Annotated in this window: 59 protein-coding genes, 1 tRNA gene and 1 pseudogene; 35 read left to right on the forward strand and 26 right to left on the reverse strand. The window is 64.2% G+C overall.

The features are described 5' to 3' along the window. Window positions 1-33: 33 nt before the first annotated feature. The gene (locus ABH922_RS03490) at window positions 34-645 is read left to right on the forward strand and encodes a TetR/AcrR family transcriptional regulator C-terminal domain-containing protein (protein WP_424805606.1); all 612 of its coding nucleotides are present in this window, start codon (window positions 34-36) and stop codon (window positions 643-645) included. On the opposite strand, the gene ABH922_RS03495 is transcribed toward ABH922_RS03490, so the two are convergent. The 3 genes from ABH922_RS03495 to ABH922_RS03505 form a co-directional block, all read right to left on the reverse strand. Further along, window positions 632-2188 carry an APC family permease gene (locus ABH922_RS03495; RefSeq protein WP_424805607.1) on the reverse strand — a complete coding sequence of 519 codons (1557 nt, stop codon included), beginning with the start codon at window positions 2186-2188 and terminating at the stop codon, window positions 632-634. The two genes, ABH922_RS03490 and ABH922_RS03495, sit on opposite strands and share 14 nt — an antisense overlap. Then, window positions 2185-3108 (reverse strand): universal stress protein, encoded by a 924-nt coding sequence (locus ABH922_RS03500; RefSeq protein ID WP_424805608.1) that lies wholly within the window; start codon window positions 3106-3108, stop codon window positions 2185-2187. Before ABH922_RS03500 ends, ABH922_RS03495 begins: the two co-directional genes overlap by 4 nt. 80 nt (window positions 3109-3188) lie before the next feature. After that, window positions 3189-4619: a gamma-aminobutyraldehyde dehydrogenase gene (locus ABH922_RS03505; RefSeq protein ID WP_424805609.1), complete on the reverse strand. Its 1431-nt coding sequence runs from the start codon at window positions 4617-4619 to the stop codon at window positions 3189-3191. A 129-nt stretch (window positions 4620-4748) separates the two neighbouring features. On the opposite strand from ABH922_RS03505, the gene ABH922_RS03510 reads away from it, so the two are divergent. Further along, window positions 4749-6266: a PucR family transcriptional regulator gene (locus ABH922_RS03510; RefSeq protein ID WP_424805610.1), complete on the forward strand. Its 1518-nt coding sequence runs from the start codon at window positions 4749-4751 to the stop codon at window positions 6264-6266. A 24-nt stretch (window positions 6267-6290) separates the two neighbouring features. Here the strand turns inward: ABH922_RS03510 and ABH922_RS03515 are convergent, their stop codons facing one another. The 6 genes from ABH922_RS03515 to rpmB all read right to left on the reverse strand — a co-directional run bounded on the left by ABH922_RS03515 (window position 6291) and on the right by rpmB (window position 9429). Further along, window positions 6291-7700 (reverse strand): flavin monoamine oxidase family protein, encoded by a 1410-nt coding sequence (locus ABH922_RS03515; protein ID WP_424809547.1) that lies wholly within the window; start codon window positions 7698-7700, stop codon window positions 6291-6293. Window positions 7701-7779: 79 nt separating this feature from the next. Next, window positions 7780-8244 (reverse strand): hypothetical protein, encoded by a 465-nt coding sequence (locus ABH922_RS03520; protein WP_424805611.1) that lies wholly within the window; start codon window positions 8242-8244, stop codon window positions 7780-7782. Between the two features lie 207 nt (window positions 8245-8451). Then, the gene (gene rpsR / locus ABH922_RS03525) at window positions 8452-8706 is read right to left on the reverse strand and encodes a 30S ribosomal protein S18 (RefSeq protein ID WP_424805612.1); all 255 of its coding nucleotides are present in this window, start codon (window positions 8704-8706) and stop codon (window positions 8452-8454) included. Window positions 8707-8715: 9 nt separating this feature from the next. Then, window positions 8716-9021, reverse strand: coding sequence for a 30S ribosomal protein S14 (gene rpsN / locus ABH922_RS03530; protein WP_424805613.1), 306 nt, complete (start codon window positions 9019-9021; stop codon window positions 8716-8718). A gap of 2 nt (window positions 9022-9023) precedes the next feature. Continuing rightward, window positions 9024-9188, reverse strand: coding sequence for a 50S ribosomal protein L33 (rpmG, locus tag ABH922_RS03535; RefSeq protein WP_424805614.1), 165 nt, complete (start codon window positions 9186-9188; stop codon window positions 9024-9026). Window positions 9189-9192: 4 nt separating this feature from the next. Then, complete coding sequence (gene rpmB / locus ABH922_RS03540; RefSeq protein ID WP_424805615.1) at window positions 9193-9429, reverse strand: 50S ribosomal protein L28; 237 nt, start codon at window positions 9427-9429, stop codon at window positions 9193-9195. 106 nt (window positions 9430-9535) lie between these two features. Between rpmB and mrf the strand changes: the two genes are divergently transcribed. The 9 genes from mrf to ABH922_RS03585 all read left to right on the forward strand — a co-directional run bounded on the left by mrf (window position 9536) and on the right by ABH922_RS03585 (window position 16434). Further along, window positions 9536-10777 (forward strand): ribosome hibernation factor-recruiting GTPase MRF, encoded by a 1242-nt coding sequence (gene mrf / locus ABH922_RS03545; RefSeq protein WP_424805616.1) that lies wholly within the window; start codon window positions 9536-9538, stop codon window positions 10775-10777. Then, window positions 10774-11028, forward strand: a complete 255-nt coding sequence (locus tag ABH922_RS03550; protein WP_424805617.1) for a type B 50S ribosomal protein L31 — start codon at window positions 10774-10776, stop codon at window positions 11026-11028. The genes mrf and ABH922_RS03550 overlap by 4 nt, the downstream gene beginning before the upstream one ends. Beyond that, on the forward strand, window positions 11028-11201 hold the full coding sequence (gene rpmF, locus ABH922_RS03555; protein WP_424805618.1) for a 50S ribosomal protein L32: 174 nt from the start codon (window positions 11028-11030) through the stop codon (window positions 11199-11201). Before ABH922_RS03550 ends, rpmF begins: the two co-directional genes overlap by 1 nt. 18 nt (window positions 11202-11219) lie before the next feature. Beyond that, window positions 11220-11828, forward strand: coding sequence for a trimeric intracellular cation channel family protein (locus ABH922_RS03560; protein ID WP_424805619.1), 609 nt, complete (start codon window positions 11220-11222; stop codon window positions 11826-11828). Window positions 11829-11917: 89 nt separating this feature from the next. Then, entirely contained in the window at window positions 11918-12604 is a 687-nt protein-coding gene (locus ABH922_RS03565) for a response regulator transcription factor (protein WP_424805620.1), read from the forward strand. Window positions 12605-12663: 59 nt separating this feature from the next. Beyond that, the gene (locus ABH922_RS03570) at window positions 12664-14046 is read left to right on the forward strand and encodes a HAMP domain-containing sensor histidine kinase (protein WP_424809548.1); all 1383 of its coding nucleotides are present in this window, start codon (window positions 12664-12666) and stop codon (window positions 14044-14046) included. 142 nt (window positions 14047-14188) lie between these two features. Continuing rightward, window positions 14189-15688 carry a trypsin-like peptidase domain-containing protein gene (locus ABH922_RS03575; protein WP_424805621.1) on the forward strand — a complete coding sequence of 500 codons (1500 nt, stop codon included), beginning with the start codon at window positions 14189-14191 and terminating at the stop codon, window positions 15686-15688. An 80-nt stretch (window positions 15689-15768) separates the two neighbouring features. After that, window positions 15769-16266 (forward strand): MogA/MoaB family molybdenum cofactor biosynthesis protein, encoded by a 498-nt coding sequence (locus ABH922_RS03580; protein ID WP_424809549.1) that lies wholly within the window; start codon window positions 15769-15771, stop codon window positions 16264-16266. A gap of 3 nt (window positions 16267-16269) precedes the next feature. Further along, complete coding sequence (locus tag ABH922_RS03585; protein ID WP_424805622.1) at window positions 16270-16434, forward strand: hypothetical protein; 165 nt, start codon at window positions 16270-16272, stop codon at window positions 16432-16434. Window positions 16435-16504: 70 nt separating this feature from the next. Here the strand turns inward: ABH922_RS03585 and mscL are convergent, their stop codons facing one another. From mscL to ABH922_RS03605, 4 genes are all read right to left on the reverse strand, one after another. Next, complete coding sequence (gene mscL, locus ABH922_RS03590) at window positions 16505-16924, reverse strand: large conductance mechanosensitive channel protein MscL (RefSeq protein ID WP_424805623.1); 420 nt, start codon at window positions 16922-16924, stop codon at window positions 16505-16507. A gap of 95 nt (window positions 16925-17019) precedes the next feature. Beyond that, window positions 17020-17739 carry an SAF domain-containing protein gene (locus ABH922_RS03595; protein WP_424805624.1) on the reverse strand — a complete coding sequence of 240 codons (720 nt, stop codon included), beginning with the start codon at window positions 17737-17739 and terminating at the stop codon, window positions 17020-17022. A 102-nt stretch (window positions 17740-17841) separates the two neighbouring features. Then, entirely contained in the window at window positions 17842-18156 is a 315-nt protein-coding gene (locus ABH922_RS03600) for an FmdB family zinc ribbon protein (protein ID WP_424805625.1), read from the reverse strand. Window positions 18157-18236: 80 nt separating this feature from the next. Continuing rightward, entirely contained in the window at window positions 18237-18839 is a 603-nt protein-coding gene (locus ABH922_RS03605; protein ID WP_424805626.1) for a 5-formyltetrahydrofolate cyclo-ligase, read from the reverse strand. A gap of 59 nt (window positions 18840-18898) precedes the next feature. Between ABH922_RS03605 and ABH922_RS03610 the strand changes: the two genes are divergently transcribed. From ABH922_RS03610 to ABH922_RS03630, 5 genes are all read left to right on the forward strand, one after another. After that, complete coding sequence (locus ABH922_RS03610) at window positions 18899-19810, forward strand: UTP--glucose-1-phosphate uridylyltransferase (RefSeq protein ID WP_424805627.1); 912 nt, start codon at window positions 18899-18901, stop codon at window positions 19808-19810. 152 nt (window positions 19811-19962) lie between these two features. Beyond that, window positions 19963-21222 (forward strand): gephyrin-like molybdotransferase Glp, encoded by a 1260-nt coding sequence (gene glp, locus ABH922_RS03615; protein WP_424805628.1) that lies wholly within the window; start codon window positions 19963-19965, stop codon window positions 21220-21222. 30 nt (window positions 21223-21252) lie between these two features. After that, window positions 21253-21888 carry a GNAT family N-acetyltransferase gene (locus tag ABH922_RS03620; protein ID WP_424805630.1) on the forward strand — a complete coding sequence of 212 codons (636 nt, stop codon included), beginning with the start codon at window positions 21253-21255 and terminating at the stop codon, window positions 21886-21888. A 257-nt stretch (window positions 21889-22145) separates the two neighbouring features. After that, entirely contained in the window at window positions 22146-22883 is a 738-nt protein-coding gene (glpR, locus tag ABH922_RS03625) for a gephyrin-like molybdotransferase receptor GlpR (protein ID WP_424805631.1), read from the forward strand. 80 nt (window positions 22884-22963) lie between these two features. Then, window positions 22964-23039: transfer RNA gene (locus ABH922_RS03630), tRNA-Ala, on the forward strand. Between the two features lie 552 nt (window positions 23040-23591). On the opposite strand, the gene ABH922_RS03635 is transcribed toward ABH922_RS03630, so the two are convergent. Then, window positions 23592-24284, reverse strand: coding sequence for a hypothetical protein (locus tag ABH922_RS03635; RefSeq protein WP_424805632.1), 693 nt, complete (start codon window positions 24282-24284; stop codon window positions 23592-23594). A 448-nt stretch (window positions 24285-24732) separates the two neighbouring features. On the opposite strand from ABH922_RS03635, the pseudogene ABH922_RS03640 reads away from it, so the two are divergent. Further along, window positions 24733-25238: pseudogene (locus ABH922_RS03640) on the forward strand (ImmA/IrrE family metallo-endopeptidase). Then, the gene (locus tag ABH922_RS03645) at window positions 25235-26239 is read left to right on the forward strand and encodes a hypothetical protein (protein ID WP_424805634.1); all 1005 of its coding nucleotides are present in this window, start codon (window positions 25235-25237) and stop codon (window positions 26237-26239) included. Before ABH922_RS03640 ends, ABH922_RS03645 begins: the two are co-directional and overlap by 4 nt. A 56-nt stretch (window positions 26240-26295) precedes the next feature. On the opposite strand, the gene ABH922_RS03650 is transcribed toward ABH922_RS03645, so the two are convergent. Continuing rightward, complete coding sequence (locus ABH922_RS03650) at window positions 26296-26712, reverse strand: helix-turn-helix domain-containing protein (protein ID WP_003946231.1); 417 nt, start codon at window positions 26710-26712, stop codon at window positions 26296-26298. A 482-nt stretch (window positions 26713-27194) separates the two neighbouring features. Here ABH922_RS03650 and ABH922_RS03655 point away from each other — a divergent pair, with 482 nt between their 5' ends. The 3 genes from ABH922_RS03655 to ABH922_RS03665 all read left to right on the forward strand — a co-directional run bounded on the left by ABH922_RS03655 (window position 27195) and on the right by ABH922_RS03665 (window position 29847). Then, window positions 27195-27350, forward strand: coding sequence for a hypothetical protein (locus ABH922_RS03655; protein WP_424805635.1), 156 nt, complete (start codon window positions 27195-27197; stop codon window positions 27348-27350). A gap of 102 nt (window positions 27351-27452) precedes the next feature. Beyond that, window positions 27453-28295, forward strand: coding sequence for an SDR family oxidoreductase (locus tag ABH922_RS03660; protein ID WP_424809550.1), 843 nt, complete (start codon window positions 27453-27455; stop codon window positions 28293-28295). Between the two features lie 334 nt (window positions 28296-28629). Beyond that, window positions 28630-29847, forward strand: a complete 1218-nt coding sequence (locus ABH922_RS03665) for an arginine deiminase (protein ID WP_424805636.1) — start codon at window positions 28630-28632, stop codon at window positions 29845-29847. Window positions 29848-29851: 4 nt separating this feature from the next. Here the strand turns inward: ABH922_RS03665 and arsC are convergent, their stop codons facing one another. Continuing rightward, window positions 29852-30205, reverse strand: coding sequence for an arsenate reductase (glutaredoxin) (arsC, locus tag ABH922_RS03670; RefSeq protein WP_424809551.1), 354 nt, complete (start codon window positions 30203-30205; stop codon window positions 29852-29854). Window positions 30206-30299: 94 nt separating this feature from the next. Between arsC and ABH922_RS03675 the strand changes: the two genes are divergently transcribed. The 3 genes from ABH922_RS03675 to ABH922_RS03685 are packed head-to-tail and all read left to right on the forward strand — an operon-like array spanning window position 30300 to window position 31854. After that, a complete protein-coding gene (locus tag ABH922_RS03675; RefSeq protein ID WP_424805637.1) occupies window positions 30300-30983 on the forward strand; it encodes an SDR family oxidoreductase in 684 nt (227 codons plus the stop codon). A gap of 31 nt (window positions 30984-31014) precedes the next feature. Further along, window positions 31015-31374 carry a GntR family transcriptional regulator gene (locus ABH922_RS03680; RefSeq protein ID WP_424805638.1) on the forward strand — a complete coding sequence of 120 codons (360 nt, stop codon included), beginning with the start codon at window positions 31015-31017 and terminating at the stop codon, window positions 31372-31374. Between the two features lie 48 nt (window positions 31375-31422). Then, window positions 31423-31854: a DoxX family protein gene (locus ABH922_RS03685; protein ID WP_424805639.1), complete on the forward strand. Its 432-nt coding sequence runs from the start codon at window positions 31423-31425 to the stop codon at window positions 31852-31854. Window positions 31855-31860: 6 nt separating this feature from the next. On the opposite strand, the gene ABH922_RS03690 is transcribed toward ABH922_RS03685, so the two are convergent. Then, a complete protein-coding gene (locus ABH922_RS03690; RefSeq protein ID WP_424805640.1) occupies window positions 31861-33420 on the reverse strand; it encodes a dolichyl-phosphate-mannose--protein mannosyltransferase in 1560 nt (519 codons plus the stop codon). Between the two features lie 23 nt (window positions 33421-33443). On the opposite strand from ABH922_RS03690, the gene rsmI reads away from it, so the two are divergent. Then, entirely contained in the window at window positions 33444-34274 is an 831-nt protein-coding gene (rsmI, locus tag ABH922_RS03695) for a 16S rRNA (cytidine(1402)-2'-O)-methyltransferase (protein ID WP_424805641.1), read from the forward strand. Here rsmI and ABH922_RS03700 read toward each other — a convergent pair. After that, window positions 34271-35440, reverse strand: coding sequence for a DUF2786 domain-containing protein (locus ABH922_RS03700; protein ID WP_424805642.1), 1170 nt, complete (start codon window positions 35438-35440; stop codon window positions 34271-34273). The genes rsmI and ABH922_RS03700 overlap by 4 nt on opposite strands. Window positions 35441-35578: 138 nt before the next feature. Then, complete coding sequence (gene metG / locus ABH922_RS03705) at window positions 35579-37159, reverse strand: methionine--tRNA ligase (RefSeq protein ID WP_424805643.1); 1581 nt, start codon at window positions 37157-37159, stop codon at window positions 35579-35581. A gap of 21 nt (window positions 37160-37180) precedes the next feature. Here metG and ABH922_RS03710 point away from each other — a divergent pair, with 21 nt between their 5' ends. Then, window positions 37181-38023, forward strand: coding sequence for a TatD family hydrolase (locus ABH922_RS03710; RefSeq protein ID WP_424805644.1), 843 nt, complete (start codon window positions 37181-37183; stop codon window positions 38021-38023). 36 nt (window positions 38024-38059) lie between these two features. Here the strand turns inward: ABH922_RS03710 and ABH922_RS03715 are convergent, their stop codons facing one another. Continuing rightward, window positions 38060-38827 (reverse strand): amino acid ABC transporter ATP-binding protein, encoded by a 768-nt coding sequence (locus ABH922_RS03715; RefSeq protein WP_424805645.1) that lies wholly within the window; start codon window positions 38825-38827, stop codon window positions 38060-38062. Then, the gene (locus tag ABH922_RS03720) at window positions 38824-40218 is read right to left on the reverse strand and encodes an amino acid ABC transporter substrate-binding protein/permease (protein ID WP_424809552.1); all 1395 of its coding nucleotides are present in this window, start codon (window positions 40216-40218) and stop codon (window positions 38824-38826) included. Before ABH922_RS03720 ends, ABH922_RS03715 begins: the two co-directional genes overlap by 4 nt. 291 nt (window positions 40219-40509) lie before the next feature. Here ABH922_RS03720 and ABH922_RS03725 point away from each other — a divergent pair, with 291 nt between their 5' ends. Genes ABH922_RS03725 through rsmA form a run of 3 tightly spaced genes read left to right on the forward strand, consistent with a single transcriptional unit; the run spans window position 40510 to window position 43715 of the window. Then, window positions 40510-41634: a transglycosylase family protein gene (locus ABH922_RS03725; protein ID WP_424805646.1), complete on the forward strand. Its 1125-nt coding sequence runs from the start codon at window positions 40510-40512 to the stop codon at window positions 41632-41634. Between the two features lie 35 nt (window positions 41635-41669). After that, window positions 41670-42797 carry a transglycosylase family protein gene (locus ABH922_RS03730; protein ID WP_424805647.1) on the forward strand — a complete coding sequence of 376 codons (1128 nt, stop codon included), beginning with the start codon at window positions 41670-41672 and terminating at the stop codon, window positions 42795-42797. A gap of 9 nt (window positions 42798-42806) precedes the next feature. Continuing rightward, complete coding sequence (rsmA, locus tag ABH922_RS03735; RefSeq protein ID WP_424805648.1) at window positions 42807-43715, forward strand: 16S rRNA (adenine(1518)-N(6)/adenine(1519)-N(6))-dimethyltransferase RsmA; 909 nt, start codon at window positions 42807-42809, stop codon at window positions 43713-43715. Window positions 43716-43773: 58 nt separating this feature from the next. Here rsmA and ABH922_RS03740 read toward each other — a convergent pair whose 3' ends face one another. Genes ABH922_RS03740 through ABH922_RS03750 form a run of 3 tightly spaced genes read right to left on the reverse strand, consistent with a single transcriptional unit; the run spans window position 43774 to window position 47166 of the window. Next, the gene (locus ABH922_RS03740; protein WP_424805649.1) at window positions 43774-46020 is read right to left on the reverse strand and encodes a heavy metal translocating P-type ATPase; all 2247 of its coding nucleotides are present in this window, start codon (window positions 46018-46020) and stop codon (window positions 43774-43776) included. Further along, window positions 46020-46949: a hypothetical protein gene (locus ABH922_RS03745; protein WP_424805650.1), complete on the reverse strand. Its 930-nt coding sequence runs from the start codon at window positions 46947-46949 to the stop codon at window positions 46020-46022. The genes ABH922_RS03740 and ABH922_RS03745 overlap by 1 nt, the downstream gene beginning before the upstream one ends. 7 nt (window positions 46950-46956) lie before the next feature. Continuing rightward, the gene (locus ABH922_RS03750) at window positions 46957-47166 is read right to left on the reverse strand and encodes a heavy-metal-associated domain-containing protein (RefSeq protein ID WP_424805651.1); all 210 of its coding nucleotides are present in this window, start codon (window positions 47164-47166) and stop codon (window positions 46957-46959) included. Between the two features lie 311 nt (window positions 47167-47477). On the opposite strand from ABH922_RS03750, the gene ABH922_RS03755 reads away from it, so the two are divergent. Beyond that, window positions 47478-47681, forward strand: coding sequence for a cold-shock protein (locus tag ABH922_RS03755; RefSeq protein ID WP_072689769.1), 204 nt, complete (start codon window positions 47478-47480; stop codon window positions 47679-47681). 118 nt (window positions 47682-47799) lie between these two features. On the opposite strand, the gene ABH922_RS03760 is transcribed toward ABH922_RS03755, so the two are convergent. Next, window positions 47800-48768, reverse strand: a complete 969-nt coding sequence (locus ABH922_RS03760) for a helix-turn-helix transcriptional regulator (protein ID WP_424805652.1) — start codon at window positions 48766-48768, stop codon at window positions 47800-47802. A gap of 97 nt (window positions 48769-48865) precedes the next feature. Between ABH922_RS03760 and ABH922_RS03765 the strand changes: the two genes are divergently transcribed. From ABH922_RS03765 to ABH922_RS03785, 5 genes are all read left to right on the forward strand, one after another. Continuing rightward, window positions 48866-49855: an ABC transporter ATP-binding protein gene (locus ABH922_RS03765; RefSeq protein WP_424805653.1), complete on the forward strand. Its 990-nt coding sequence runs from the start codon at window positions 48866-48868 to the stop codon at window positions 49853-49855. Between the two features lie 24 nt (window positions 49856-49879). Continuing rightward, on the forward strand, window positions 49880-50656 hold the full coding sequence (locus tag ABH922_RS03770) for an ABC transporter permease (RefSeq protein ID WP_424805654.1): 777 nt from the start codon (window positions 49880-49882) through the stop codon (window positions 50654-50656). Between the two features lie 69 nt (window positions 50657-50725). Then, window positions 50726-51661 (forward strand): 4-(cytidine 5'-diphospho)-2-C-methyl-D-erythritol kinase, encoded by a 936-nt coding sequence (locus tag ABH922_RS03775; RefSeq protein ID WP_424805655.1) that lies wholly within the window; start codon window positions 50726-50728, stop codon window positions 51659-51661. Further along, window positions 51661-53469 (forward strand): ABC-F family ATP-binding cassette domain-containing protein, encoded by a 1809-nt coding sequence (locus ABH922_RS03780; protein ID WP_424805657.1) that lies wholly within the window; start codon window positions 51661-51663, stop codon window positions 53467-53469. The genes ABH922_RS03775 and ABH922_RS03780 overlap by 1 nt, the downstream gene beginning before the upstream one ends. Window positions 53470-53503: 34 nt before the next feature. Next, window positions 53504-54154, forward strand: a complete 651-nt coding sequence (locus ABH922_RS03785) for a CatB-related O-acetyltransferase (RefSeq protein ID WP_424809553.1) — start codon at window positions 53504-53506, stop codon at window positions 54152-54154. Window positions 54155-54158: 4 nt separating this feature from the next. Here the strand turns inward: ABH922_RS03785 and ABH922_RS03790 are convergent, their stop codons facing one another. Next, on the reverse strand, window positions 54159-55016 hold the full coding sequence (locus ABH922_RS03790) for a class I SAM-dependent methyltransferase (protein WP_424805658.1): 858 nt from the start codon (window positions 55014-55016) through the stop codon (window positions 54159-54161). Window positions 55017-55355 lie beyond the last annotated feature (339 nt).

The following is a 55355-nucleotide window of genomic DNA, read 5'->3' on the forward strand; positions in this document are numbered from 1 at the left end:
ATCGGTACCGCAGTTCCGAACAGGAGAACCACCATGCCGCGCCCACCGCAACGACTGCTCTCGCCCGAGATCATCACCGAGGCTGCCGTCGAATCCGTGGACGAGACCGGCGACTTCACCATGCCGGGGCTGGCTGCGCGGCTGAAGGTGCGCCCGTCGTCGCTGTACAACCACGTCTCCGGACGAGCCGAGATCGTCGAATTGATGCGAGGCCGGTTGATGGCAGGCATCGACGTCACCTCGACTGCCGGGACGTGGAGTGACACCGTCGCGGCGTTGGCCGCCGAGTACCGCCGCAACTACGCCGCGCATCCGAGGCTGATCCCACTGTTCACCGCGCACACCGTCCAGGTCGGAGTGGCTTTCGGGCTGTACAACGCACTCGCGCAGGCATTCTCGGACGGCGGCTTCGGGCCCGCCGACACATTGCACGCGATCACCACCGTGGACAGTTTCGTGCTCGGCTCCGCGCTGGACCTGGCGGCACCCGACGTCGTGTGGGCATCGGGGCCGGAGGTGAACGACGCGATGAAGGCGGCGCTGGCGACGTCGGGGAAAAATCCCGAACGTGCCGACGCCGCCTTCGAATTCGGACTTCGCGTGCTGATCGCCGGACTGGTGGCGAACTCCGCTAGCGCACGCTGAGATCGCTTTCGTCGCGTAGCGCAGCGGTGTTGCGGTTGAGAGTCTTGCCCGCGAAGAACTCCGGACTGCGTACCCGCATCACCATCATCAGTACGGCGCCCAGGATCAGGATCCCGAAGCCGAGGAAGAACACCAACCCGATACCGCCGATAGACGCACCGCTCGCATTGTCCGGGTCCATGCTCTCCTGGACGGAGATGACGAATACGGCCAGCAGCATGAGACCACCGACAAGGGGGAACGCGAGGCGGAAGACGAAGTTACGCAAGCTCTCGAACACCGTGGCGCGGAAGTACCAGACACACGCAAAGGCCGTGATGCCGTAATACCAGCAGATCATGATACCCAGCGCGGCAATGGTATCGAGCAGTGCGCTCTCGGAGAGGAAGGTGACGACGGTGTAGAAAACCGCCGTCACAGCGCCCGCGACGAGAGTGGCATAGGTGGGAACCAGGAAGCGGGGGGACACCTCGGCGAGCTTCTTGGGGAACGCCCCGTACGAGCCCATGGCGAGCATGGTGCGGGCGGCAGGCAAGAATGTGGTCTGCAAGCTCGCAACCGAGGACACGAACACCGCGAGGAAGAGCAGCATTCCGCCCCAGGTACCCAGAACCGGATCGGCCAGTGATCCGAAGACGTTCTCGGAATTGTCCGGGTTACCCAGGCCGAGGCCGCCGTCACCGACACCGGCATACATCATGGCGGCCACAGCGACCAGCAGGTAGGTGAGCAGAATCGTTGCAACACAGAGCAGTCCGGCCCGACCAGGAGTCTTCTTGGGGTTCTTCGACTCCTCGCCCAACGTCAGACAGGTGTCCCACCCCCAGAAGGCGAAGATCGATCCCGTCAAACCGATGACGAACGCCCCCATCGCGAGCCCGGTGAACGGATTGAACCAGTCGAGGTCGAACGACAGCCCGGCCGGAGCGTCACCGGCACCGACATGCACGAGAGCGACGACGGCGAACACGACCAGCAGTACCATCTGGAAGCCGACCAGAGCGAACTGCACCCGCTCGCTGGTGGTGATACCCCGGCTGGCTATCCACGTCGCCAAGGCGATGAACACCAACGTGGTACCGACGTTGACCAGTTTGTTTCCCGGCAGATCCGCGATGGACGGATGGTCGAAGAGTTTCGCGACGAACAGATAGAAGAAGTCGATGGCGATCGCGGCCAGATTCGAGAGCACGATGATGGTCGCGATCACCATGCCCCACCCGCACATCCAACCGACGTACGGACCGAAGGCCTTGGTGGACCAGGTGAACGATGCTCCACAGTCCGGGGTGTCCGAATTGAGCTCGCGGTAGGCGTACGCGGTGAGGAACATCGGAATGAACCCGGCGATGAAGATGGCGGGCATCTTCAGTCCCACCGCCGCGACGATCAAGCCGATACTCGCCGTCAACGTGTAACCCGGTGCCACCGAAGAGATTCCGAGAACCGCGCCGGAGATCATGCCGATCTTGCCGGTTGCCAGACCCTTGGAACTCAGGCCGCCGTCGCTGGGCGTCGGCTGCACGGTGTCGCTGTTCGTCATGAGAGAGCCTCCGACTGGCCTGGCGTGCTGGATTCGGGCTGGGTGAAATCGCGCTTGGGCACGACCACCATGGGAACGGGTAACACGCGCAGCATCTTTGCCGCCGTTGAACCGAGGAAGAGCCGCCGCGGTTGCGCCAGACGGCTCGAGCCGACCATCACCAGATCGCCGTCCTGCCAATCCAGTGTCCGCACTGCCGATTCCACGGACGAGCCGTCGGCGATGACGATCTCGATGGGAAAGTCCTCGGGCAGTGCAGCGCGGGCGACCTCGAGAGTCCTCTTGGCGTGATCTCTAGCCCGCTCACGGGCGGATTCCGCGGTGTCGCGCTCACTGCGCAGATCGTTCTGCGGATCGAGGGCCACCAGTGAGACCAACCGCAAGGGAACATCCATCAGCTCGCCCGCCGTCACTGCCGTACGTAGCAGCACGTCCGCGCCGGCCCGGGTTCCCAACGCGCACGTCACCTCCCGGATATGCGTCGCCGACGAATTTCGGGTTCCGCGCGGGGCAAGGGCGAGCGGAACATGCGCCGAATGGAGCAATTCCGTGGATACCGTTCCCACGGAATGGCGTCCGAGTAGACCGTCGCCTGCTGCGCCCACCACGATCGCCTGGGCTCGGAGTCGGTCCACCTCGTCGAGTAGACCCTGCGCGAACGACTCGTGGAAACTCAGATGTACCTCGACCTTCACATCGCCTGGCACCGACTCCTTCGCTTCCACGAGCCAGTCGTGGCCGCGCGCTGCGAGAATGTCGTCGTACCCGGTCTCGGTGGGTACCTCCACCGGTAATGTCCGATCCGGAGGCAGGACGAGGCAGATGTCGAGTTGCGCGCCCAGACTGCGCGCCAGCTGGGCGCCCAGAACCAGACCATCCTTACCGCTGGGCGTTGCAAGATATCCGACGACAATGCGCATGGGGACTCGTTTCCGGATCGAAGAAGTATCTGCTGTGCGCCTTTGTTGACCGCGGGGGGTCGACAAAGGCGCACAGCGGTTTAGTCGTGCGAACTCATCACGTGCTTGAGGCGGGTGTAGTCCTCGACCCCGTAGGCGGAGAGATCCTTGCCGTAACCGGACTGCTTGAATCCGCCGTGCGGCATTTCGGCGACGAGCGGGATATGGCAGTTGATCCACACCGCACCGAAGTCGAGGGCCGCCGACAAGCGCTGTGTGACACCGTGATCCTTGGTCCACACACTCGAGGCCAGACCGAAGCGAACGTCGTTGGCGAGTGCGATCGCCTCCTTCTCGTCGGAGAAGCTCTGAACTGTGAGGATAGGGCCGAACGTCTCTTCCTGCACGATGTTGTCGGATTGTCCGACTCCGGTGATGATCGTGGGCTCGAAGAAGAATCCGGTATCGCCCGAACGCTTTCCGCCGGTGACTATCTTGGCGGACGCGGGCAGACTCGCGATTTTCTCGATCACCGTGTTGAAGTGGTTGACGTTGTTGAGGGGCCCGTAGAAGGCGTCCGGATCTTCCGGCCCGCCGGGGCGAAGACCCTCGGCGTTGCGAACGAGGGCTTCGACGAGCTGATCGTGGATGGACTCGTGCACGATGACCCGAGTGGCCGCCGTGCAGTCCTGACCGCCGTTGAAGAACGCGGCTTCGGCGATGCCGGTGGCGGTCTTCTCGATGTCGGCGTCGGCGAACACGACCGCCGGTGCCTTGCCACCCAGTTCGAGGTGCGCCCGCTTGAGCTGCTTGGCTGCGGACACCGCGACGGCGATACCCGCGCGCACCGAACCGGTGATGGACACGAGCCCGAGCGCGGGATTCTCCACCAACGTCGCGCCCGTTCCGCCGTTACCGAGAACGACGTTGAAGACGCCGTCCGGCAAGATCCCCTTCGAAAGCTTCGCCAGGACCAGGGTGCTACCGGGTGTGGTGTCGCTCGGTTTGAGGACGATCGTGTTGCCTGCTGCCAGGGCCGGACCGATCTTCCACAGCGCCATCATGAACGGGTAGTTCCACGGAGTCACCTGGCCGACCACCCCGATGGGTTCACGACGCACGTACGAGGTGAATCCTTCCATGTACTCGCCCGCGGCTTTGCCTTCGAGCAGCCGGGCGGCCCCGGCGAAGAACCGAATCTGATCGGCCCCTACCTTGACCTCCTCGTCGGCGATCATCTGATGCGACTGACCGGTGTTGGCACTCTCGGCTGCAATGATCTCGTCGCTGTGCGCCTCGATGGCATCGGCCAACTTCAAGAGTGCGGCCTGCCGCACACTCGGTGTCGTCTTGCCCCACGTCGCGAACGCGCGTTCGGCAGCCTCGACGGCAGCGTCCACGTCCTCCTTGGTGGAAATCGGCGCCCGGCCGACCACCGTCTCGTCCACCGGACTGATCAGATCCAGTGTCTCCGTGGCGGTCGAGGCGACGAATTCCCCGTTGATGTAGTTCTCGAGTACGACGATCGACATCGGTACCGGTTCCTCTCGAGGTCGTTGAGGTGCGTGATCGTGCAAGTGTGCGCTGCCTCACTGGTTTAGGCAGCCACCAGAAGGTCGAAAAATAAGAATGCAGATTCGACGGGTTGTACAGTCCAGCTCATGACGCTCGCCGTGCGATGGATGCTTACCCAGTCGGACTTGGCGCTCGAGCTCAAAGGCGGTGGCCAGGGTGTTGATCGCGAGATCACCTTCGCGCACGCCACCGAGTTGCTCGACCCGTTCCGCTGGCTCACCGGCGGTGAATTCATCCTCACCACCGGCATCCGCTTACCGGAAACACCCGACGAGCGCGGCCGATACCTGCGGATGCTCGACGCGGCAGGGGTGGCTGCCGTGGGTTTCGGCACCGGGCTCTCGTACCCCGAAGTGCCGCCGGATCTGGTGTCCGTCGCCGACGAGATAGGGCTGCCCCTCGTCGAGGTGCCGTTGCCAACCCCGTTCGCCGCCGTCGTCAAACGGGTGATGAGTACGCTGGCCGAACAGGAATACGAGGCGTTGCTGCGAGCGTCCCGCGCACAACCACGCATGACGAGAGCCGTCATCGCCGGTGGCGCGCCGGCCACGGTGCGCGAACTCGCGGTCGCGACGTCCTCGACGGTGCTGCTGCTCGACGTGGGCGGACGGGTGCTCGAAAGCTATCCGAAACTGCCCGCTGCGGAGGTGATCGAGGACGTGCGTAGGCCCTTGGCAGGCGGTGCCGCGAGCAGTGTCACCCTGGCGCGGTCCGGTTCGTCCATCGCGGTACAGCAGATCAGCGCGGGACGTACTCCGTACGGATATCTGGTGGTGATCAGTTCGTCGCCGCTGAGTTACCTCGACCAGATTCTTCTCGGCCACGCGAACTCGTTGCTGGCGTTGGACTTCGAGAAACCGGCTCGGCTTCGCAGCACCCAGGACCAGCTCAATTCCCATGCCCTCGGGCTGTTGCTCACCGAAGATCGGGATCTCGGTCCGGCGTGGCAGCAGATTCGCCAGGCGGCGGACTCGGAGGCGATGATTCGTGGCCTCACCGTTCTCGCCGACTCGTCCGACGTGGCGAGCCGGGTAGCGGCGGACATCGCGGAATCCATGAACAAAGCCGGGCGGCAGCTGTTCTCGACGGTCAACGATGCACGGGTGACGGTGCTTTTGCGCGGCAGCGACGACATCGGATTCGTCGGCCTGCTGATGGAATCGGTCTCTGTCGCCGACCGCCGTCACCTGCGGGTGGGTCTGAGCGGCCGACGGGTGGTGGCGGCGCTGGTGGCGGCAGTCGAACAGTCGCAGCTGTGCGCTTCGGCTGCCGAAATTGGCGGTACACCCTTGGAATTCGCGTCATTGACCGGAAGTGTGCTGCTCGCGTTCAGCTCCACTCGGGCCGTACTCGAGACGCTCGCCGACACGATGATCACACCGATCGACGACTACGACCAGGCCAACGGTACGGAGCTACTGGCCTCGTTGCGGGCATTTCTCGAGGCGAACGGTCACTGGGAAGGCGCGGCAGCGACGATGGGGGTCCATCGCCACACCCTGCGCAGCCGAATGGCGAAGGTGGAGAACCTGATCGATTGCCGATTGGACCTTGCCCGAGTGCGAGCGGAATTGTTACTGGCGATCATCGCCCGACAGTCGTGACTGCCGGGCGAGGACACACGTCGATCAGTTCGTGTCGAGAGCGATGATGTCGGCAGCGGTGCGCTGACCCATCCGGACCGCACCGTCCACGTGCTGGTAGCCCTCGGCGGCGATGTCCGAGCACGAGAAGTGGATCGGGCCCACGGGAGTGCGGGTGTCGGCGCCGTAGCGATGCAGCCCGCCCAGATCGAAACTCGCCGCGTACGCACCGCGGGTCCATTCTTCCGAACCCCAGTCGGACTCGTAGTAGACAACAGCGTCGTTCGCCTTGGGTCCGAGGTAATGCGCCAGCGACGCGAGGATCTTCGCCTTGCGTTCTTCGGCACCGAGGGTGAACATCGCGTCGGCTTTCTCGTCGGAGACGAATCCGACGAGGGTGCCGCGATCGTCCTCGTGATTGGTGTTGTCGTACACCTCCTGAACGATCTCGGATGCGCCGAATCCGGTGCCGGACAGGCCGTCCGCACGCCAGAACGGGGTCTCGTACACCGCATGTACTTTGATGACCAGACCGAGCGACTGATGCTGATGCATCTGGTGCTGACGGCGCGGCAGCGGCGGATCGTAGGAAATCCGGGTGTAGAGATTCGGCGGCACCGCCAAGATCACGCGCCGCGCCTGTACCTCGATGTCGCCGTCGGCGAAGACAGCCACACCGTTCTCGTCCCACTTCACCGTTCTGACCGGGGCGTTCAGGAACACGTCGTCACCGAGGGACTCGGCCAGACGGATGGAGACCTGCTGCATTCCGCCGATGACGCGCTTGTCGAGAATGAAGTCCTCGTCGACCAGGTTCGAGAACGATCCCGCCGACGCCGCCATCAGCACCGCCTGCAGCGCGGAGAACGCATGTGCCGGTTTGGTGAGCATGCCGCCGGCGATGAACAGGCCGATGTTGTCGCGGGCTTCGGCGTCGTCGGACTGGTCGATCAGCCACTGTTCGAACGAGACGGTGTCGAGTTCGCGCGCGAGAGGATGCGCCCAGGGCTCCTCGGCCCCGATCCGGGCGGCAAGATCGTCCATCACCTCGATGAGACGATCCATCTCCTTGGTGGTGGTCTCGTTGGTGGGGAACGAGTCGCCGGTGTACCGGGTGCGCTCACCCGCTGCGGAGATGTAGACGGATTCACCGTCGCGGTATCGATCGAAGGTGCCGAGGCCGAGCTCGTCGAGAAGCCCGATCAATGCCGTCTGATCGGGGGAGACCCACTGGCCGCCGATCTCGAGGACGGCGCCGTCGATGGTGTCCGTCCAGGTTCTCCCGCCGACGCGATCACGGGCCTCGAGGACCGCGACGGACAGACCGGCTTTGCGAAGTGCGGTCGCGGCCGTCAGTCCCGAAGGTCCGGCTCCGACGACGACTACGTCTTTCTGGAGTGTGGGCACGGGCGAGCTCCTTAGTGTCGAGCGCTGTTCTGTACTGGCTTGTGTGATTCCAGTCTGAACCGGGGAGACCCACGCCACACCTGACAGAACGGCGTGTCGACCCGGTGCGGTTCTGCCGTTTCGGCGTCTATCCGTTGACGACGTGCCGCTCGCCGAGGGGTCGACTCAGCGGAACGTCCAAGCTTCCGAGGACCGCGACCGTCACACACATCTTGTCGGCGGCTTCCGGGAGCGAACCGGTCCGCAGCGAGACGATCACGGTCGCATCGGTTTCCTCGACAGTGACGTATGCCCCGTAACACTGCGGAGTGCCGGTGACGAAATGTACCGCCAGCGTCGTCGCGTCGACCTCCGACCACGACTCGACCATCGTGACGATCGGTGACACGATATCCGGGCGATCCACGAACTCGGTGCCGATACGGCTGTCGTCGACTTCGTCGGGAACCGGAGTGCCGCGAGCGAAATCCGCCACATCCGGATGCGAAGCGGCGACCGGACGGGCGGGGCTCGCCGGTCGCGTCGTCTGTGCCCCGGCGCTACATCCGACCAACACCAGGACGGCCAGAACGACGAGGGTGGTTACGCGCATGGATCCACCGTAACCCTGCGCCCGAGAGTAGTGCGGTGACCTGCGCTGCCGCCGGGATTACCGCGCAAGTCGTCGTAAATACGGTCTCTGACGCCGGAACTGTGCCACGGCGGTAGCGGCTCGCGTGGGCGAAGATGTCCGGCGCCTGGAGACCACGAAAAGGGCCGTGCAGTCGAATGACTGCACGGCCCTTTTCGGGAAGATCTACTACCGGCTCGTGAAGGGGAGCAACGCCATTTCGCGGGCGTTCTTCACAGCGACGGCAACCTGGCGCTGCTGCTGCGGGGTCAGGCCCGTGACGCGACGGCTGCGGATCTTGCCGCGGTCCGAGATGAACGTGCGAAGCAAGTTGATGTCCTTGTAATCGACATGCGTGATCTTCGCTGCGAACAACGGGTTCTTCTTGGGCTTACGTCCCTCGACGGGGCGCGGCTTCTTCGACGGTGAACGCTTGACTGCCATCCGACTTCCTTACCAGCTCGACTTGTGTACGCCAGGCAGTTCCCCACGGTGCGCCATTTCTCGCACGCGAATCCGGGACAACCCGAATTTCCGTAGGTGACCGCGCGGACGTCCATCCGCAGCGTCTCGATTGCGTAATCGTACCGGACTGGCGTCGCGGGGTAGACGTTGCAGGGTCGACTGGGCTGCGGCACGTTCCTCCGGTGTGCTTTTCGGGGAACGAATTGCCTCTTTCAGGGCTGATCGTTGCTCGGCGTGGCGTTCGACGATCACGCGGCGCTGATCGTTCTTGGCGATCTTGGACTTCTTGGCCATGCCTACTTCTCTTCTCGGAAATCGACGTGCCTGCGCGTCACGGGGTCGTACTTCTTCAAGACGAGTCGGTCGGGGTCGTTGCGGCGGTTCTTGCGGGTCACGTACGTGTAGCCGGTGCCTGCCGTCGACTTCAGTTTCACGATGGGGCGGATCTCGTTACGTGCCATGGGCTCAGACCCTCTCGCCGCGCGCGCGGATCTTGGCGACGACGGATTCGATGCCGTCGCGGTCGATCGTCTTGATTCCCTTGGCGGAGAGGGTGAGCGTGATACGCCGTCCCTCGCTGGGCAGCAGGTAGGTCTTGCGCTGGATGTTCGGGTTCCAGCGGCGGTTCGAACGTTTGTGGGAGTGGGAGACGGTTTTCCCGAACCCCGGCACACGTCCGGTCACCTGGCAGTGAGCCGACATGGTTGGTTCCTTTCAAGTTTGCAGATGACAATCATTTTCGACAACGCGAGAAGTTCAATGTAGCCTTTGTAGACAGTAATGACAATCGTTTCCAGAAAGGATCGCCGTGAACACCATCCTCGACGGCCGGACTCCGCTGGTGCTGGTCGCAGGTACGAGCGAATCCACGACGCACACCGCCCGAACGCTGCTGCGTCCCGGAACAGTGCTGGTGCACCATGATCTGAGCCACGTTCACGAAGGCGTCGTACGTCGCACCGTCACGGCCGTCACCGCGCGCGGCACGGTGTCCGAACGGGAAACCATCCTCGAACTCGCACACGGCTGCGTCTCCTGCACACTCCGCGAAGACTTGCTGCCACTGCTCCGCCGACTGCACTCGCGTAGCTCCGTCCAGCGCATCGCCCTGCTCCTCGACCCGCAACTCGAACCCGAAGCGCTCTGCTGGGCGATCGAACACGTCGTCGTCGCCGGGGTGGTCGGCCAACTCGACGGACCGGCCGAACGCGATGTCCGCGTCGACGCCGTACTCACCTGCATCGACGCGCCGTCATGGCTCGCCGACGCCACCGGCGACGACGCCCTCGACGACGACCGCACCGTCGCACAGGTAGCAGTGGGTCAGGTCGAATTCGCCGACGCACTCGTACTCGACGGCGACGCCGAACTCGACCAGTGGCAGCGATCGAGACTGAACGCCGTCCTCGCGCGATTGGCGCCACGTGCCCCGATCGCTGAATTCGGTGCCGACGTCGAGCAGTTACTCCTCTCCGTCCCCGCCGACGCCCGACGCGGTGAACTCGCCGACGCCCATTCCCCGCTCCTGCGTCGCCAACCGCCGCTCGACGAGGTCAACGGGGTGACGATCGTAGAATTCACCGCCAACCGGCCGTTTCACCCCGGCCGGCTGCACGAGGCGATCGACGTCCTTCTCGACGGCGTCGTGTGCTCCCGCGGCCGCATATGGGTGGCGACGCAACCCGGCGAGGCGCTCTGGCTCGAATCCGCGGGCGGCGGCCTGCGGGTCGCGAGCGCCGACACCTGGCTGGCCGCGATGACCGCCGACGAACTCGAGCGCGTCCCCGCCGAGCGTCGAGCGCTCGCAGCGCTGAAATGGGACGAACGCTTCGGCGACCGGGACACCTCGCTGGTGGTGCTCGTCTGTGACGCGAACCCACTCGAGATCGACCGCACCCTGCAACACGCCCTCGTCACCGACGAGGAACTGGCCGACGAGAACACCTGGGCGAACTGGGACGACCCCTTCGGGCAGTTCCACGAAGACCCCTGCGAGAGCCGCGAAACACCCTACGCAGAAACCGAGACGAGCCGAGAGGGAAACGAATGAAAAATCAGATGCACCCCGACTACCACCCGGTGGTGTTCCAGGACGCCGGCACCGGAAAAAGCTTCCTCACCCGCTCGACGGTCACCAGCGATCGCACCGTCGACTGGGAAGACGGAAACACCTACCCGCTGCTCGTCGTCGACGTCACCAGCGACTCGCACCCCTTCTGGACCGGCGCCCAACGCGTCATGGACACCGCCGGCCGCGTCGAGAAATTCGAGCGCCGCTACGGAAAGCGGAAGGTGAACTGATGGCCGTTCCCAAGCGGAAGATGTCACGCTCGAATACCCGCAGTCGCCGTGCGCAATGGAAGGCGAGCGCACCGGATCTCGTCGACGTCACCGTGGCCGGCCGCATCCATCGGGTACCGAGACGACTCGTCAAGGCAGTACGCCTCGGGGTGGTCGATCCGAGTCGAATCTGACCGTGCGATCCTTGGCCGGTGCTGCTGAGGATCCTCGAATTGGTGGGCATCGTGGCGTTCGCGGCCTCCGGTGCCCTGGTGGGCGTCACCAAGCGACTCGACATCTTCGGAGTCTGCTCGGTGGGTGTGTTCACCGGCATCGGCGGCGGCATCGTCCGCGACGTCCTACTCGGCGTCCACCCACCCAGCTCGCTCAGTAGTTGGCCGTACTTCGGAACCGCGGCAGTCACGTCGCTGCTGGTCTTCTACCTGCACGAACCGCTCAACCGGTTGCGACGTGAAATCCTGGCGCTCGACGCTCTGGGCATGGGATTGTTCGCCAGCACCGGAACCGTCATCGCGCTCGAACACGACGCCAGCGTCCTCGCCGCGACGCTCATCGGCGCCACCGCTGCCATCGGCGGTGGCGTCATCCGCGACATCCTCGTCAACGAGGTTCCGTTGCTACTCCACAAAGACCTGTACGCGGTGCCGGCCCTGCTCGGTGCCGCGCTGGTCGTCACGGTGTCGAAACTCGGACTGTCCGTCGACGCCGCACTGGTCTGCGGAACCGTGTTCGCTGCCGTCTTCCGCTTGCTCGCGCTGTGGCGGCACTGGAGCCTGCCCGGTCCGCGACGCGTCGACTGAGCGAGCCGTGCAGGCCGGTTGCGACACGCCGGACACCGTTAACAGGACCCTCTCAGCCATATCTCAGCACGTCAGTCCAAACTGTCGGTATGCGGATTTTGGTGGTCGACGACGACCGGGCGGTACGCGAGTCGCTACGGCGCTCGCTCAGCTTCAACGGCTATACGGTGGAACTGGCCGTAGACGGACTCGACGCACTCGAGAAGATCCTCGCCAACCGCCCCGACGCGGTGGTGCTCGACGTGATGATGCCGCGCTTGGACGGCCTCGAGGTCTGCCGGCGGCTACGCAGCGCCGGCGACGACCTGCCCATCCTGGTGCTCACCGCTCGCGACTCCGTCAGCGAACGAGTCTCCGGCCTCGACGCCGGAGCCGACGACTACCTGCCCAAACCGTTCGCTCTCGAGGAACTGCTCGCCCGCCTGCGCGCACTCCTGCGCCGGGCCACCCCCGACCCCGACGCCGATTCCGAGGCCATGGTGTTCGAGGATCTTGCCCTCGACCCCGTCACCCGTGAGGTCACCCGGGGAACCCGCTCCATCAGCCTCACCCGTACCGAGTTCTCGCTACTGGAAATGCTGATGGCGAACCCACGCCGCGTGCTCACCCGCGGCCGAATCCTCGAGGAAGTATGGGGTTACGACTTTCCCACCTCGGGTAATGCTCTCGAGGTGTACGTCGGCTACCTGCGTCGTAAAACGGAGGCAGACGGAGAGCCCCGGTTGATCCACACCGTCCGAGGAGTCGGATACGTCCTACGGGAGACCCCTCCGTGATCACTGCGCCGTTCGGTCGCAGCGCCGAGCCGAAGCGGACGACGCCCGCCCAGGTCGAGATGCGTCCGCCGATGCCGTTGACCCGCTCGGTGTCGCTGCGCTGGCGAGTGACCCTGCTCGCCGCATCGGTGGTCGCGGTGGCCGTCGCCGTGATGGCGATCGCCGCCTACGCCGTGGTCTCGCGTGCGCTCTACGACGACGTCGACCATCAACTGCGGACCCGCGCGTCGGTGCTCATCGACAGCAACATCGTCCGTTTCGACCCCCGCTACATCTCGGGGGCGACCCTCTACACCACCGACATCAGTGTGGCCCTGATCTTCTCGGACCTCGAGACCTACCAGCCGCCGGGCTCGCAGGCGCCGATCGGCGAACCGGAACAGTCGGTGGCCCGCGGCGAGGCGCAGTCGTCACTGCGAACCGTCGACGGGCAACGGGTGCTGGCTCAGCGGACCAACGACGGCAGCACTCTGGTGATCGCCCAGCGCCTCGACCCGACTGTTGCGGTGCTCGACCGGCTTGCGTGGGTTCTCTTCGTGGTAGGAGGTTGCGGGGTCGTTCTCGCCGCAGCTGCCGGAACAACCGTGGGACGCACCGGGTTACGGCCGATCGCCCGATTGACGGCGGCGACGGAGCGGGTAGCGCGCACCGATGACCTGACGCCGATTCCCGTCACCGGAAGTGATGAATTGGCCCGTCTGACGGAAAGTTTCAACACGATGCTCCGGGCACTCGCGGAGTCGCGTGAGCGACAGAGCCGACTGGTCGCCGACGCCGGCCATGAACTGCGCACACCCCTGACTTCTCTGCGGACCAACATGGAATTGTTGATCGCGTCGAGTCGTCCTGGCGCACCCCGGATTCCGGACGAGGACATGGTGGAACTACGTGCAGACGTCGTTGCCCAGATCGAGGAGCTGTCCACTCTGGTGGGCGACCTCGTCGATCTCGCCCGTGAAGATGCACCCGAAACCGTGTACGAGCGCGTCGACGTCAGTGACGTCGTCGACCGGTCGCTCGAACGGGCACGCCGTCGCCGCAACGAAATCGAATTCGAAGCGGAGACCACCCCGTGGTACGTGTACGGCGATCAGGCCGGGCTTTCGCGAGCCGTGCTGAACGTGCTCGACAATGCGGCCAAATGGAGCCCGACCGGCGAACAGGTCCGTGTCTCGATGCAGCCGGTGGGGCCGGGACTGCTCGAATTGACGGTCAGCGACGCCGGTCCGGGAATCCCCGAAGAAGATCGAGAGCTCGTCTTCGACCGCTTCTACCGGTCGACGGCCGCCCGATCGATGCCCGGTTCCGGTCTGGGGCTCGCCATCGTGCGCCAGGTCGTCGTCAAGCACGGTGGCACCATTGCTATCGACGAATCGGATCGGGGTGGGGCGCTGGTACGAATCGTACTGCCGGGTGAACCGGGTCTCGGTCCGGAGCACTGATACCAAAAATCGACATTTCGGGCGTAAATTCTTTACGGAGTGCCAGGTACATCTCAGGGCTCTCTCAGACCGAGAGAGCAAGGTGGTCAACAGAACAGTTGCGACCACCGGTCCGGTGATCGCCGAACACGAAAGTGAGCCGATGACCGAGGATCGCAATGTCGGGCCGAACCGTCCCGAGCAGCCGCAGAACGACCCGACCGCAGCTCAGCCGACCGAAGCCCATCCGACCACTGCTCAGGGGCCGGCTCACCCCACCGAATCCTTCACACGGCCGACGGAATCCTTCGGACAGCCGTATCAGTCCGGTCAGCCCAACCAGCAGTACGGTCAGGTGCCGCAGCCGACTCAGTCATTCGGAGCCCACCCACAACACGGTGCACAACCGAGCGGATACCCACCCGCGAACCCGTACACGCCTTCCGGGGCCGGTGGATCCGGTGGCCCGGCGGGTCCAGGTGGGCCACCGGTACCGCCCGCCTTGCAGGGCCCCGGTTCAGCGCCCACTCCGCCCAAGCGGTCCGGACGGATGGCGCTGGTGGCCGGCGCGTTGGCGCTCGTGCTCGTCGGCGGTGGCGTCGGCGGTGCGATAGGGGCAACGGTTGCCAACCGTGACGGTGGTACCACCACCGTGACCAATTCGCTTGCCGCGCCCAAGGTCTCCGCCACCAACACCTCCAATGCGCCGGCCGGCTCGGTGCAGGCGGTAGCCGCCAAGGTAGTGCCGAGTGTGGTACAGATCGAGGTGCAGACAAGTCAGGGCCAGGGCGGTGAAGGTTCCGGAGTCATTTTGTCCTCGGACGGTCTGATCCTCACCAACAACCACGTCGCCGGCGCGCAAGGAGCGCAACTGCGCGTGACGTTCTCGGACGGAAGCAAAGCGCCCGCGAAGCTGGTCGGTGCCGATCCGGTATCCGATATCGCCGTCATCAAGGTCGAAGGACGTAACGATCTCACCCCGATCGATCTGGGAACGTCAGCGGACGTGCAGGTGGGCCAGCAGGTCGTCGCCGTCGGATCCCCGCTCGGCCTGGCCGGAACAGTGACCGAGGGAATCATCTCCGCACTCAACCGCCCGGTCTCCACCAGCGGCGAGTCGGGCAACCAGAACACGGTCATCGACGCCCTGCAGACCGACGCGGCCATCAACCCGGGCAACTCCGGTGGTGCGCTGGTCAACATGGACGGAAAATTGATCGGCGTCAACACGGCCATCGCATCCTTGGGGGCGTCCTCGGGCGGGCAGAGCGGGTCGATCGGACTCGGTTTCGCAATCCCGATCGATCAGGCGCGTCGAATCGCCGACGAACTCGTCAAGACGGGCTCGGCCACCCAGGCGATCATCGGAGTCACCGTGCCACAACAGGACAACGCCGACGGAGCCACGGTCATGGATGTCACACCCGACGGACCGGCCGCCTCCGCCGAAATCCCGAAGGGTGCCGTCATCACCAAGGTCGACGACCGGGTCATCGCGGACGGCGATTCCCTGATCGCCGCGGTTCGTTCCCATGCCCCCGGCGACAAGGTGACCATCACCTACACCGAAGGCGGTCAGACCAAGACCGCCGACGTCACCCTCGGTACCTCGACGGCGCAGTCCACCGCGCAGCCGCAGCTTACAGTGCCGGGAGGCCGCTGATGTCCGATGACCAACTGTTGCTCGAGCCGATTCTCGACCGACTCGCTACCGACCTGGGTTCGGCCACTACGGTAGGGGGCATGGAACTCGAAGCCACTTCGGCCGGCCGTGCCCTCGTAGTGATCGTCGACGATCGCACCGCGCACGGCGACAACACGGACTCCATCGGACCGCTGGTCACCGAGCTGCTGAACGAAGCCGGGTTCCTCGTCGACGCGACTGTCGCCGTCGCCGCCGACGAGGTGGAGATTCGCAACGCTCTCAACACCGCCGTCATCGGCGGCGTCGACCTGGTCATCTCGGTCGGCGGGACGGGCGTCTCCCCGCGTGATGTCACCCCGGACGTCACCGCCGAGGTGCTCGACCGCGAGATTCCAGGCATCGCCGAGGCACTTCGCGCGTCAGGTCTCTCGGCAGGTTCGCTCGAAGCCGGATTGTCCCGCGGGCTTGTCGGAGTGTCCGGCAGTACGGTGGTGGCCAATCTTGCGTCGACGCGACCGGCGATTCGAGACGGAATGGCCACGTTGACGGTGTTGGCGAGTCATGTCATCGCCGAGTTGTCCAGGCTGGACGGCTGAGCAGTGACCGAGAGCAGTTCCGCTTCGACGCCCGTCGACCGGGCCAGGCTTGCCCGCGTCTTCGGGGACGTGTTCCCCGAGACGACCTCGGACGAACGTGGACCCGAAGGCCACCCGTCGACGGACGACGAGTGGCTGCGCGGACAGGTCCCACCGCACCACGGCTGAACAAGACAGTGGACAAAAGAAATCGGGCCTGGCGAGTGACAACTCGCCAGGCCCGACCCGTCTGTCGGTCTTACTCGAGCGACTTGGCGTGGGCGCCGCTGTCCGGACCGGCGTTGGCCGAAAGGATGTCGCGGATCTGGATGAGCAGATCGGTTTCGCTGGCTTCCTTGTCCTCCGGCTCGGATACGAACTTCTTCTTGGCAGCGTTCGCCGGAACTATCAGTACGAAGTAGACGACGGCCGCAATGATGACGAAATTGATGATCGCGGTGATCACCGAGCCGAAGTTGACGAATGTCTCCCGGTTTCCGGCGATGATCTCGGTGCCGAAGCCGAGATCATCGGATCCGCCGATAGCCGCGACCAGAGGATTGATGATGTTCTCGGTGAACGCCGTCACGATCGCGGTGAATGCGGCACCGACGACAACTGCGACAGCCAAGTCCAACACATTCCCGCGGAGCAGGAAGTCCTTGAATCCCTTGAGCATTTCGGTGTCCCCTCGATTCTCCGTGGCGAGTGCACGGTGGTTCCGGTGTGGAACCGACTGCAAAAATATTAGAGGAGCGGCGTTGTCCGCGTGAGTTACCTGAAGGTCACGGTCAAGGCAGTGGCGAGGGATGCGGCGGCGACGGCATGAGCGGCATCGACGGGAAGCGCGAGCATGACTACCTGTTCCCGCTGGTTACGGGTGTCCGTAGGCGCCGTCACCAAAACGACTATCGCCCCGTTGGCCAGGACTCGGGGAGCGCTGTGGTTGCTTGATTCGTTCGGAGTGTCGGGCATGGTGGTGAGGACGTCGACGCTGTCCCCGGTGTGCAGGATATTCGCCACCGCAGGGTCGGCCAGCCGGACCGGGACTATCCGGGCGTCGTCGGAACCTACTGCGAGCCCGGCGAGGCGCGAGCCCAGAAGTCGGCTGTCCGTCACTATCTCCCCGGCGCGCATCGGTCCGGCGGCAGTACTCCCGAGGGCGTCGGCCGGTTCGGTGAGCGTGCCGTCGGGAAGCTGCCCCGCGGCGAATTCACGGATGTCGAGATCGGCGGCCTCGATGACTCGGCCGGAGCTCAGGTCGTGGGCAGCGACGACCACTGCGATACGTTCCGATGCCGGATCGGGGCGAACGAGAAGGACGATACCGAGTAGAGCGAGGGCCAGTGCCGCCACCCGCCGGACCACCGTGGCGGACACACGCTTCGATTCCGCGGCGACGGACAATCGGTCGACGAGGTTGGGCGTCAGATCTCGGTGAGCGGCGGCCCGTGAACCGATGATCCGGGTCAGGTGCGGAAGAGCTGGCGGCATACAGGCAACTTATGGCCGGACGCACAGCGTCCGGCCATAAGTTGTTCAGATGTGGACAACCAGTGAGGTTGTGCAGAAAGTCGGATGGAGAAGGCCGACAGATCAGTTGGCGGGAGCTTTGGCAGGCGTAGCCGCGCTGCTCGACGAGCTCGACTCGGTTTTTGCCGCGGGCGCCGATTCGCTCTTCGCGGCGGGAGCCGAGTCGTTCTTGGCCGCGGGCTCACTGGCTGTTCCCGAACTACCACGGCTGTCGGTGCGGTAGAAGCCGCTGCCCTTGAACACGATGCCGACCGAGTTGAACAGCTTGCGGAGTTTGCCGGAGCACGCCGGGCACACCGTCAGCGAGTCGTCGCTGAAGGACTGGACGATGTCGAAACGGTTGTCACATTCCGTACATGCGTATGAGTAAGTGGGCACTTGGCTTCCTCCGCTATGTATCCGAACCGCGTATTCACACCGCAGCAGTTAGCACTCTACAAGTGGCAGTGCCAACAGCGCTAATCAGGTTTTTGTTCCCGCCCCGCGTCCCGGTTCAGGCGGGTGACTCCGGATGTCGGTGTCAGGGCCCATCCCATCGGTATGTCGTGTTCGTCCGCAGGTAACTGGTTGACCAGTTCGTCGTCCCGGACGACGGCGACGAGCCGGGCCTCGGGCGCAACTGCACCGAGCGTCCGGTCGTAAAAGCCTGCGCCGCGTCCGAGGCGAGTTCCACTCCGATCCACGGCGAGCGCAGGCACCAGAATTGTCTCGGCCAGACCGACGGTCGACGGTGGAAGCACCGGCCCCGTCGGCTCGCGGAGACCGTACTTGGCGGGGCGCAATGCAGCCGCACCCGTGTACTCGACCCAGGACAGCGGCCCAGGATCCCCGGTGATCGGGAGCAGTACCCGCACTGCGCGCTCCGCCAGTGCGTCGAGCAACTCGGTGGAACCAGGTTCGGTCCGGGTCGGCACGTACGCACAGACCGTCGAACCACGCTCGATCAACGACGCTACATGCGTGATGAGCGCCGAAGTTTCCGCATGTCGGATCGCTTCGGACAAGTCGGACCGAGCGTCCAGGATGGTTTGACGCCATTGCGGCTTTGTCGGAAGTGGCACAGGTCAACGATAGGCATCAGGACAACCGACGGGTAACAACTGGCGGCTATGGTGTTGGCATGACAGACGTCGTCGCCACCAGTAAGAGCGCTTTCCGTACAGCCGTGGTTCCCGCCGCGGGCCTGGGAACCCGTTTCTTGCCGGCCACCAAAACGGTCCCCAAGGAACTGCTTCCGGTTGTGGACACACCCGGCATCGAACTCGTGGCAGGGGAAGCAGCAGACTCCGGCGCCGAACGACTGGTCATCGTCACCTCGCCAGGCAAGGACGGCGTGGTCGCGCATTTCGTCGAAGACCTGGTACTCGAAAGCAAATTGGAAGCGAGCGGCAAGTTCGCTCTACTGGCCAAGGTTCGCAAAGCCGCCGGACTCCTCGAAGTGGACTCCGTCATCCAGGAGCAGCCACTCGGACTCGGCCACGCCGTCGGATGCGTCGAGGCAGTGCTCGACGACGACGAAGACGCCGTAGCGGTACTTCTTCCCGACGACCTCGTATTGCCACGAGGCGTCCTCGAGATAATGGCACGCGTCCGTGCCAAGCGCGGCGGTTCCGTGCTCTGCGCGATCGACGTACCCAAGAGCGAGGTCAGCGCCTACGGGGTCTTCGATGTCGAAACCGTCCCGGACGCCGTCAACCCGGACGTGCTCAAGGTCGTCGGGATGGTCGAGAAGCCGTCGATCGAGGACGCACCGTCCACGTATGCGGCAGCTGGGCGATACCTGCTCGACCGTGCGATCTTCGACGCACTTCGTCGGATCGTGCCCGGGACGGGCGGCGAACTCCAACTGACCGACGCCATTGCGTTGCTGATCTCGGAGGGACATCCGGTGCACGTCGTCGTACACCGGGGGACCAGGCACGACCTCGGTAACCCGGGTGGCTATCTTCGAGCGTCCGTGGACTTCGCTCTCGACAGCGAGGACTACGGCCCGTCGCTACGGGAGTGGCTGACAGACCGTCTCGAACGTTGAGCGTGTCGTCGCGGTAGTCGGTCGTTTCATGACGCAGTATCGAGAGCGCCTGCCCGACTGGGCAAGGCATCATGGACTGACGAATTGATCGACGAGAAGCACACCGTCTGACGACTATCGCCGGATTCGAGACACAGGAGGACGCGGACCAGATGCGGTCGGTTGAGGAGCAGCAGACCAGGGTGACAGCTGCTGCAGTGGCGCCCCGGCCGGTTCGAGTGGCCATCTCCGAGGCCCAAGGTTTGTTGTGCGCTGAGGAAGTGGTGACCGAGCGACCTCTGCCCGGATTCGATCAGGCGGCCATCGACGGATATGCAGTGCGTAGCGTCGACGTGGTCGGTGCGGGATCGGACATGCGTGGCGAGGACGGCGAACCGGTAGATCTCACGTTGCCGGTGGTCGGAGAGGTGACCGCGGGTTCGCGTCAACCCATTCGACTTCAACCACGCCAAGCGGTACGCGTCGACACCGGAGCCCCGTTGCCCACTCTTGCCGACGCGGTTCTCCCGCTGGAGCACACCGACGGCGGCCGTGCCCGGGTTCGGGTGTTCGAGCAGGTGCGGTCCGGAGACTATGTTCGCCGAGCCGGCGACGACGTCCAACCGGGCGATGTCGCGGTTCGAGCCGGCACCATCATCGGAGCAGCTCAGGTCGGCTTGCTCGCGGCAGTCGGGCGGGACAAGGTCCTCGTTCACCCGAGGCCGCGGTTGTCGGTCATCAGTGTGGGTGGGGAACTCGTCGACATCGATCGCACTCCCGGTCCAGGACAGGTGTACGACGTCAACTCGTACGCACTCGCTGCCGCAGCCCGCGACGCCGGGGCGGACGTCAACCGAGTCGGCATCGCCGGTTCCGACGCTCGCAGGCTGCGGGAAGTCGTCGAGGGACAACTCATCCGTTCGGAAATCGTGGTGATCGCGGGTGCAGTGGGCGGCGGGGCGTCCGACGAAGTTCGTGAGGCCCTGTCGGATCTCGGCACCCTCGAAGTCGAACGAGTCGCCATGCACCCCGGCTCCGTCCAGGGATTCGGTCAGCTCGGCCGAGACGAAGTGCCGACCTTCCTCCTGCCGTCCAACCCGGTCAGCGCGCTCGTCGTGTTCGAGGTGATGGTCCGCCCGTTGATCCGGATCGCGTTGGGACGTCGCCAGCCGATGCGCCGCGTCGTGCGCGCACGGACAGTGGGAACCATCACGTCGATCGCCGACCGCAAGGGATTCCTGCGTGGACAGCTGATGCGAGACGAAGCCACCGGCGAGTACCTGGTGCAAGCCCTCGGCGGCGCTCCCGGGTCGTCCTCGCACCTGTTGGCGACGTTGGCGGAGGCCAACTGCCTGGTCCTGCTCGATCGCGATGTCACCGAGGTCCACATCGGTGAAGAAGTCGATGTCGCGTTCCTCGCCCAGCGTGGCTGACCGACTGCGGCCTCGATCGATGGAGAGATGATGTCTGTTCATCCTGGCTGGCCGGCCGATCTCGGTCCGTTGCGGGTGGCCGCCGGTGTGGTCACGGTTCGTCCGGTCAAGTTGCGAGACGCGTCGACGTGGAGTCGGCTGCGGATCCGCGATCGTGAGCACCTCGAGCCTTGGGAGCCGACCGGCGAGTCGCCGTGGGAGGTACGCCACCACATCACGGTGTGGCCGTCGATGTGTGGAAGTCTCCGGTCGGAGGCGCGCAAGGGCCGACTTCTGCCGATGGCCATCGAGCTCGACGGTAAGTACTGCGGGCAGATCACCGTCGGGAATATCGTGCGGGGAGCACTACGGTCGGCATGGGTGGGCTATTGGGTAGGTTCGCATGCCGTCGGTGGCGGCGTGGCGACGGCTGCCCTCGCTCTGACACTCGACCACGCGTTTTCCACGGTAGGGCTGCATCGTGTCGAAGCGACGGTGCGCCCGGAAAACGCAGCCAGTCGAGCGGTGTTGAGGAATGTCGGGTTCCGGGAGGAAGGCCTGCTGGAACGATATCTCGACGTCGACGGGCGGTGGCGAGACCACATCCTGGTCGCAATGACCGTCGAAGAAGTACGAACTACGGTGGCCGACAAAATGGTTCGGAGTGGCCGCGCGTCGTGGGTGTGACGGAAACCGGGGGTGGTGGTGAGCAAAATCGTGGTTACCGAATCCCCATGGACTTTGCTCCCCGGAAATTGTGACCTTTGCTTCGATGAATTATCGAGGCATTTCGTATTAAACGGTCAGTTTGGTTCGGTACGCATGTGACACATGGGTAAGGTGAGGTTCGGCGCGTCGGCAACGATGCGGGGGCGTCTGCCGTTAACCTTTAAACGTCAACGGCTGGTGTAGGTGCTGGTAGGTGATTGGGAGGAGGCCCCGGCATGCCGAGTTCATTCGTGTGGATCGGGCTCGTGGCCGTATGGCTGTTCGTCCTGGTCCCGATGATCGTCAACAAACGTCCCAGGATTCGCCAAACCAGCGATGCCGCACTTGCGACCAGAGTTCTTCACCGCGGCGACAGCAACCCAGTTCAACGCGGACCGGCAGCAGGACATCGAAGCGATCCGAACTGGCAACCCGAACCAGTGCGCAACAGCTACGACGCGGAGGACCAGATGGACACTCACGCAGACGACGATCACGACACCGGTGTACGCGCGCCGGTCGGCGAATACGTGCCGGTTCGGCGCGGGCGCGGCGGGTTCGATCCGCAAGCCGACGCGATCGCCAGAGAAGCGCGGTATGCCTTCCGTCAGCGCACGCTCCTCGGCTTGGCTTTCATCTCGATCATGGCGGGCGCACTGGCACTCATCATCTCGCCGATGGTCTGGTGGGTATTCGGTATCGCCGTGGTCGGATTGGGCGGATACCTCGCATATCTGCGTCGTCAGGTCCGAATCGAACAGGAAATTCGTCGCCGCCGTACCGAGCGACTGAATCGCTCGCGGCTCGGAGTCGAATCGCACACTGACGAAGAGCTGCGACTCATTCCGTCCAGGCTGCGTCGCCCGGGCGCGGTAGTGCTGGAGATCGACGACGAGGATCCGACGTTCGATCACCTCGACCACTACGAGGAAATGGCTGTTCGAGCGGAGATGCGTCGCGCCTCCGGGCTATGACGGTGCCTCCATTGCCAGGCGATTCCACTCTCGCCGCGGCGGCCTGATAGTGTGATCCAGCATCGTTTCGGCGGTGTACCGGGGCTGTGGCGCAGTTGGTAGCGCGCTTCGTTCGCATCGAAGAGGTCAGGGGTTCGATTCCCCTCAGCTCCACCATAAAATAGAGGTCAGAGGCGCCCTCCGTTCACGCGGAGGGTGCCTCTTCTTTGTCTGGCTCGGCATATCGATCCTCGGTTCGACGGAGCAGACCAAGCAGTCGTCGGAACCGACTCCAGCACTCGCCATTGCATCGATGGATGCTGGGAGGGAGCGGAATCCTCGCCGGATGGTTTCGCCGATCCGATGTGCTCGCGGGGTGAAATGTGCGATGTCTCATACCGCTGAACAGGATGCCTGGCATCTGATCGCTCGCGAATACGGCATGATGCGACTCTGATACACAATTGCCTGATATGTAACGAGAACCCTTGCCTCTCGATATGCAGGGGGAGCACAGCCACGCCCAGTTGGTGTTCGCGTGCTCGTGCCGGGGAGGAGATGGATGAGCCAGCCACGACGGTTGACGAAGGCATTCGTTGCCGTGATGTGTCTGACCGGGATCGGATTTCTTGCTGTCTCGGTCTTTCCTGCCGTGGTTGCTGCCCAGCCCGGCACGTATGTCGTTACCGACCAGCAGTATGACAGTGGCAGGTGGCACTGCCATAGTCATCACCACTGTGGAACCACAGTGGTGACACCATCTCCCACTCGGACCACGCCGCCGGTTAAACCGACGATCACGAAGCCGACCACAACCAGGCCGACGATCACGAAGCCGACCACAACCAGGCCGACGATCACGAAGCCGACCACAACCAGGCCGACGATCACGAAGCCGACCACAACCAGGCCGACGATCACGAAGCCGACCACAACCAGGCCGACGATCACGAAGCCGACCACAACCAGGCCGACGATCACGAAGCCGACCACAACCAGGCCGACGATCACGAAGCCGACCACAACCAGGCCGACGATCACGAAGCCGACCACAACCAGGCCGACGATCACGAAGCCGACCACAACCAGGCCGACGATCACGAAGCCGACCACAACCAGGCCGACGACGACGAAGCCGACGACGACGACGAAGCCGACCTCGGTGGAACCGACGACGACCTCGGTGGAACCGACCACGACGACCTCGGTGGAGCCGACCACGACGACCTCGGTGGAGCCGACCACGACGACCTCGGTGGAACCGACGACGGGCCCGGTGGAACCGACCACGACGACCTCGGTGGAACCGACCACGACGGGCCCGGTGGAGCGAACCACGACTGAGCCGCCGACTGCGCCGGAGCCGGTAGAGCTGACCACAGTGACTTCTGTACCTGCAGTGACTTCTGTACCTGCAGACATCACCGAAGAGCCTTCGACCGCCACCACTGAACCAGCGCCTGCTGTGGTGGTGCCGCCACGTGAACCGCCCACAGACCCGCCTGCCGCAGGACAGGACAATTCCCCGGTGTCGCCTTCCGGTCCGCCATTTCAAGAGACAGTGGGATCGTCCGGACAGCAGCCCGCGAGTGTTCCGAGCCCGCCTGATGTGTCACCCGCTCCGAATTCTATTGCGCCACAGGCGCTGAATCCGAAGCAGACTCAGCCTGAATCTGCCCCGACGGTATTCGCCGAGGCTCTGCCTCCCATTCAGAATGCTGCGGCCGTCGCCGGTGGCGTGGCAGGTTTGGCCGCGGTGGCCGGTGTTGCCGGCGCACTGACTTTTCGAGGCGCTTCGCTCCAGAAGGCGCGACTGGCAGCAGCTCGGGCCGAGTTTCTCTCTTCCGGTTCTTCAGGAGGTTCGTAGATCATGCAGACGAAGAGACGTTCTCATCGCCGTGTTGTCGCTGCAGTGGATGCAGTGTGTGTGATGCGGCCGCCGGATCGGAGTCGGTGTCACTGGACACTGTGGTGCGAGCTGTGGCTGTTGCGCGTGATCGTCCCATCGAGATCGATGTGGACACCCCGCTGGCGTCGGGTGTGTGTGGACAGCGACGTGCGTTCGACGATCATGACGTGATCGTGCTCGCTCCGGGCTTGCCCAATGCGGACCGGACCCTTGCTCACGAGTTGGGGCACATAGTGTTTCGGCACAGCGGTGCGGAGATAGTGGAGTCCACGTTGGAAGCGAGTGACGATCTGATCGCGTACATGCTCAGTCAGCGGTCCATTCGGCGGAACGATCCGGTGCCTGTGGACGTGATCGAGGAGTGGGAGGCCGAAACGTTCGCGGCCATGTTGATCTTGAGATTGAGAACGATGGCCGGTCGCGGTACACCGTTGTCGGTGTTGCGGTACGACGAGGCGATCGGATGATCGCATGGGGTATTGCGTTGATCGTGTGGTTCGCCGCCGGTGCGCGGCTGGGTCGAGTTGTTGCTCGTGCGGCGACGCCGTTGCGGACATCGATGGTTTTCGTGGGTTTCGCGGCGGCGCTGTCGGCGACCGTGATGGTGCCTGCGGTGTGGGACATCGTGGATCGGATAGCGCCGGAGCATCATGCTGCTGCGATGGTGTCGCTGGTGTTGTGGGTCGGTTTGGCTGCGGCGAGCGCGGTGGGGGCGGTGTCGGCGTGGCCGGTGATGTCTCGTGCCGCGATGCGCGGTGTCGCGACGGTGCTGTACGTCGTGGGTTTGTTGGTGTCGATCGCGGTTTTGTTCGGTTACGCGATTCCGGCGCTACTTTTTGTCGTCGTGGCGTTGATTCTCGTTATTTCCACCGGACTTCGCCACGTCGCGTGGGCGCCGTTGGGGCGCGGAATCGCGTTGATCGTGCTCGGCTCGTCCGCTGTTCTGGTTGTGTCGGTTGCGGTGATCGTGGGGGAATTCGGCGGTGTGCCGGCTCTCGAATCGAGTGTGTTCGGCGCTGGTTCGACGTGGTGGTTTCTGTCAGCGTCGTATGTGTTGATTGCTCTCGGAATCGTATGGGTGCTTGGAGAGACGTGGGTGAGTGCGCAGTTGGATCTGTTGCGGTTACGACGCGTTCACCGGCGTCTGGTGGAGAGGTTCCCGGAGGTGGTCGACTCGGACAACGCCGCCGGAACAGCAGTTCTTCGAGCCTCGGACATGGTCGCTCAGATCATGGATGCTCTGTATGTGCAGGCGGGAGCTGGTTTGTTCGACGGTGCAACCGCTGTACCGCCACGGTCGATCGGATCGCATGTCTCGATCTTGGCCAAGTGGATCGACGAGCCGCTGGCGGCCGACGTTTTGGATACCAGTTGGATAGCGCCGCCGGAGTCGATGTCGACGCGCAATTGGGTGTTGCTGGTGGCGAAAGAGTACGAGAGTACGAAAAAAGTAGGTCAACCGGCGTAGTCGACCTACTTCGTCATCGTCTGAAAGAGCGCTGAGGGGCGCCGCTCGGTTCTCGGTCAGCGCGAGGCGTCGGGAGGAACCTCGGGCAGTCCTTCGCTTGCGCGTAGCTTCTCTGCCATGGTGGTGAGCAGGTTCTGCGACTCTTCGGAGAGGTCGAATGCCCGGCTGGACAGACGTCGCAGTCCGTACCCCTGTAGCTGCGAGAGCAACTCGAGATCGTGGTCGATCTTCGCCGCGTAGATGTCGTTGAAGAAGTAGTCGGGCTTCACCTTGAAGAATCGGGCGAATGCTGCGACTGTCTCGTCGGACGGGTTGGTTCGCTGTCCGGAGCGAAGTTGCGAGATGTACGGCTTCGATATCTGATGGCCGTCCTCGATGAGTGCAGCTGCCACCTCGGCGTTGGTGTGGGGTTTGCGCCCGGGAGGATGAACACTGTCGAACAGTTTGTTCAGTCTTTCTGCAAAGTCAGCCATTGTGAACCGCCTCGTAACCCTCTCTAGCTAGAACTATTCTCTTCAGTGAATCCTACGGTATCACGCGGATAACCGGTTGGTAGCTCACCGTAGTCTGTTTAGTAGGCTTCTTGTCAAATATTGCCGGTTTTCGATCAGTCGCCGGTGGCGGGAACTCGAGAGATCGTATGCCCCGCTAGTTGGTGTATCCGAAAGAAATATCTACCGTGTACTGGCCTTCTTTCGTACCTTCCAGAACTCGGCTAATGGGACGGATAACAAACTTGTTTCCGGTTTTTCCTGTATTAGCTATCCGGTAGCCCGGTTTTGGCCGTCCGTTCTTATCCGAAAAGCCCAGTTCAAGTGCTCCCGCGCAGGGTGTGGCGAGATCGACCGGCCGGGCCGCTGCCGAGATGCGTTCCCGCCCGGATTGGTTCGGTCACCAGACTTATGTGGCGTTTCGCGGGGTGGCGGATGTGACCCGACGAGAGCAAAATTGTGACATGAAACACGTAATGAGTGATGCGGAGCTACGACGCGCGATCCGGGAGATCACCGATCGGGCGGATTCCGCCCGCAAGCGCGGTGACCTCGCCATGGCCGACGGTTTGGACCGCACAGTCCGGGAATATCAGGATGCGATGTCGCACCGACTCTGAGTGATCCGCGCAGACCTGCCGGTCGAACTTGGTCCGGAGGGTATTCGGCGTGCGTAGACTCGCGCCATGTCGACCAAGTCAGACCGGCGGAGTGCACGAAAGATACCTTCGCGATCTCTAACTGGCAAGAAGTGCCTGATCACGGGGGCTGGGAGTGGAATCGGCCGAGCGACGGCCCTTCTGGCTGCGAATGTGGGCGCGGATCTTTTCCTTACCGATGTCAACGACGTGTCGCTGGCGGAAACGGTGGACTTGGTACGAGCGAGCGGCGGAACGGTGAGTGTCGCCGACGCATTCGACGTTTCGGACTACGACCGTGTCGTCCAATTCGGGGCTGATGTTCACGGCCGATTTGCGTCGATGGACATCGTCATGAACATTGCCGGTATTTCGGCTTGGGGCACTATCGAGAACCTCGAACATCGCCAGTGGAAAGCGATGGTGGACGTCAATCTGATGGGCCCTATTCACATCATGGAAGTTTTTATTCCGCCGATGATCCGTGCTGGTCGTGGGGGTCATCTTGTCAATGTGTCGTCGGCCGCCGGCCTGTTGGCCTTGCCGTGGCACGCTGCGTACAGCGCCAGCAAGTTCGGGCTCAGGGGTGTGTCGGAAGTATTGCGCTTCGATCTCAAGCGGCATGGCATCGGTGTCAGCCTGGTTGTGCCCGGCGGAGTGCGGACTCCGCTGGTCGGCACCGTCGAGATCGCCGGAATCGACCGGAACGACCCCCGGGTGCAGAAGCTTGTCGGCCGCTTCGAGAGGCGTGCCGTTTCGCCCGAAAAAGTCGCAGAGTGCATTGTGCGAGGTATCGACAAGGGTCGGTACCTCGTGTACACATCGGGAGATATCCGCTTCGGGTATTGGTGGGCACGGAAGTTTTCGTTGCCGTACGAATATGTAATGCAGCTAGCTAACAATCAATTCTCGAAGCTGCTCAAGTAGGTAGCTGGAGGCAGGCCAGGGTATTAAGTCTCGCCGATAAGGGACCAAAGTCTTTAGTTGGTCTGGTTAGTCAATGAGCAGCGGTAATAATTGAAGAAGTGAAATATCACTCGCGGGTTAAATCCCGGACGATCGGTACGTTAGTTGCTGTAGTTCAACATATCCGACAACGACACTACATGTGGTTGTTCTGTCGAAAACGCAAGTTTTCCGCACTTCCCGGGGAAATAACTGAGGGCGGCCGGCTGGTCTGTTTTTCTACATGATCTTCAGGGACGGAAGAAAGTGAACCGCTCAGGATGTTGCCTGCAAGTGCCGGGACTAATGTTCAGGAATGACTGCACCCGACTCGGTACCGCTCGGCGTCGATTCAGAGGTGGGCAGATTGAGATCTGTGATCCTGCACCGACCGGACGACGAACTCAAGCGCCTTACTCCTCGGAACAACGACGCACTGCTGTTCGACGGGCTGCCATGGGTCGACCGAGCGCAGGAAGAGCACGACCGGTTCGCGGCCGTGCTCCGCGAGCGCGGCGTCGAGGTGCTGCTACTGGCGGAGCTGCTGACCCAGGCGTTGCAGGTCAGTGGTGCAGCGAGAATTCAAGGTATTGCCGCTGCCGTCGACACGCGCAAGCTCGGGCACTCGCTGGCGCAGGATCTGTCTGCTCATCTGCGCCAAGTGGAGCCGACCGAACTGTCGTCGATCCTCACCGCCGGTATGACGTTCGACGAACTACCGGTCGATACGCATTCGACCTCCCTCGTGCGGATGATGCACCACGGCGGCGACTTCGCCATCGATCCGCTGCCCAATCTGCTGTTCACTCGGGATTCGTCGTTCTGGGTGGGGCCGCGCGTGGTGATCACGTCACTGGCGTTGTCGGCGCGGGCCCGGGAATCGTCGATCACCGATCTGGTCTACGCACACCATCCGCGCTTTCGGGGAGTGCGCCGCGCCTACGAGTCGCACACCGCGCCGGTCGAGGGAGGCGACGTGTTGTTGCTCGCACCCGGGGTGATCGCCATCGGCGTCGGGGAGCGAACCTCACCGGCCGGAGCGGAGGCCTTGGCTCGAAGTGTGTTCGACGACGGGCTTGCGCACACGGTACTGGTCGTGCCGATCGAGCAGCGTCGCGCGTCGATGCACCTCGACACCGTGTGCACGATGGTCGAGGCCGACGCGGTGGTGATGTATCCGGCGATCCAGGATTCGCTCTCGGCGTTCACTGTGCGCAAGGACGACGACGGGGTGAGCATTCGAGGAGCGGCACCGTTTCTCGAAGCAGCAGCGGACGCGATGGGAATCGCCAAGCTGCGGGTCATCGACACCGGTCTCGACAACGTCACGGCAGAACGAGAGCAGTGGGACGACGGAAACAACACCCTCGCAGTCGAACCGGGTGTGGTGGTGGCCTACGAGCGCAATGTGGAGACGAACGCGCGACTCGAGGCTGCCGGAATAGAAGTCCTACGAATCGCGGGCTCGGAATTGGGTTCTGGTCGGGGCGGTCCTCGGTGCATGTCCTGCCCGGTTGCCCGCGATCCGCTCTGAGGGCTCAGAGAATGTCGTCGACCTTGGCGGCAGGTCGGGCCAGTACAGTGCCCTTGTCGGTGACGACGAACGGGCGTTCGATGAGGATGGGGTGGGTGATCATCGCGTCCAGGATCTCGGATTCGGAGGCGTCGGCCAGCCCCAGTTCCTTGTATGCCGCCTCACGTTTACGGACGGCCTGGCTCGGTACCAAGCCGGCATCGGAGATCAGTTTCTCCAGCTCCGCTCGGGTGGGCGGGGTGTCGAGGTATTTGACGACGGTGGGTTCGATACCGGCGTCCCGGATGATGCCCAGGACGGTCCGCGACGTGTTGCACCGCTGATTGTGGAAGATGGTTGCAGAGGCCATGTTCGTCATTGTGCCTCGGAGCACGGACATCGGCGTCACCTGGTGGAACAAAGCCGCCCGCTGTCGTGCTGCACTCGAGATACCGACGTGTGAGGAGAAACTGATGACCGAACATCGCAGTGTGGGCGAGCGACGAGTGGTGATCGCCGGCGGCCACGGGAAGATCGCGCAGCATCTGATCTATCTGCTGGCCGGGCACGGTGATCGGCCGGTGGCGTTGATCCGGAATCGCGCACACGAGGGCGCGGTGCGCACGTTGGGTGCGTATCCGGTGGTGACCGATTTGGAATCGGCAACGGTGGACGAACTCGCGAAGGTTCTCGAGGGCGCCGATGTGGTGGTTTTCGCGGCCGGCGCCGGTCCGGGCAGCGGAGTCGCACGGAAGGACACCGTCGATCGTGCCGGTGCCGTGTTGGTGGCCGACGCGGCCGAGAAGGCAGGTGTTCGACGTTTCATCCAGATCGGCTCGATCGGCGCCGGGGAGCCGATCCCCGACGGAACGGACGAGGTCTTCGCTGCCTATCTGGTGGCGAAGACGGCCGCCGAGGAAGATCTGCGGGCGCGATCCGCGTTGGACTGGACGATCGTGCGCCCGGGCGCCCTGACGGACGAGGATCCGATCGGCGAGGTGTCGTTGTCCGAGCCGCCGCTTGCACGCGGCTCCGTTCCCCGCGCAGACGTGGCCGCGGTGATCGAGGCGTTGATCGACGCCCCGTCGAGTGTGGGGAAGACCCTGGTGCTCACCTCGGGCCCTCGTTCGATAGCGGAGGCGGTCGGCGCGCTGTGACGGCCGAGTTCTTTCGCGGATCGGGGCGAGAGTGAAAATCGTCATCGATCACGATTCAACCGTTGCTCCGTACGACCAACTGCGGCAACAGGTTATCGAGCAGGTGCATGGCGGCGGCTTGATCGCCGGCACCAAGATTCCGACGGTGCGCGGGTTGGCGTCGGAGCTCGGTCTGGCGGCCAATACGGTCGCGAAGGCGTACCGGGCGCTCAGTGATCAGGGGGTGATCGTGACGCGGGGAAAGCAGGGAACCTTCATCGCCTCGGGGGCGGATCCGGTGCAGGCGCGGGCCGAGCAGGCAGCAACGTCGTTCGTGAACGGGGCGCGGTCACTGGGTTACTCCGACGATGAGATCAAGGCCATGGTGGCGTCGGCGTTGAGAGGCGCGTGACACGAGCCTTAGGTTGACGCTTCAACTTAAGGCTGTCAGGCTGGGAGCATGAATTCCTCCATAGTTCGTGACCTCGGAATACTCGTAGCCCGCGTCGGTCTCGGGATCATCTTCATTGCCCACGGGTGGCAGAAGTTCTTCACCTACAAGATCGCCGGGACTCAAGCGTCGTTCGAGGCCATGGGCGCGCCCGTGCCCAAGGTGAGCGCTGTTCTCGCCGCTACGGTCGAACTCGGCGGCGGAATCTTGCTGCTGGTCGGGCTGCTCACCCCGCTCGTCGGAGTGCTGCTGTTCCTGGACATGGTCGGGGCCTTCTTCATCACCCACGCCGGCAACGGGATCTTCGTCGGTGAAGGCGGCTACGAATTGGTACTCGCCCTCGGTGTCGGATCGCTGCTGATCGCCGCGCTCGGAGCCGGACGTATCAGCATCGACGGGATTCTCGGCAAGAGCAACGGTTGGGCAGCTGTTCCGGCCTGATGGAGCTTACTTCCAACTAGGTAGCCACAGATGGCTCTGCCATGAATCCGGCGTGATGGGCATGGCCGTGAGAATCGGCCACAAATACACGAAGTTCGCCACCACCAGACTCACGTACAAACTCACCGCCAGCAGGCCCGTCGTGCGGCGCTCGATCGACGCCGACGCCTTACCCAGCACATCCCCGAGCATCAGCGCAAATCCCATCACCATGAACGGGGCCAGGGCTACGGCGTAGAAGAAGTACATCTGTCGATCGAGCGTCGCGAACCATGGAAGGAACGCAGCCCCGTAGCCGGTGAGCATGACGGCGTACCGCCAGTCTCGACGCACGAAGGTCTGCCAGATCGCCCACGCCAGCATGGGTAAGGCCAGCCACCACATCGCGGGAGTTCCGATGAGCATGACGGCTTTGACACAGCTCGCCGCCCCACATCCGGTGACGTTCTCGCCGTCGGCGTAGTAGTACAGCATCGGCCGCAGGCCCATCGGCCAGGTCCACGGCTTCGATTCCCAGGGGTGACGGTTCCCGGCTGAGTTCGTCAGCCCTTCGTGAAACGTGAGAACGTTGCCGCTGTAATACCAGAGTGAGCGAAGGGCCGCCGGGACGAAACTCCACGTTCCGCCGGTGCCGATCTCGTTGCCGACGGCATGTCGGTCCACGCCGGTCTCGCTGGCGAACCACGCCCAGTAGCTGCCGAGGTAGACGACGATCGGGACGATCACCAGTGCGTAGAGTGCCGGGCCGATGTCTCGAAGAGCCGTCCCGAACCATGGACGCTGCACGCGGTACGCCCGCCGAGCCGAGACGTCGAACGCGACGCTGAGTAGCCCGAAGAAGACGATGAAGTAGAGGCCGGACCACTTGGTGCCACAGGCCAGGCCGAGGAGTACGCCGGCACCGAAACGCCACCACCGAACACCGAGGCGTGGTCCCCAGGGCGACTCGCCGATCCGACCTTCCGCATACGCGCGAGCCATGCGCTCTCGAACTTGATCTCGATCGACGACGAGGCATCCCATCGCGGCGAGGACGAAGAACGCCAGGAAGATGTCGAGCATCCCCAGCCTCGACGACACGAACGTCACACCGTCGACGATCAGCAGAATTCCCGCGATCGCGCCGATCAGTGTCGACCTGGTCATTCGGCGGACGATGCGGATCAGCAGCAGCACCATCAGGGTTCCGACGAGAGCCGACGAGAATCGCCACCCCCAACCGTTGTAGCCGAAGATCGCTTCGCCGATGGCGATCATCTGCTTTCCGACCGGCGGATGGACCACCAGGCCGTAGCCTGGATTGTCCTCGATGCCGCCACCGGTCAAAACCTGCCAGCCTTGCGGGACGTAGTGTTTCTCGTCGAAGACAGGAGTTCCCGCGTCGGTCGGGTACGCCAGCATCGTGAACCGGGTGATCGCGGCTATCGCGGTGACGACGGCGGTGACGACCCATCCGCGGAAGCGGTCCGTCGGACCGAAATCCGGGGCCGGCACCAGCGGTCCCGGACTGCGCACTACCTGATCGCTCGTGGCGGGCGTCGGCCGCTCGTCCGTCTGCACAGTCACTCGGCAATCGTAGGCTGTCGGGTATGACTGGTCGTTTGGTACTCGCCGCAACACCCATGGGAGATGTCGGTGACGCGTCGCCGCGTCTGCGCTCGGCACTCGCCACCGCCGACGTCGTGGCGGCGGAGGACACCCGGCGCACCAAGTCGCTGGCCTCCGCCCTGGATGTCACGATCACCGGGAAGGTCGTCAGTTTCTACGACCAGGTGGAGGTGGCGCGGTTGCCGGCGCTGGTCGCCGACGTCGCGGACGGCAAAACCGTTCTCCTCGTCACCGACGCCGGGATGCCGTCGGTCAGTGATCCGGGATATCGGCTCGTCTCCGCGTGTGTGGCCGAGAATCTGCATGTCACCTGCCTTCCGGGGCCGTCGGCGGTGACCACCGCGTTGGCTTTGTCCGGGCTGCCCGTCGAGCGGTTCTGCTTCGACGGGTTTCCCCCGCGCAAACAGGGGCAGCGCAAAACGTGGTTGTCTGCGCTGGCTACCGAACCGCGTGCCTGTGTGTTCTTCGAGGCTCCGCACCGGCTGGCCGATTGCCTCGCCGACGCCGTCGATGTTCTCGGCCCCGACCGACGAGCAGCGGTGTGCCGGGAGCTGACCAAGACGTACGAGGAGGTCAAGCGCGGAACCCTCGGTGAACTGGCGGCCTGGGCTGCCGAGGGCGTGCGCGGTGAGATCACGGTGGTTCTCGAAGGAGCCGTTCACGTGGCCTCGGACCCGGCGGATCTGGTCGACGAGGTGGAGCGGCTCGTCGAGAACGGCGCTCGGCTCAAGGATGCCTGCGCTGTGGTCGCCACCGCAGGGGTGTCCAAACGTGAACTGTACGAGAGCGTTCTCGCCGCCCGGAAGGACTAGCGCCGCACCGGCCGCGCTCCGGACCGAAGGCTCGCGTCGTCGGCGGCTGCCTGCCCGGCGTGCCAGCCTTCGGCGTCGACGGATCGTCCACGGGACTTGCGGGTGGTCGGGAACAGGCGCTCGAACTCGGCGTCCACTGCCTCGGAGGTGGTGGCCAGTATGGGCAGCAGATCGGCGACGGCCATCGCTGCGGCCTCGGCGGCCTCGGCGGTTGCCTTCGTCTCGGCGGTGCGGAGTCGGTGGCCGATCCGACTGGCGAAGCCGGCCAGGAAACCTTTGCGGAACGACGTGGTTCGGGATCCGCCTCGATTGCTCGAATCCGCGAATTGCATTGCGCGAGTAGCCTGGACGAGTAACGATGTGAACAACATGTCCACCTGTTGCAGATCCACCGGAGTTCCGACGGCGGTAGCGGTGGCGAGATCGGAGAACCAGACCACGCGGACGCGGTTGGAATCACCGATCTCGGTCAGCAGGTGCACTTTCTCCTTGACGTACGGGTTGTCCAGGTGAATGCGGCGGGCGTTCACCGTGGTGTCCGAGATGCCGCTCCGTCGATGCAGTAGAGCTGAATCCACGGCGTACCGGGTCATCAATTCCTGAGCCTTCTGCGTGAACACCTCGGCTTCTTCGGCGTAATCGGTGCTCTCGGCCTTGGCCAGTAGGCCACGAATTCGGTTGAGTACCTTGGTGTCGACCTCGGTGCCGGCTCCGTCGTAGCTGCTCTCCGTTCGCTGCGTCGGCCAGGTCGACGGGGGTGGCAGCAAGAGTGTCCAGGGAGCGAGCTTCGACCATGCCCGGGCCAGATCGCCGATCTGAGAGATCGGAAAGTACGGATCCTCGAAGAGTAGTCCGGCGGCCAAGGATCGGAAAGCGTCGTCGTCCCAGGTGATTCGAGATACGAGTGTGCGGGAGGAGGCGTACTGCTCGCTGATCGCCTGAATTTGGCTCGCCCACTCGCGGGGGGCGCGCTCGCGTGAGCGGGATGCCCCGGCGTCGAACAGGATTGCGGTAGCGGCGAGATCGACGTCCGACGGTTCCTTGCCGCGCCTGGCCAGGTGGATCAGATCGGCCGGTTGCCAGCCGCGCTCGAAGGCTGCGGCGAGTTCTGTGACCAGGGCTCGCGCAGCACTGACGGATTGAGGACTGACCTCGTGTGGGGACACCCGGACTCCGTTCCATGGCATCGTCTGCGCCGCAGCATCAGTTCGAATGTATGTTCTATTCGCCGTCATGGGGGGAGTGTGCACGCGGGGTCCGACACGTTCGCCGCCGGCGAGCCGTCACGGACCCCGCGTGGTGTGTCACTCCTCGACGAAGCGTGGGAAAACCGGTGCCGGAGCAGGCAGTTTCCGCCCGGCGTCGATCCGGACCGCGATATCGGTGAACTGGCGGCTGTCCTCGTCCTGGCCGAGAAGATCCAGGATCTTCGCCGCGGCAGCCGGCATGACCGGCTGAACCAGCAGACCGACGATGCGCACCACCTCGAGCGTCACGTACAGCACTGTCGCCATGCGGGCCGGATCGGTCTTGCGCAGAACCCACGGCTCCTGCTTCGAGAAGTACCGGTTGGTCTCGCCCAGAACTCCCCAGATCGCCTCGAGCGCGAGATGTAGTGCCTGCACGTCGAATTCGCTGCGGCACTTCACGAGAAGTGCGTCGGCGGACGCCAACATCGCCAGGTCGTCCTCGGTGAACTCGCCGGGGGTGGGTACCTGGGCGTCGCAGTTCTTCGCCACCATCGTCAGCGAGCGCTGCGCGAGGTTGCCGAGTTCGTTCGACAGGTCCGCGTTCATGCGCGTCACGATCGCCTCGTGGCTGTAGCTGCCGTCTTGGCCGTACGAGATTTCGCGAAGCAGGAAGAAGCGGACGGCGTCGAGACCGTAGCGTTCGACCATGGCCACGGGGTCGACGACGTTGCCGACCGACTTCGACATCTTCTCGCCCTTGTTGTAGAGGAAGCCGTGGACGAAGACGCGTTCGGGTAGTTCGATCCCGGCGGACATCAGGAAGGCCGGCCAGTACACGGTGTGGAAGCGGGTGATGTCCTTGCCGATGATGTGCAGAGCGGCCGGCCAGAACTTCCGGAACTGCTCCGAATCGACGTTCGGATACCCGACGCCGGTCAGATAGTTGGTGAGGGCGTCGACCCAGACGTACATGACGTGGTCCGGATCGCCGGGAACCTCGACGCCCCAGTCGAACGTGGTCCGCGAGATCGACAGGTCCTTGAGGCCGCCCTTGACGAAACTGACGATCTCGTTGCGACGCGTCGCGGGTGCGATGAACTCGGGGCGCTCCTCGTAGAGGGCCAGCAGACGCTCCTCGTAGGCGGAGAGTCGGAACGTGTAGTTGGACTCTTCGGTCCACTCCACCGGAGTTCCCGTGTCGGTGGACAAGCGGGTGCCGTCTTCTTGTAGCGTCGTCTCGGCCTCGGTGTAGAAGGCCTCGTCGCGGACGGAGTACCAGCCCGAGTAGGTGTCGAGATAGATGTCGCCGTTCGCGGCCATCTTCTCCCAGATCGCCTTGCTGGCAACTTGGTGATCGGCGTCGGTGGTACGGATGAAACGGTCGTACGAGATGTCGAGGATTTCGTCGAGGTTCTTGAACACCTCGGAGTTGCGCGCCGCGAGTTCGCGGACGTCGATGCCTTCCTTGGCTGCCGTCTGCTGCATCTTCAGACCGTGCTCGTCGGTACCCGTCATGAAGAAGACGTCGTGACCGTCGAGTCGCTTGAAGCGGGCCAGTGCGTCCGAGGAGATGTACTCGTAGGCGTGGCCGATGTGCGGGACACCGTTCGGGTAGGCGATTGCCGTCGTGAGGTAGAACGGCGCTCGATCCGTGGCGACGGAGTCTGGGGTCTGGGAGGAGGCAGGCACAGTCATGGTGGGCTTACTCTATCGGGCGTGAGCAAAGACCGCCCCGCCCCCGATGCCCCTGAACCGTTGACACCTCTGATCGACGCCCACACGCACCTCGACGCGTGCGGCGCCCACGATGCGTCGACGGTCACCGAGATCGTCGACCGTGCCGAAGCGGTGGGCGTCGGACGAGTGGTCACCGTGGCCGATGATCTGGATTCGGCTCGTTTTGCCGTCGACGCCGCGAACTGGGATTCTCGGGTGTACGCCGCTGTGGCGATCCATCCGACGCGGGCGAACGTGCTCGACGCCGACACCCGGGCGGAGATCGAGCGGTTGGCAGCCGATCCGCGCGTCGTCGCGGTGGGGGAGACGGGCCTCGATCTCTACTGGCCCGGCAAACTCGACGGCTGCGCGAGTATCGACGAGCAGGTCGCGGGTTTCCGTTGGCACATCGACCTCGCGAAGCGGCTCGGCAAGACGTTGATGATCCACAACCGTGACGCGGACGAGGATCTGTTGCGGGTGTTGCACGAGGAGGGTGCACCGGAGACCGTGGTGTTCCACTGCTTCTCCTCGGATGCGGAGATGGCCAGGGCATGCGTCGACGCCGGGTACGTTCTGAGCTTTTCGGGAACTGTCAGTTTCAAGAACGCCAAGGCGCTGCGGGCCGCGGCGCCGCTGGTTCCGTCGGAACAGTTGATCGTGGAGACGGACGCGCCGTTCCTCACACCGCATCCGTTCCGCGGTGCACCCAACGAGTCGTACTGCCTGCCGTACACGGTGCGGGCGTTGGCCGAGATTCGTGGTGAGGATCCGCAGGCTCTGGCGCTCTCCTCGACCGCGACGGCGGAGCGGGTGTACGGCCTTGGTGCGCCTGTCCGGTAGTCGGCGCTACCGGACAGGCGCACCCGGGGGAAGCCCCTAGAGAACCTTCGCCAGGAAATCCTGGGTGCGCTGCTGCTGTGGATTACCGAAGAGCGCTTCCGGTTCGCCTTCCTCGACTATGTATCCGTCGGCCATGAAGATGACCCGATCGGCCACTTCGCGGGCGAATCCCATCTCGTGGGTGACGACGACCATCGTCATGCCGCCTTTCGCGAGGTCGCGCAATACCTGCAGGACCTCACCCACCATTTCGGGATCGAGGGCGCTGGTGGCCTCGTCGAAGAGCATGATGTCCGGGCTCATGGCCAGGGCGCGGGCGATGGCGACGCGCTGTTTCTGCCCACCGGACAGGCTGGCCGGTTTCGCGTCGGCTTTCTCGGCGAGGCCGACCTGTCCGAGCAGTCTCACCGCGATCTCACGGGCGGATTCTTTGGTGGAGCGCCCGGTCTGGACGGGGGCGAGCATCACGTTCTCGACGACGCTCATGTGCGGGAACAGATTGAAGTGCTGGAACACCATCCCGATGCTCTGTCGCACCTTGTCGATGTCGACGCTCTTGTCGGTGAGATCGAACTGGTCGACCCGGACCGATCCGGCGGTGATGTCCTCGAGGCGGTTGAGGCACCGCAGAAAGGTCGATTTCCCAGAGCCGGACGGTCCGATGACGCAGACGACTTCACCGCTGGCGATGTCGACGTCGAGTCCTTTGAGTACTTCGTTGTCGCCGAAGGATTTCTTGAGGCCTTTGACCGACACCTTCACCTCGGGGGCGGACTTGCTGGTGTTGACGGCTGTTTCGGTCACTTGTTGATCCTCTTCTCGAGGCGGTTGGAGAGCTTGGTGAGCGCCATGATGATGATGAAGTACATGACGCCGATGATCAGCCACATGTTGAAGGACTGGAAGTTGCGCGCGATGATGATGCGCCCGGTCTGCGTGAGCTCGGCGAGTCCGATGACGGACAGGATCGAGGTGTCCTTGAGGGTGATGACGAACTGATTGATGTACGACGGGATCATGGTGCGGATCGCCTGCGGCATGATGACCTTCCGCATGGTTTTCATGTAGCTGATGCCGAGGCTGCGCGATGCTTCCATCTGGCCCTTGTCGACGGACAGGATGCCGCCGCGAACGATTTCGGCCATGTACGCGCCGGCGTTGAGGGAGAGCGTGATGATGCCTGCGGTGAACGCGGACATCTGGAAGTGCAGTGCCGCCGGGATGCCGAAGTAGATGAAGAAGGCCTGGACCAGCAGTGGGGTGCCGCGGAAGATGTCGACGTACGTGGTGCCGATGCCGCGGACGAAAATGTTGGTCGAGACCCGGCACATACCGAAGATCGCGCCCAGTACCAGCGCTATCGCGATCGAGATCACGGACAGGACGACGGTCAGCCACAGGCCCTTGAGTAGTTGTGGGTAGCTGCTCTTGATCAGTCCGATGATGGAGTTGTCGGCTGTCGAGGCACCTTGACCCAGGAATTTCGAGAGGATCTCGTCGTAGGTGCCGTCGTCACGCAGATTCTTCAGCCCGGCGTTGAATTTTTCGAGTAGCTCGGCGTTCTGGCCCTTGTTGACGGCAAATCCGTAACTGGCGCCGACTTCCTTGTCGGTGACGGTTTTGAGGCCGTTGCCCTGGGTGATTCCGTAGGCGAGTACCGGATAGTCGTCGAACACCGCTACGGAGTTTCCGGTTTTCACCTCGTCGTACATGCTGGCGGAGTCGGCGAAGTAGACGGTGGTGAATCCGTACTGGTCCTTGATGGATTCGGCGAAGGTCGCGCCTTCGGTGCCGTTCTTGACGGCGACTCGTTTGCCTCGCAAGTCCTCGTAGGATGTGACGTCGTCGTCGGTTGCGAGAACGGCCATCTGCACGCCCGACTCGAAGTACGGGTCGGAGAAGTCGAACACTGCCTTGCGGGGGTCGGTGATGGACATGCCCGCGATGACGCCGTCGGCCTGCCCGGCTTGGACGGCTTGCAACGCGGCGTCGAAACCGAGTTGTTTGATGTCCACGTCGAAACCCTGGTCCTTGCCGATGGCGCGGATCAGTTCCATGTCGATGCCGGTGAGGTTTCCGCTCGCGTCTTCGAATTCGAACGGGGCGAACGTCAGGTCCGTGGCGATCGTGTAGGTCTTTGTCGGTTGCGCGGTGGCGATCCCGGGGGCGAACAGTGCGGCGACGAGCGCCAGCAGAATTGTCAGGATCGGCCACCGTGGGTGCCGCAACGCGTGGAATCTCTTCTGCACTCTCGCCCAGCTTTCTTCCGGGGCGCTGCAGGCGCCCGACTGGTTGTGATCAGACGAGAAACATACTGCTTGCTGACGGGGATCGCTGTCCGTGTAACAGGGTGGATCTGCGACCGACGGCCCGGACACTGTTGCCGATACGTGATCGAACTCGCACGTTATGGCCGTTTGGTTGCCGTATGTGCTCCTTGTCGTTACCGTATTGTGATCGAACGTCGTCTGCCTTGGGATCTGTCTGTGCCGCATTTTGACAAAATCAACACCTCGAAGTCGCCCCTGCTCTACTCGGCGGTCGCCGGACTGTTGGTGACGCTCGGCGCCGGTGGCACCGTCGCGGTCCTCGAACACAAGACGGTCACCGTGGATGTCGACGGAGACATGATCACGCTGTCCACGATGTCCAGGGATGTCGGCTCGGTACTCGGCCAGGCCGGCTACTCGGTGACCGAGCGTGACGCGGTGGCCCCGAGCCTGGACTCGTCGCTGTCCAACGGTGACACGGTTGTCCTGCGCCGGGCGAAGGAACTGGCGTTGACCGTGGACGGGGAGCGCAAGACGGTCTGGACCACGGCGTTGACGGTCGACGAGGCCTTGCGGGATCTGGACGTGTCCGAGGATTACGCGGTGTCGGCGTCACGTTCGCATCGACTGCCGCTCGACGGCACCGAACTCGATCTCGTGAGTCCCAAGACGGTCACGGTTGCCGACGGCGGCGCTCCGGTTGCGGACGTCACGCTCGCGGCGAGGACGGTGGGGGAATTGCTCGCGGCGCGGAAAGCTCCGCTCGAGCAGTCCGACACCGTCGTTCCGTCCGCGGACACCCCGATTTTCGACGGTCTGATGATCGAGGTCACCCGGGAGCGTACGGACACGCTCGTCGAGACGCAGCCGATAGCTCCGCCGGAGAACAAGGTCGACGATCCGGAACTCGAGAAGAACAAGACGGTTGTCGAGAATCCCGGAGTTCCGGGCGAGCGCGCGGCCACCGTCGAGGTCAAGACGGTGAACGGGGTCGAGACCGGTCGAACAGAACTGTCGGCGACAGTGGTCACCGAGCCGGTGCCCGCGATCGTGAAGGTCGGAACCAAGCAGCCGTCCGCTCCGGCGGTGTCCAACGGTGCGACGTGGGATGCGCTCGCCCAGTGCGAGGCGACGGGGAACTGGTCGATCAACACCGGAAACGGCTTCTACGGCGGACTGCAGTTCTCGCAGAGCACCTGGCAGGCGTTCGGTGGCGGTCAATACGCGGCCCGCGCCGATCTGGCTACCCGTGAGCAGCAGATAGCGGTCGCCGAGAAGGTGCGCGCAGGTCAGGGCTGGGGCGCTTGGCCGTCGTGCACCAGCAAACTGGGCCTGCGCTGATCGCGTAGCCGCCCCGAGACAGAACTCAGGAGCCGATGTCCCCGTTCACCAGGATCAACTCGACCCGTTCACCGCTGCTGTATTCGGTGATCGCCGCGCTGCTGTTGACGTTGGTGGCCGGTGGGACACTCGCGGTGCTGCGTCACAAGACGATCACCCTGGACGTCGACGGGAGGCAGATCGTTCTCAGTACGATGTCCGGCACGGTCGACGGGGCGCTCGCCGACGCCGGTTACAGCGTCGGCGAGCGGGACGCGGTCGCGCCCGATACCGGCTCGTCGGTCTCGAACGGCGACACGGTGGTGTTGCGGCGGGCACGTGAGATCACCTTGACGGTGGACGGTCAGCCGCAGACCGTGTGGACGACGGCGCTGACCGTCGACGATGCGCTCAAACAGTTGGACGTGGCGGCGGACGTGCACGTCTCGGCGTCACGATCGCAGCGGCTTCCTCTCGACGGGACTGCGCTCGACGTCGTGACTCCGGTGGTGGCGACGGTCTTCGACGGGTCGGGGCAGGCGACGGAGGTGCGTGGCGCCGCGCCGACGGTCGGTGAGTTCCTGGCCGCGAACGGGACGCCGCTGGTCGGGACCGACACCGTGGTGCCTGCCGTGAGCACGCCGATGACCGAGGGCCTCGAGATCACGGTGACGCGTCACAAGACCGTGAGCACGGTGCAGACGTTGCCACTCGAACCGGCGGACGAGCGGATCGAGGATCCGACGTTGAACCAGAGCCGAACGGTCGTCGAGAGTCCGGGTGCGCCGGGTGTGCGGGACGTGACGTATGCCGTGGACACGGTCAACGGTGTCGAGGTCGGCCGCACTCAGGTGTCGGAGAGAATCACCACACCGGCGCAGCCGAAGGTGGTGCGGGTGGGGACCAAGCCCGGCACCGAGGTCCCGCCGGTGGAGAACGGCGCGACCTGGGATGCGTTGGCCCAGTGTGAGGCGACCGGGAACTGGGCGATCAACACGGGCAACGGTTTCTACGGTGGTGTTCAGTTCGATCAGAACACCTGGGAACGTCAGGGCGGGCTGAAGTACGCACCCCGCGCCGACCTTGCGACCCGTGAGGAGCAGATCGCGATTGCGACGCAAACGCAGCGCACCCAGGGTTGGGGCGCATGGCCGTCGTGCTCGGGTCGGCTCGGGCTGGGATAAGTTCTACTGGTGTCAGACGCCGAACCGCACCGCCCCGAGCCCACCGAATCCACTGCAACTCCGCGTGGGCAGGCAGCGCTGCTCGGCCCGGTCGAGGTGCGTGCTCTCGCCGAGGAATTCGGCGTCCGCCCCACGAAACAGTTGGGGCAGAACTTCGTTCACGACGCCAACACGGTGCGCCGGATCGTCACCACTGCCGGGGTGACCCGCGACGACGTGGTTCTCGAGGTGGGGCCGGGTCTCGGCTCGCTGACGATGGCGTTGATGGACGTGGTGGACCGGGTCATCGCGGTGGAGATCGATCCGAATCTGGCGGCCCGGCTGCCCAAGACGGTGTCCGAGCGTGCCCCTGAGCTGGCCGACCGGTTGACAGTGGTGGAGGCCGACGCGATGCGGGTGCTGCCGTCGCAGATTCCGGGGGAGCCGACGGCGTTGGTGGCGAACCTGCCGTACAACGTCGCGGTGCCGGTGCTGTTGCATCTGTTCGCGTCGTTGCCGTCGTTGCGCACTGCGCTGGTGATGGTGCAGGCCGAGGTCGCGGATCGTCTGGCCGCGGATCCGGGGAGCAAGATCTACGGGGTTCCGAGTGTGAAGGCGAACTTCTTCGGTGAGGTGCGCCGGGCCGGCGCCGTGGGACGTAACGTGTTCTGGCCGGTGCCCAAGGTGGAGTCCGGTCTGGTGCGGATCGACCGGTATGCGGCGGCGCCGTGGCCGATGGACGAGACGCATCGTAAGCAGGTGTTCGCGGCGATCGACGCGGCTTTCGCGCAGCGCCGCAAGACGTTACGGGCCGCATTGAGCGGCTGGGCGGGGTCGGCGGCGGAAGCGGAGCGGCGTCTGCTCGCCGCCGGTATCGAACCGCAGACGCGTGGTGAGATGCTCGATGCGGCGGCGTTCGTGAGGTTGGCGGGGGCATAGCCCCTGTGCGCCTTTTGGCAGTAGCGACTACCAAAAGGTGCACAGGGGCCGTAGGCCGCTAGGAGAACGCCCGCAGTCGCAGACTGTTGCTCACCACGAACACACTGCTCAGTGCCATGGCGGCGCCGGCGAGCATCGGGTTGAGCAGTCCGGCTGCGGCCAGCGGGATCGCTGCCGTGTTGTAGGCGAAGGCCCAGAAAAGATTGCCCTTGATGGTTTTCAGCGTTTTACGGGAGAGCCGAATTGCATCGGCGGCCGAGCGGAGATCGCCGCGCACCAGGGTGATGTCGCCGGCTTCGATGGCGACGTCGGTGCCGGTGCCCATCGCCAGACCGAGATCGGCTTGGGCCAGCGCGGCCGCGTCGTTGACGCCGTCACCGACCATGGCGACCACGCGCCCTTCGGCTTGCAGCTTCTTGACGGTGTCGACCTTGTCGGAGGGCATGACCTCCGCGTACACGGTGTCGATGCCGACCTGATCGGCGACGGTGCGGGCGACGGTGGCGTTGTCGCCGGTCAACAGAATCGGTTCGAGTCCGAGCTTCTTCAGCTCGGCGATCGCTTCGGTGCTGGTGGCCTTGATCGCGTCGGCGACGACGAGGACACCGCGTGCCCGCCCGTCCCAGCCGACGCAGATCGCGGTGCGACCGGCAGCTTCGGCGGCAGCCTTCGCCTCACTCAACTCGGTGGGCAGATGCATCGACCAGTCTTCGAGCAGCGCGTCCCGCCCGGCGACGACGGCGTGACCGTCGACCATGCCCTGCACGCCGCGTCCGGCCACGTTCACGAAGTCTTCGACCGGGGGGAGTTCCCCGACTGCCTCGGCGGCGCCTGTGGCGATGGCGGCGGCGATGGGGTGTTCGGAGCGGTGCTCGAGTGCCCCGGCCAGACGCAGTACCTCGTCGGTGGTGGTGCCGTCGGCGACGACGGTATCGAGCAGTGTCATCCGGCCGGTGGTGATGGTGCCGGTCTTGTCGAGGACGACGGTGTCGACGGCGCGGGTCGATTCCAGCACTTCGGGGCCTTTGATGAGGATGCCCATCTGGGCTCCGCGGCCGGTTCCGACGAGTAGCGCTGTGGGTGTTGCCAGTCCGAGGGCGCAGGGGCAGGCGATGATGAGGACGGCGACGGCGGCGGTGAAGGCTGTCTCGATCGGGTTGCCGCTGCCGAGCCAGTAGCCGAGGGTGGCGACGGCGATCGCGATGACGACGGGAACGAAGATGCCGGCGACACGGTCGGCGAGACGTTGCACTTCGGCTTTGCCGTTCTGGGCGTCCTCGACGAGCGCGGCCATCTGTGCCAGTTGGGTGTCGTTGCCGACGCGCGTTGCCTCGACGGTGAGGGTGCCGCCCACGTTGACGGTGGCGCCGACGACGGCATCACCGATACCGACTTCTTCGGGTACGGATTCGCCGGTCAGCATGCTCAGGTCGACGGCTGAGCGGCCGTCGGTGACGACGCCGTCGGTGGCGATTTTCTCGCCGGGACGCACGACGAAGTGATCGCCTGCGGCCAGTTCGGCTGCGGGTATCCGCAATTCGACGCCGTCGCGCAGGACCGCGACGTCTTTGGCGCCGAGTTCCATCAGCGCACGTAGCGCGGCCCCGGAGGTTCGCTTGGACTTGTGTTCGAAGTAGCGTCCGGCGAGGACGAACGTGATGACGCCCGCTGCGACTTCGAGGTAGATGTTGGCGGATCCGTCCATCCGGTCGATGGTGAAGGTGAAGGCATGTTTCATGCCGGCTTCGCCTGCGGTGCCGAAGAACAGGGCGTACAGCGACCACGCGAATGCGGCGACGGTGCCCACGGAGATGAGTGTGTCCATGGTGGCGGCGCCGTGGCGCAGGTTCACCCACGCGGCACGGTGGAACGGGAGGCCGGCCCAGACGATGACGGGTGCCGCCAGTGTCAGAGACATCCACTGCCAGTTGGTGAACTGGAGGGCCGGGATCATCGCCATGGCGATGACCGGTACCGACAGCAGCGTCGAGACGATCAGTCGGGTACGAAGTTCCCGGAGGTCACGGTCCGATGGCGTCTCGGCGTCGGCCTCGCCGCCGGTTTCGGCCACTGGTGGTGCGGGCGGCGCGGCGCTGTATCCCGCGTTCTCGACGGCGGTGATCAGTTCGTCGATCGCAACGGTGTCCGGGAAGGCGACCTTCGCCTTCTCGGTCGCGTAGTTGACCGTTGCGGTGACGCCGTCGATCTTGTTGAGTTTCTTCTCGATTCGAGCGGCACACGAGGCGCAGGTCATTCCCGTGATGGCGAGTTCGACGCTACCGGTAGCTGCTGTCGGTGTGGTCATCAGTGACCTCCGTCGTGCTTCTCGGATGGTGCGGTAGTTGTTGCGGGGACGGTGAACTCGGCGGTGTGCACCACACCCCGGTGCTGGAAATCGAGGAAGAGGCGATAGGTTCCCTCGCTCGGTGCCTGGGCGTGGAATGAGATGTCGGGTCCGGCGGCGGTGACGCCGTCCCCTGGCTCACCTTCGGGGTGAACGTGCAGGTAGGCGAGGTCACCGGTGCGCAGGGCGACCAGGTGGCCGTATGCCCCGAGGTAGGGGTCGAGGTCGGTGACCGGTGCTCCGTCGCGGGCCACGCTCAGTGTGAGTGGGCCACCGGCAACACTCAGGTCGCCGTGCAGGGTGACGGTGTAGCCGTCGACGGTCGACGCGGTCGACTGCAGCGGTAGAGGAGCCGGCTCCAATTCGCCTGCGACGTCGACGTTTCGGCCTAGAGTGAGCTGATTGCCGTCGGTGGGGGCGAAGTCGGCGAAGACACGGTAGGTGCCTGCGGTGGGCCACGCCCAATCGATCGACCAGGTGCCGTCGTCGGCGAGGGCGGGGTGTACGTGCCGGAATTGGCTGGTATCGCTGCGGACGACGATGAGATGCAATTTCTTCTCGTGCAGTGTGTCGAAGTGGCGGACCGGCGCGTTGTCGGCGTCCAGAATTCGGAAACTCAGGGTTCCCGGTTCCGCTGCCCGGCCCGGCGCTCGTATCTCGTCGAGGGTATAGCCACGTGCGGAAATTTCGAGCCCTGCTGGGGCGGCGGCGTTCACACCTGGCATGGACTGGTGTGTGCTGTGTGATCCGGAACTGCTGTGTGATTCGGTGCTGTGCGAAGTTGTGGACATGTCAGTCGGGCTTCCGATAGCTGCGCCCACACCGAGAGCGGCGCCGAAAACGGCGACCAGCCCTGCGGTGTAGACGGCGAGTGTTGTCGAGGTGCGCACGGCAGACTCAGCTGGGTGCGACTTGATAACCGGCTTCGTCGACTGCCGCGACGATGTCGGTTGCTGCTACAGGTGCATCGCTGGTGACGACGACGCGCCCGCTCGCCAGATCGACGTCGACGGCGGTCACGCCGGTGATGTTGCCGATCTCTTCCTTGACGGATCCGACGCAGTGTCCGCAGGTCATTCCGGTCACGGTGTATTCGGCGGTGGTCATCGCAGATCCCTTCGTCGGTGAAGCTTCATTGTACGGATACCCGGTGTAGGTATCTCCTGAAATCAAGGTACCCCCCAGGGGTATCTAAGTCAACGGGTCGGTGGCGCGCGGGTGCCCACGGGAAGACAAGAATGCGTTTCTGTGGTCTACTTGTGGTGGTCGTAAGTGTTTGTGTTTGTGGTTCCACGCTCGCAAATAGTTAGGTTGCGAGCGTTTGGACATCCTCCACGGATTTGTCTCAGAACGGTCGTAGTAAGTGACCCGGGCGGTCGAACCGACTGCCTGTTGACACTGTGTTAGAGGAGATTTACATGGCAGAGGGCATCGTGAAGTGGTTCAACTCCGAGAAGGGGTTCGGCTTCATCGCTCCCGAAGACGGCAGTGCTGACGTCTTCGTTCACTACTCCGAGATCCAGAGTGGCGGTTTCCGCACGCTCGAGGAGAACCAGCGCGTAGCGTTCGAAATCGGCCAGGGCAACAAGGGCCCGCAGGCTACCGGCGTCACCCTGATCTAAGTCGTCATTGCAGTCGGGTAACCGACAACTGACGTACTCGGCGAGGCCCCCGTTCTTCGGAACGGGGGCCTCGCTGCATGTGAAACATGTGATCAGGCACCGCATGTGAAATATGCTGTCAGGCACCGAGATAGCGCCGGACGGTCACGGAGTACTCGCTCCCGAGGCTTCGGCATTCATCGCGCAGTTCGGGCGGATCGACCACGGTGAAGTCGACGTCGAAAACTCTGATCCATTGCGCAATCGACCGTAGCGTAGTTCCGGAAAGCACTATGACGCAACGATCGTCGCCCGCGGACTCGATCGTGCCCCACCGCTCGCTCATCATCGGCGCAATCTGCTCGATGGGGGCGTGAAGCAGAATCGTCGCCTGCGTCGAGGTGCGGAGACGAGTAACGCCGCGAGAGACGAATTCGGCTGCGCCGCCTGGCGGTAGGTCGCGCGGCAGGAATCGTGGACCGGTGGGGATCTTGGGTTCCAGGCGGTCGACGCGAAATGATCGCCAGTCCTCGCGGGACAGATCCCAGGCCACCAAGTACCACCGAACTCCGGAGCGCACCAGGCGGTACGGCTCCACTTCACGACGGCTCGCTGTTCCGTCGTGGGTGCTGTAGTCGAATCTCAACCGCTCGTGCCTGTGGCACACCGACGCGATGGCGGACAGGACGCCGGCATCCACGGCGCTGTCGGCCGGGGCGCGTTGCACCACGTCGATTTGCAGGGATTCGAGGCGATGTCGGAGCCGGGACGGCATGATCTGCCGGAGTTTCGACAGGGCGCGCAGCGAGGCATCGCCGATTCCGACCACCGATCCGGTTGCCCCGGATTGCAGGGACAGTGCGACTGCGAGCACTTCCTCGTCGTCGAGTTGGAGCGGGGGCATCTCGGCGCCCGCCCCGAGCCGGTATCCGCCGCCGACGCCGACTGTCGCGTCCACCGGATAGCCGAGTTCGCGTAGGCGGTCGACGTCGCGGCGGACGGTGCGTGGGGTGATGGCGAGTTTGTCCGCGAGCTCGGCTCCAGACCAGTCTTTTCGGGTCTGCAGTAGCGACAGCAATCGTAGTAGACGTGCCGATGTCTCCAACATGCATGCGAGTTTTCCAGAGATCGAGGACCGTAACGGTCCTCGATCGGTTTTAGGTTGATCGCATCCAATCCGGTCGATCAATCGAGGGGGACATGTGATGAGTCCGAACAATCGCGGACCGATGATCGAGACGAAGGCGCTCACCAAGCATTTCACGCAGGGGAAGAAGATCGTGAAGGCGGTCAACGGTGTGAGTTTCGAGGTCGCCGAGGGTGAACTGGTAGCGCTGCTGGGGCCGAACGGGGCGGGAAAGTCGACGACGCTACGCGTGTTGACGACTCTGCTCGCGCCCACCTCTGGCAGTGCACGGATCGGCGGCCTCGACGTGACGACGGCGCGAAACGAGGTGCGCTCGCGCCTTGGCTACGTCGGACAGGGCAACGGCGCCGGCCACAACCAGCGAGTTCGAGATGAGCTGGTCACCCAGGGTTTGTGCTATTCGATGCCCAAGAACGATTCGCGCATTCGTGCCGATGAGCTCCTCGAGGTACTCGATCTCACCGACCTGGCCACGCGCAAGGTCGGCACCCTCTCCGGTGGGCAGCGGCGGCGACTCGACATCGCGCTCGGACTGATGCACCGACCGCCCCTGCTGTTCCTCGACGAGCCGACGACGGGGATGGATCCGCAGAGCCGGGCCAACCTGTGGGATCACATCCTTCGTCTGCGCTGGGACATGGGCACGACCATCGTGCTCACCACGCACTATCTCGACGAAGCCGATTCGATGGCGCAGCGGGTGATCGTGATCGACGAGGGGGCCGTCATCGCCGACAACACCGCTGGTGCGCTCAAGGACGATCTGGCCGGGGATCTGATCGCGCTGGCATTCGACTGCCCCGAGCACGCCGCGATCGCGGCGTCGGTGGCCCGCCGGCTGGTCACGGTCCGTGACGTCGTCGTCGACGGGGTGAACGTGAATGTCCGTGCGAGTGACGGTGATTCGACGCTTCCGGTGTGGTTGCGCGAATGCGATGCGCGGGGTGCTCGCGCGCTGGCCGTCGATCTGACGCGTCCGACCCTCGACGACGTGTTCCTCACCCTCACCGGCCGCAGTCTGCGCGAGAGCGCCGCAATCGCTTCCTGACCTCCAATCGAAAAGGACTTCGTCATGACGATCACTCTCGAGACTCCACGCGCACTGCACGGCAACGTCGTTCGGGACAGCGCGATAGTGATGGGCCGCGAACTCCGGCCGATGTTGCGTGATCCGGTCAGCATCGTCTTCTCCCTGGTTCAGCCGCTGATTCTGCTGGCACTGTTCGGGCCGCTCCTCGGTGGTGTTCCGGGTACCGGTGACGGCGTGTGGAACTGGTTCGTTCCCGGTGTGCTGGTGATGATCGCGATTTTCGGCACGACCATGACGGGGTCGAACCTGCTCATGGAAATGCAACAAGGTTCCCACGAGCGCATGCTGGTGACGCCGCTGCGGCGGTCGTCGCTGCTGATCGGTCGGGCCTGCAAGGAGATGGTTCCGCTTGCTGCGCAGGCTGTTCTGATCATCCTGGTGGCGCTGCCCCTCGGCTTGGACGTCGACGCAGCCGGTGCGGTGTTCGGCATCGCCTTGCTCGGGGTGTTCGGTATCGGGCTCGGCGCGCTGTCGTACGCACTGGCGCTTGCCGTCCGCGAACAGGACTGGCTGTTCTGGGTGGTGCAACAGACGTTGATGTTTCCGCTGCTGATCCTGTCCGGGACCATGCTTCCGCTCGACAACGCGCCGGGGTGGATGAAGGTCCTCGTCGATGTCAATCCGCTGGGTTACGTCGTGGACGCGGAGCGCGCATTGTTCGCGGGTGACTTCGCCTCCGGCAGCATTCTGGCCGGAGTGATCGCGGCCGTCGGTGTCGCGATCGTCGGCCTCGGGGTGGGTGTGCGCGCAGTGAAATGATCCCGCGTACTCCTTCCTGACCAGCGGGTGTTTTCGCCTGGGTGTTCGCAGCGCCTATTGTTGTTCCTTGTGCTCTCCGTCGTTCCTCACCCTGTAGTCGTTCGGGCCCCGTCCAAGGTGAATCTGCATCTTGGGGTCGGCGATCTGCGCGCGGACGGCTACCACGATCTGCACACCGTCTTCCAGGCTCTCTCCCTCTCGGACACCCTGACCGTGACGGCGTCCGAGAGTTTGACGCTTCGCGTGACCGGTGACGACGCGCACGCGGTCCCCACTGACGAGACGAATCTGGCGTGGCGGGCCGCCGAGCTTCTCGCGTCCGAGTGCGGCGTCGATGCAGCTGCCGACATCGTCATCGACAAGGGAATCCCGGTTGCGGGCGGCATGGCAGGCGGTAGCGCCGATGCAGCCGCTGCACTGGTGGCGCTCAATGCGCTGTGGAAGCTCGATCTCACCCGTCGTGATCTGCACGTTTTCGCGGCGAAGCTCGGTAGCGATGTTCCGTTCTCCCTGCACGGCGGAACCGCGTTGGGGACCGGGCGAGGCGAAGAACTCGTACCTGTCCTGACTCGGAGCACATTCCACTGGGTGTTGGCACTGGCCAAGGGTGGTCTCAGTACACCCGTGGTGTTCGGCGAACTCGACAAGCTGCGCGTCGACGGCACTCCGAGCCGGCTCGGCGATGCGGACGAACTCATTCAGGCCCTCACCACCGGTGACGCCGGGCTGCTCGCACCACTGCTCGGCAATGACCTCCAAGTGGCCGCCTTGTCCCTGAACCCGGCGCTGCGCCGAACGCTGCGCGCCGGGGTCGAGGCCGGAGCGCTGGCCGGTATCGTGTCCGGATCCGGACCGACATGCGCTTTCCTCTGCGCGGACGCCGAGTCCGCTGTGGACGTGAGCGTCGAACTTGCGGGTGCGGGGGTGTGCCGCACCGTTCGCGTGGCGAGCGGACCCGTACCCGGAGCACGAATCATCGACAATGCGGCAAAGGGACAGCACTGATGGCAAATCTGATCAATCTGGAAAACGTGTCGAAGTCGTTCGGCATCAAGCCGTTGCTCGACGGGGTGTCGATGGGCGTGGAGGAAGGCGAACGCATCGGCGTCGTCGGCCTCAACGGCGGTGGCAAGACGACCATGCTCGAGGTTCTCGCGGGAGTGGAGCAGCCCGATTCGGGCCGCGTCAGCCGTGTCGGTGGCCTGCGCATGGCAGTGGTGACCCAGCGCGGGGTGCTCCCTCCCGGCTCCACGGTCGGTGACATCGTGCTCGGCCCGCTCGGAGTTGCCCAGCACGAGTGGGCGGGCGACGCACGCATCCGGTCGGTGCTCTCCGGTATCGGTATCGACAACCTCGGTGCGGGCGGCGAACGGTCCGCGCTCGACGCCAAGGTCGACGGGCTCTCCGGTGGGGAGCGTCGACGTGTCGCCCTGGCCGCAGCGCTGGTGCAGGATCTGGATCTGCTGGTCCTCGACGAGCCCACCAACCACCTCGACGTCGAAGGCGTGCAGTGGCTGGCCGAGCATCTGGTCTCGCGTCGTAGCGCGCTCGTCGTCGTGACCCACGACCGTTGGTTCCTCGACACTGTCGCCACCCGCACCTGGGAGGTTGTCGGCGGCGGCGTCGAAAGCTACGAGGGCGGCTACAACGACTGGGTGTTCGCCCGCGCCGAGCGCTCGCGTCAGGCCGACGCCTCCGAGGAGCGCCGTCGCAACCTCGCCCGCAAGGAGTTGGCGTGGCTGCGCCGCGGAGCTCCGGCTCGCACGTCCAAGCCGAAGTACCGCATCGAGGCCGCCGAAGCGCTGATCGCCGACGTTCCGGCACCCCGCGACGCTGTCGCGTTGGCGTCGTTCGCGCAGCGCCGGTTGGGCAAGGTCGTCATCGAACTCGAAGACGCTCGCCTCGAGACGCCCGACGGCCGGGTTCTGGTGGACGACCTCACCTGGCGGCTGGCACCGGGTGAGCGGCTCGGTCTGGTCGGCGTCAACGGCTCCGGCAAGACGACACTGCTGCGTACTCTCGCCGGTGAGCTCGAACCTGCTGCAGGCAAGCGCATTCAGGGGCAGACCGTGCACATCGGGTGGCTGAGGCAAGAACTCGACGATCTGCCCACCGACATGCGGGTCCTCGACGCGGTAAAGGACGTCGCCGAGCGAATCACCTTGGGGGACAAAGAAGTATCGGCCGGGCAGTTGGCCGAGCGGTTGGGCTTCACACCCGCCCGTCAGCGTACGCCCGTCGGTGATCTCTCCGGTGGTGAGCGTCGACGACTGCAGTTGACCCGTGTTCTGATGGCCGAGCCCAACGTGCTGCTGCTCGACGAGCCCACCAACGATCTCGACATCGACACGCTCCAGCAACTCGAGGACTTACTCGACGGCTGGGCCGGCACCATGGTCGTGATCTCGCACGACCGGTATCTGATCGAACGAATCTGTGATTCCACCTGGGCGCTCTTCGGCGACGGCAAGCTCACCAACCTGCCGGGCGGTATCGAGGACTACCTGCGTCGCCGCGCGGCAATGGGTGACGGCGACAACCCGTCCGTGGCCTCCACGGCGAGCGGGGCGTCCAAGAGCAAGCAGGTTCGCGACGGGGCGGCCGATCGTGCTGCACGCAAGGAACTCTCGAAGCTCGAGCGTTCGATTGCCAAGTTCGACGACCAGGAGCGCAAACTCCACGCCGCGCTGGCCGATGCCGCCACCGACCCGGATAAGTTGCAGAAGTTGGGTGGTGACCTCAAGGCGGTCATCGCCGACAAAGAGGCTGCCGAGGAACAGTGGATGGAACTGTTCGCCGAACTCGACGGCTGATGTGGGCGCCGGCACCTGGGCTGGGGGCGTGAGTATGTCGAGCGACGCCCCCGATCCGATGCGCCTGCACCCGATTGCCGGACAGGATCGAGTGGTGCTCCTGAAACCGCTGATCACGAGTCCGCTGGTCGAGGTCGGTGACTACACCTACTACGACGACCCGGACGATGCGACGGCATTCGAGACCCGGAATGTGCTGCACCACTACGGACCCGACCGTCTCGTCATCGGAAAGTTCTGCGCCGTGGCGACTGGCGTGCAGTTCATCATGGGCGGTGCCAACCATCGGATGAGTGGTCCGTCCACGTACCCGTTCCCCATTATGGGCGGCGCGTGGGCGGAGCACCGGGATCTGGTGACCGACCTCCCGAACCGCGGCGACACCGTGGTCGGCAACGACGTCTGGATCGGCGGAAACGTCACCGTCATGCCCGGCGTGCGGATCGGTCATGGTGCCGTCGTGTCCACTGGATCGGTGGTCACCAAAGACGTTCCCGCCTACGGGATCGTCGGCGGGAACCCGGCCACGCTGATCCGCCGACGCTTCAGCGAATCGGATATCGCTCTTCTGCTCGACGCGGCCTGGTGGGACTGGCCGATCGAGGAGATCACGGCGCACGTGCGGACCATCGCGGACGGTACACCGGGTGAACTCGAAGAGATCGGCCGACGCATCCACGGCTGAACCGTCATTTCCGAATCGGTGAATCCGGTGGCCGGCTCGCGACCACCGCGAAGTTCAGCGGAATCCTCGGCGATCCCGGCGGCAGCTCCCACCCGTTCGAGCAGCGAACGAGGCCGGGGAAAGCAGGCCAGTCCATGTAGGGCAGTTCGGTGACCGCGTCGATCCGGAGTCCGGCGTTCAACAGCGCACCGATGACCTCGCCGAGGTCGTGCTGCCATTCGTGATTGACGGTATGCGCTGTGCCCTGCCCCGTCGGATCGTCGGAGTAGGTACCGGAACTCTCGTAGCTTCGGACGCCGCCGCCGCCGAGATAGTCGTCGGTGACGTCCCACGGTTCGAAACCCAGTGCGCCGAGCAGAGGATGGTCGTCGCGGATCAGGAACACACCGCCCGGTTCGAGGAGATCGTGGATCGATTGCGCCCAGTCGGTGAGCTCCGGTAGCCAGACGATGGTTCCCGTACTGGTGACAATGGTGTCGAAATGCCGGTCGATCAATGTCGACGCGAATCGTGCGTCACCTTCGACCCAGGTGATCTCGCGGTTGTCGGCGTCGGCGATACGAGCGGCGTGGCGCAGAGAGTTCGGTGACAAATCGAGTCCGTGCACGTCGACGGCTCCCAGTCGCGACCAGGAGACGGTGTCGGTGCCGATGTGGCACTGTACGTGCAGGAGTGAGCGATCCTGAATCCCGGATGCGGGCAGGTATGGAGCGAGGATCGAGAGGTCGTTCTGCACGACGGTGGAGACGGCCTTCTTGTCGGCGAGAAATGTTTCGACGTCGTACATGTCGGAGCGCACATGGATGTCGGCTCGATCATCCCAGTTCGCGCGGTTCGCGGCAATCGCTTCTGTCTCGTGCATGGTGGACCTTCTCCGTCGACGGGGTCGTTCTACTGCATATCACGTTCGACAGACACCTTGCGTTCGAACTCGAGATGGTCAAGGGTGATCTCGATGCGGTGAACGGCTCTCGGTTACTGGCGTTGCTGTCCGGATTGTCGACGCCGGAGAAGGACGGCGCGAAGGACATGACCGAGTTGCAGGCGCTGAAGGATGTGTTGCCGTCGACGGACGAGGAGGGGGTCGCGGCGGTGAACTGGGTGGGCCCGCTCAGTCTCGACAGGGCCCGAATCTTGGCACGCGACAGTATGATTACTCGAAGTGTGTCGGACACGAGGGTGTTCCGGTCGGGCGCGGGGT

The sequence above is a fragment of the Rhodococcus sp. 27YEA15 genome, from assembly GCF_049739425.1.
In the GTDB taxonomy this organism is placed as follows: Bacteria; Actinomycetota; Actinomycetes; order Mycobacteriales; family Mycobacteriaceae; genus Rhodococcus_F.

Bases quoted from the DNA above. Each gene is read 5' to 3' on its own strand.
- ABH922_RS03490 (WP_424805606.1), top strand. From the start codon at position 34: ATGCCGCGCCCACCGCAACGACTGCTCTCGCCCGAGATCATCACCGAG.
- ABH922_RS03495 (WP_424805607.1), bottom strand. From the start codon at position 2,188: ATGACGAACAGCGACACCGTGCAGCCGACGCCCAGCGACGGCGGCCTG.
- ABH922_RS03500 (WP_424805608.1), bottom strand. From the start codon at position 3,108: ATGCGCATTGTCGTCGGATATCTTGCAACGCCCAGCGGTAAGGATGGT.
- ABH922_RS03505 (WP_424805609.1), bottom strand. From the start codon at position 4,619: ATGTCGATCGTCGTACTCGAGAACTACATCAACGGGGAATTCGTCGCC.
- ABH922_RS03510 (WP_424805610.1), top strand. From the start codon at position 4,749: ATGACGCTCGCCGTGCGATGGATGCTTACCCAGTCGGACTTGGCGCTC.
- ABH922_RS03520 (WP_424805611.1), bottom strand. From the start codon at position 8,244: ATGCGCGTAACCACCCTCGTCGTTCTGGCCGTCCTGGTGTTGGTCGGA.
- rpsR (WP_424805612.1), bottom strand. From the start codon at position 8,706: ATGGCAGTCAAGCGTTCACCGTCGAAGAAGCCGCGCCCCGTCGAGGGA.
- rpsN (WP_424805613.1), bottom strand. From the start codon at position 9,021: ATGGCCAAGAAGTCCAAGATCGCCAAGAACGATCAGCGCCGCGTGATC.
- rpmG (WP_424805614.1), bottom strand. From the start codon at position 9,188: ATGGCACGTAACGAGATCCGCCCCATCGTGAAACTGAAGTCGACGGCA.
- rpmB (WP_424805615.1), bottom strand. From the start codon at position 9,429: ATGTCGGCTCACTGCCAGGTGACCGGACGTGTGCCGGGGTTCGGGAAA.
- ABH922_RS03550 (WP_424805617.1), top strand. From the start codon at position 10,774: ATGAAAAATCAGATGCACCCCGACTACCACCCGGTGGTGTTCCAGGAC.
- rpmF (WP_424805618.1), top strand. From the start codon at position 11,028: ATGGCCGTTCCCAAGCGGAAGATGTCACGCTCGAATACCCGCAGTCGC.
- ABH922_RS03565 (WP_424805620.1), top strand. From the start codon at position 11,918: ATGCGGATTTTGGTGGTCGACGACGACCGGGCGGTACGCGAGTCGCTA.
- ABH922_RS03570 (WP_424809548.1), top strand. From the start codon at position 12,664: ATGCGTCCGCCGATGCCGTTGACCCGCTCGGTGTCGCTGCGCTGGCGA.
- ABH922_RS03575 (WP_424805621.1), top strand. From the start codon at position 14,189: ATGACCGAGGATCGCAATGTCGGGCCGAACCGTCCCGAGCAGCCGCAG.
- ABH922_RS03580 (WP_424809549.1), top strand. From the start codon at position 15,769: ATGGAACTCGAAGCCACTTCGGCCGGCCGTGCCCTCGTAGTGATCGTC.
- mscL (WP_424805623.1), bottom strand. From the start codon at position 16,924: ATGCTCAAGGGATTCAAGGACTTCCTGCTCCGCGGGAATGTGTTGGAC.
- ABH922_RS03595 (WP_424805624.1), bottom strand. From the start codon at position 17,739: ATGCCGCCAGCTCTTCCGCACCTGACCCGGATCATCGGTTCACGGGCC.
- ABH922_RS03610 (WP_424805627.1), top strand. From the start codon at position 18,899: ATGACAGACGTCGTCGCCACCAGTAAGAGCGCTTTCCGTACAGCCGTG.
- glp (WP_424805628.1), top strand. From the start codon at position 19,963: ATGCGGTCGGTTGAGGAGCAGCAGACCAGGGTGACAGCTGCTGCAGTG.
- ABH922_RS03620 (WP_424805630.1), top strand. From the start codon at position 21,253: ATGTCTGTTCATCCTGGCTGGCCGGCCGATCTCGGTCCGTTGCGGGTG.
- glpR (WP_424805631.1), top strand. From the start codon at position 22,146: ATGCCGAGTTCATTCGTGTGGATCGGGCTCGTGGCCGTATGGCTGTTC.
- ABH922_RS03635 (WP_424805632.1), bottom strand. From the start codon at position 24,284: ATGTCTGCAGGTACAGAAGTCACTGCAGGTACAGAAGTCACTGTGGTC.
- ABH922_RS03645 (WP_424805634.1), top strand. From the start codon at position 25,235: ATGATCGCATGGGGTATTGCGTTGATCGTGTGGTTCGCCGCCGGTGCG.
- ABH922_RS03650 (WP_003946231.1), bottom strand. From the start codon at position 26,712: ATGGCTGACTTTGCAGAAAGACTGAACAAACTGTTCGACAGTGTTCAT.
- ABH922_RS03655 (WP_424805635.1), top strand. From the start codon at position 27,195: ATGAAACACGTAATGAGTGATGCGGAGCTACGACGCGCGATCCGGGAG.
- ABH922_RS03665 (WP_424805636.1), top strand. From the start codon at position 28,630: ATGACTGCACCCGACTCGGTACCGCTCGGCGTCGATTCAGAGGTGGGC.
- arsC (WP_424809551.1), bottom strand. From the start codon at position 30,205: ATGACGAACATGGCCTCTGCAACCATCTTCCACAATCAGCGGTGCAAC.
- ABH922_RS03675 (WP_424805637.1), top strand. From the start codon at position 30,300: ATGACCGAACATCGCAGTGTGGGCGAGCGACGAGTGGTGATCGCCGGC.
- ABH922_RS03685 (WP_424805639.1), top strand. From the start codon at position 31,423: ATGAATTCCTCCATAGTTCGTGACCTCGGAATACTCGTAGCCCGCGTC.
- rsmI (WP_424805641.1), top strand. From the start codon at position 33,444: ATGACTGGTCGTTTGGTACTCGCCGCAACACCCATGGGAGATGTCGGT.
- metG (WP_424805643.1), bottom strand. From the start codon at position 37,159: ATGACTGTGCCTGCCTCCTCCCAGACCCCAGACTCCGTCGCCACGGAT.
- ABH922_RS03730 (WP_424805647.1), top strand. From the start codon at position 41,670: ATGTCCCCGTTCACCAGGATCAACTCGACCCGTTCACCGCTGCTGTAT.
- ABH922_RS03740 (WP_424805649.1), bottom strand. From the start codon at position 46,020: ATGACCACACCGACAGCAGCTACCGGTAGCGTCGAACTCGCCATCACG.
- ABH922_RS03750 (WP_424805651.1), bottom strand. From the start codon at position 47,166: ATGACCACCGCCGAATACACCGTGACCGGAATGACCTGCGGACACTGC.
- ABH922_RS03755 (WP_072689769.1), top strand. From the start codon at position 47,478: ATGGCAGAGGGCATCGTGAAGTGGTTCAACTCCGAGAAGGGGTTCGGC.
- ABH922_RS03760 (WP_424805652.1), bottom strand. From the start codon at position 48,768: ATGTTGGAGACATCGGCACGTCTACTACGATTGCTGTCGCTACTGCAG.
- ABH922_RS03765 (WP_424805653.1), top strand. From the start codon at position 48,866: ATGAGTCCGAACAATCGCGGACCGATGATCGAGACGAAGGCGCTCACC.
- ABH922_RS03770 (WP_424805654.1), top strand. From the start codon at position 49,880: ATGACGATCACTCTCGAGACTCCACGCGCACTGCACGGCAACGTCGTT.
- ABH922_RS03780 (WP_424805657.1), top strand. From the start codon at position 51,661: ATGGCAAATCTGATCAATCTGGAAAACGTGTCGAAGTCGTTCGGCATC.
- ABH922_RS03785 (WP_424809553.1), top strand. From the start codon at position 53,504: ATGTCGAGCGACGCCCCCGATCCGATGCGCCTGCACCCGATTGCCGGA.
- ABH922_RS03790 (WP_424805658.1), bottom strand. From the start codon at position 55,016: ATGCACGAGACAGAAGCGATTGCCGCGAACCGCGCGAACTGGGATGAT.